Below are 57,671 nucleotides of genomic sequence, written 5' to 3'. Positions count from 1 at the left end.
GTGGTGCTCGACGTGCTGCCGTCCTGCGTCACGCCGGACAACCCGAAGCGCTACCCGGAGCCGATCACGGCACACGAGTACCTTCAGGAACGTCTGCGCGAGATCAAGCTGATCTGATCGCGTCTTAGCGGGTTTTTCACCGGGAGGGGGAGAGCATCCACCCTCCCGGTTCCGTTTCCGGAGTCACCAGTGACACCCTCACGCCCGCCTTCGCGAGCCAAGCGCTCGTCGCCCCGTAAAAAATCCGCCGTCCGTTCGGCGGCCCAACGCACGCGCCGCCAGCGCACCGTACGCGCCCGCGGCCGCGCCTGACGCCCCGAGAGACAGAGGTAGAGCCAACTCTGATGGAAGCCGACCCTGTCGACCTGGTGGGAGCCGACCTTGTCGGCGATCCCGCGGCAGCGGGCCAGACTGAGGCAAGCACCCATCGCCGACAAGGTCGGCCTCCACCTGGAGCTAGCTCACTGCCGTCTCGGAGGGACTCAAACCTCAAACCTTGATGCTCCTAACCGAGCATCACGGCGCCACGAGATCCGCCGCTTCCGCCTTTTCCCCACGATGCAGCCACGGATGCGCGAACACGGCGCCAAGGATGACCGCCACGCCAGCATAGAACGTCCAGCCCAATTCGCGCTGTTCACCCAGCAACGGAATCGCCAGGACGATCGCGTACACCGGCTCCAGGTTCGTCACCATCTGTGTCGCAAACGCGGAAAGGTGCCGCAGCGCAGCCAGCGCCAATGCGAAGGGCAACAGCGTGCAGCCATAGGCGAGCACGAGCATCAGCGCGCCATCGTGCATATCGGGCAGTACGAACGCCGGCGAGGCGAGGAAGGGAGCCAGCGCGGTGAGGAACAACGTGCCGGTGCCGAGTTCAACGCAGGTCACGGTCAAGGCGTCGGCCCTGTCGACCAGGCGCTTGTTCAACGCGCTGAAGAAGGCCACGAACAGTGCAGAGAGCACGCCGATGGCGAGACCCAGGCGCATGTCGCCGGGAAGCCCTCCAGCCACCAATGCCACGCCCGGCACCACCGCCGCGCCGATCAGCAATTCGCGTGGATCGAAACGGCGCCCCGCCACCCAGGGTTCGACGATCGCGAGGAAGATCGGGCACAGCGCGATGCACGTGGCGGCGACGGATGCGTTGGCGAGCTTGATGGCACCGTAGAAGGTGAGCCAGTGCAGCGCCACGATCACGCCGACACCGGCATAGGAGAACAGCAGGCGTCGCGGCATCGCGCGCAGTTCGCGCCAGACTTTCGGCACGCAGAGCAGGGTGCCTGACACAAGAAGCATGCGCCACCACACCAGCGGCAGCGCGGGCAGGGTGATCAACTTGCCGAGGATGGCGGTAAAGCCCCAGAGCAGGACGCAGAAGTGGATCTGCAGGTGGGCTTTGCGGGAGGGAGACATCGGTAGAGCTTGCCCGAAGGCGGGGGCGTTTTACAGGAGGGTGCACCAGCGGGAGGGTGCACCGGTGGGAGGGTGCACCGGCGATGTGGGAGCCGCTTCAGCGGCGATCCCGCGGCAGCGGGCCAGGTTGCGGCAAGCACCCATCGCCGCTGAAGCGGCTCCCACAGTAGTGCAGTCGGGATCAGCCGCGCGCCTTTCCAGCGACAGGGGCCTTCCCGGCGGGCGACGCCTTCCCGGCTGCCGGAGCCTTCGGTGGATTCCTGCGCAGGTCATCCAGCAGCGGCTTGCACTGCGTCGCGTCCGCCTTGCCGCTTTCCGGAACCACCAGGGCGGCCAGCGCCGCGACCGGCGCGGCGAACACCGCCAGCGCCACCGCGCCGCCGCCGCGCAGGATCAACGGACCGGCATGCACGCCCGGCGCGGGGTCCTTGAACGTGCCATGCACGTATAACGGCGAGCGCAGCGAGAACAGCCGGAAGCCCTTCGTATGCGGCACGATGTCGAGGTTGATCTTCTCGTCGCGGAAGTTGATGTCACCAGTGACGTTGATGAGCGCCTTCTCGGTATCGAAGGCGAACAGCCGCGACTCCATCACGCCGTTGGTCGAGACCAGGTCGGCAGCCATGCAGTTGATCTTCACCACCTCGTCGCCGAACAATTTGGTGACCGCGTAGCTGCCGACGTTCAACCCCGCCAGTTCCAGCAGCGAGCCGCTGATCGCGCCGTCGTTGATGAGCAGCTTCACCTCGCCGTTCGAACTGCCCAACAAGGCAGCTGGGGAATTCCCGGTAGCGGTCAGCGACGCATCGCCGTTCATCTCGCCGAAGCTCGTCTGCATCGGTGCGAAGGTCGGGAAAAGTTCTTTCAGCTTGAGGTGGCGCGCGCCAAGGTTGAAGCCGCCCCGCATGGGCGTCTTCGACCCGTCCAGGCGGATGTTGCTGCCCACGGTGCCGCCCGCGACGCCGAACTTCAGCGGATCGAGGACCAGCACGGAATCCTTCAGCACCAGGTGGGTCGAGAGGTTGTCGATCGGCAGGCGCTCGCCGTGGACGATCTTGACGCCGGTGAACTGCACATCGGCGTCCATCGTGTTCCAGCGGTCCGTCTTGAACGGCTCCACGGGCAATACCTTGTCCGCCGGTTGCTTCACCGAGTCGCCGCGTTGTGCCTTTTCCTCGTTGGAGCCGCCGCCGATCAGCGGCGCCAGATCGCTGAAGAGCAACTGGTTGGACTTCAGCTTGCCGGTGAGGCTCGGGCGCTGGCCGCCGGTGTTGAAGACGAGGCTTCCGCCGAGATCGCTGCCGCCGACGCGGCCGGTGAAGTTCTCGTAGGTGTAGACGCTCGCGCCCTTCTTCAGGTTGGCCTTGAGGTGACCTTCGGTGGCAAACGGCGGTGTATCCGGCAGGGTCACGCCGGTAAGGTCGTAGAGGTGGGACATGCTCGTGCCGGAGAACCAAAGGCGCACGTCGAGCGCGCCCATGTTCAGCGGATCGGTGAGCGTGCCCACGAAGGCGATGCGCGTGTCGCCGAAGCGCGCATCGGCCTGCACCGGGAAGGGCCGGTTGGCATCCCGCAGCGCCAGCACGCCGCCGGTGCGCGCCTTGGCCGCAACGGTCGACTTCTTGTACGTGCCCTTGGCGTCCCAGGCGAAGTAGTAGATCTGCTTCTTCTTGGTTTCGTCCTGGCGGTCCTTTTCGTCGGCGTCGCTCCTGGACATCGCCTTGGCGCTGGCCCCGGTGATCTTGTTGGCCTGCGCGCGCGAATCCTTCTCCTGCTGCGCCATGATCTCGTCGAAGGGAATGCCCTTGCCGAGCGGCGTCACGTCGATGCCCATGACGATCTGGTTCGTCGCGTCGGAGAAGTCGATATGGCCCTTGTCGAAGGCGATGGCATTGAGTTCGAGCTGCCATTCGGACGGACCGGTGCTTTCAGGAAGCTTGAAGGTCCAGGTGTTGTCGCCGTTCTTCACGCGTTCCAAGGCGATCTGCGGCTGGCCGAGGCGGATCTCCGGCACGACGATGTGGCGAGCGATGAGCGGGAAGGGCGAAAGGCGGAAGTCCAGCGTGGCCAGCGTGGCGAACTGCTTCGACTTCGCCCAGTCGGGATTGGCCACGGTGATGTCGCGCGCGGTGAAGTGCGGCCATGGCATGAGCCCGACGAGCCCACCTTCACCGGGCTCGCGCGACCAGTGTGCCGAAAGGTCGCCATTGATCGCGAAGGGGCGGCCGATCGCCTCGGAGACCTTCTCGTTGATGGTGGGCTTCAACCGGTTCCAGTCGAAGAAGGCGATGAACAGCACGAGCGCCACGATGAGCAGGATCAGGATCCCGAGTACCCACGCCAGAATTTTCCTGCCTCGCCGCATCGTGCCGCCTCCGCTCCTGCAACGGGTCCAGAGTTAACCTGAAGCCCGACAAGGTTATGTGTTCTTGGGAGGTGAAGATTAAGCGAGGTGGAGCTGGCGTGAGTACCCGGGAACGATCAATCGGCCTGCCAGTAGCCCGTGGCCTTGACCCAATCCTTGTCGATATTCCGTTCCTCGACCAGCAGCGAGCGTAGCGCGCGGGCGCGTTTGGACTCCGTCGCCACCCACCAGAACGTGTCGCCCGCGGGGATCGGCAGCGCGGCCAACGCCTCGTCGAGGCTTGGCGATTCGCCGGCGACGAACCAGCGGACATCGCGCTTCAACGCCTGCCGTTCCTCGTCGGAAACGATCTCGGCGAGCACGGTCACCGGCGTGGACTCCGGCATTTCCTCGAGCCATCGACCGATCGCGGGCAGGGCGGTCGCGTCGCCGACGAGCACGTAGTGGTCGAAATCATCCGGCACGATCATCGAGCCGCGCGGACCGCCGACGCCGAGGGTGTCGCCCAGCTTGACGTTTTCCGCCCAGGTGGATGCGGGGCCTTCACCGTGCAGGACGAAGTCGATGTCGAGCTCGTTGCGCGAGGCGTCGTAGCGGCGCGGCGTGTAGTCGCGAGCGGGTGATGCCTCGACACCTTCGGGATAGACGGGGCCATCGGGACCGAGCGTGGGCGGATTGATCGAGCCGTCGGACACGGGGAAGAACAGCTTGACGTGGTCGTCGGGCGAGGCGGAAACGAAGCCTTCAAGGTCCGTGCCGGCAAGCGTCACGCGCACCATGTGCGGCGTGAGGCGCCGCACATGGACCACGTCGAGCCGGCGCATCTTCAGCGCGTGGCGCACGCGCGTGATCGCATGGCGTTCGCTCATCCCTGGCGCTCCGCGACCGCCTTCGCGGCGGCTTCGATCACCTTGGCGACTCGCTTCATCTCGGCGTCGTCCCAGGCCTTGTGATGGTTCATCAGCTGGTGCTTGAGCACATGCATGGCCTCGCGCACGGGATTGGGCACGGTCATGCGGCGCATGTGCCGGGACATCACCTGCAGGCGTTCGGTGAGGGCGTCCAGGCTGTCGCGGTTCTCGGCGAGGAAGGCGCGGCCGGTGTCGGTGATGGCGTAGAGCTTCTTGCCACCGGTCTCGGCTTCGACGCGGGCGTAACCCAGTTCTTCGAGCATGGTGAGGGTCGGGTAGACCGCGCCAGGGCTGGGGCTGTACTGGCCTTCGAACATTTCCTCGATGGTGCGGATCAGTTCGTAGCCGTGACGGGGTTGTTCCTCGATGAGGGCGAGCAGGAGCAGGCGCAGGTCGCCGGTGCCGAACATGCGGCCGCCGAAACGCCCGCCGCCGCGTCCGCCGCGCATGCCGTCACGGTCGTCGAAACCGAAAGGGCCGCCGCCGAAACGGCCGCCACCGCCGCGTCCGATGGCGGCGAGATGCTCGTGGAAACGGTGCTGGGCGTGGTGGAAAAAGTGCATGGGTGTTCTCCGATATATCGTACGTAGTGGTCGTACGATATATCTTAAGAAACACTCTTGCAAGAGCGAATCGCGGACCCTGTCGGCGATGCTCTTACCCGAAGGTGAAGGTGAACGCGTGGAAATTGGCCTTCGGAATCCGAATCGTCAGCACGTGATCCTTGTAATCGTCCGCGCTGTACAACGTGTACAGCTGCGACGCCTGCACCGTCACCGGCGCCTGCGGCTTGCCGTCGACCAACACCTCGACCGTCACCGGATCGTTCGCGCTGGCGACCATGTGCACCTTCTTCGCCTTGAAATGCAGGCGGATCTCGCCATTGGCACCGACGAGGCTGGCGTTGTCGCGGCCGATCTCCCAGCGGCCCACCAGGGCGAACTGGTTGAGTTCCAGCCGCGACGGCGCCGTGAAGTCACGCGTGCCTTTATCCGAGCCTTCCGGACTCGCGTTGTTCTTGCTGCGGTCGCTGCCGAAGTACATCTCCGGCGAGCCCAGCTGGTTGAAATCCGGGGCGTCCTTGTCGCCGCCGGCGGTCTTCTCGTCCGTCAGGCGCGGCAGGCCGAGCAGGGTGCGGATGGCGTTCTCCATCTCCATGTAGTTGCCCTCGCCGAAGTGGTGGGCGACGACGTTGCCGCGCTGGTCGACCAGGTATTCCGCCGGCCAGTACTGGTTGTCCCAGGCGTCCCAGGTTTCCAGGTCGTTGTCCTGGGCCACGGGGTAGCGGATGCCGTAGCGCTTGATGGCGTCGCGCACGTTGCCTTCCTGTTTCTCGAAGGGGAACTCCGGCGAGTGCACGCCGACGATCACCAGGCCCTTGTCCTTGTACTGGTCGTACCAGCGGGTGACGTGGGGCAGGGTGCGCAGGCAGTTGATGCAGGAATAAGCCCAGAAATCGATCAAAACCACCTTGCCCCGCAACTGGCGCATGGTCAGCGGCTTGGAGTTCTGCCAGGCGGCGATGCCGGCGAATTCGGGAGCGGTCTGGGCGGCCGCCACGGGCCGCGCGATGCCCAGGGCGGTGGCGGCGAGGGCGCAGGCGAAGAGGGCGATGCGAAACGGGTGGCGCATGGGAACTCCGTGGTTCTCGGGGGTGCCTGGAACAGACCGGCCGGGGCTCCGGCACCTTACACCGGCCGGGTGCGCTAAAATCGCCGTTTTGCCAGCCTCGCGAGCCAGCCGCAGCGCCATGACCTCGATCAAGCAGGACGACCTCATCACCAGCGTCGCCGACGCCCTCCAGTACATCTCGTACTACCACCCGGTGGACTACATCCGGAACCTCTCCGCCGCCTACGAGCGCGAAGAGTCCCCGGCGGCGAAGGACGCCATCGCGCAGATCCTGATCAATTCGCGCATGTGCGCCGAAGGGCACCGGCCGATCTGCCAGGACACCGGCATCGTCACCGTCTTCCTCAAGGTGGGCATGAACGTGCGCTGGGACGACGCCACCATGGGCGTCGAGGACATGGTCAACGAGGGCGTGCGCCGCGCCTACAACCATCCGGACAACAAGCTGCGCGCCTCGGTGCTGGCCGACCCGGCGGGCAAGCGGATGAACACGCGCGACAACACGCCGGCCGTGGTCAACGTCTCCATCGTCCAGGGCGACAAAGTGGACGTGATCGTCGCCGCGAAGGGCGGCGGGTCGGAAGCGAAATCCAAGTTCGCCATGCTCAACCCGTCCGATTCGATCGTCGACTGGGTGCTGAAGACGGTGCCGACGATGGGTGCCGGCTGGTGCCCGCCGGGCATGCTCGGCATCGGCATCGGTGGCACCGCCGAGAAGGCGATGCTGCTGGCGAAGGAGGCGCTGATGGAGCCGATCGACATCGTCGACCTGATCGCACGCGGGCCGTCGAATCGCGCCGAGGAGTTGCGCCTGGAGCTGTACGAGAAGGTCAACGCGCTGGGTATCGGTGCGCAGGGGCTCGGTGGCCTGACCACCGTGCTCGACATCAAGGTGAAGGATTACCCGACCCACGCGGCGAACCTGCCGGTGGCGATGATTCCCAACTGCGCCGCCACGCGCCATGCGCATTTCGTGCTCGACGGCTCCGGTCCGGTCGCGCTCGATCCGCCGTCGCTGGAAGACTGGCCGAAGCTCACCTACGACGCCTCCAAGGGCCGCCGGGTGAACCTCGACACGATCACCCGCGAGGAAGTGCAGAGCTGGAAGCCGGGCGAGACCATCCTGCTCAACGGCAAGCTGCTCACGGGTCGCGATGCCGCGCACAAGCGCATGATCGACATGTTGAACCGCGGCGAGACGCTGCCGGTCGATTTCACCAACCGCTTCATCTACTACGTCGGCCCGGTCGATCCGGTACGCGATGAAGTGGTGGGTCCCGCCGGCCCGACCACGGCCACGCGCATGGACAAGTTCACCCGGCAGATGCTGGAGTCCACCGGGTTGCTGGGCATGGTCGGCAAGTCCGAGCGTGGTCCGGCGGCGATCGAGGCGATCCGCGATAACAAGGCGGTATACCTGATGGCCGTGGGCGGCTCGGCCTACCTCGTGTCGAAGGCGATCAAGGCCTCGCGTGTGCTGGCCTTCGAGGACCTGGGCATGGAGGCGATCTACGAGTTCGAGGTGAAGGACATGCCGGTGACGGTCGCCGTCGACAGTGCCGGTACGTCGGTGCATGAGACGGGGCCGAAGGAGTGGCGGTCGAAGATCGGGAAGATTCCGGTTGTGGTTGTTTGATGGTGTTGGGGTGGGGGTGAGGCGGCGGGCCGCGCTTTGCGCGGATCGCCGCTTCAGCGGCGATCGCTACGAAGCGAGCCGCCAGGTATGCCTCGCGATCTGCTCATCCTCTTCGGTCGCCATCACCCGCACCTCGAACCCACCCATCCAGCGCAACCCCGCCACGATCGCCTCGCGCGTCATGCCATCGTTCTCGCCGATCCCGCCGGTGAACACCAACAGATCGATGCCCCCCAGCGAAGCCACCATCGCCGCGACATGCTTGCGCGCCACGTGCACGAACACGTCCTGCGCCAGTTTCGACGCCGCATTGTCCATCGCATGCAGCTTGCGCATGTCGCTCGTGCCACCGGACAGCCCCTTCAACCCGGATTCCCTGTCGACAAGCAGCTCCAATCGCTTCGCGTCGTAACCACGCTCGCGCATGAGGTAGAGCAACACGCCCGGGTCCAGGTCGCCGGGACGCGTCCCCATCACGATGCCTCCCGTCGGCGTCAGGCCCATCGTCGTATCGACCGACCTGCCTTCGCGCACGGCGCACAGGCTCGCGCCGTTGCCGAGGTGCGCGATGACGACACGCGGCGGAATCGACCGGCCCAGCTGGCGCACGATCGACTCGTACGACAGGCCATGGAAACCGTAGCGCTCGATGCCACCTTCACGCAGGTCGGCGGGCAAGGGCAGCGCCTTCGCCACCGCCGGCATGGACGCGTGGAACGCCGTGTCGAAACAGGCCACCTGCGGCGCATCCGGAAACGCGCGGGACGCACGCTTCACCATCTCCACGGCCGCCGGCACGTGCAGCGGCGCGAACGCCTTCGCTTCTTCCAGGTGCGCCATCAACGCGTCGTCGATCCTCGCGTGATCGCGGATGTTCGGACCGCCATGGACGATGCGATGGCCGATCGCATCGGGATGCGGAAGGTCGCGCTGCGTCAGCGTATCGACGATCGCCGCCACGGGATCGGCATCGCCGCCCGGTGCGTCCGTCTGTTCGGCCAGCAAGGCCTCGCAGGTCTCCCCGGACACGCGGTACAGACCGTACTTCAACGACGACGAACCCGTGTTGAGGGCCAATACATGGCCCACGCGGCTCATGCGGTTTCCTCGGCCTTCCACTGCCAGTCGCGCACGTCGGGCAGGTCCTGGCCGTGCTCGCTGACGTAGAGCTTGTGCCGCTCGATGTCCGCCCAGTAGCGCTGCGCTGCCTTCTCGCGCTGGTTTTCGAGGCGCGGAATGCGGTTGATTGCATCGAGGGCTAGCTGGAAGCGATCCATGTTGTTCAACACCATCATGTCCAGCGCCGTGGTGGTCGTGCCTTCTTCCTTGTATCCACGCACGTGGATGTTGTCGTGGTTGTGCCGGCGATAAGTCAGCCGATGCACGATGCCCGGGTAGCCGTGGAAAGCGAAGATCACCGGCTTGTCGCGCGTGAACAAATCGTCGAACTGGTCGTCGTCCATGCCGTGCGGGTGCTCGTCCGGCGTCTCCAGCGACATCAGGTCGACGACGTTGACCACGCGGATGCGGATGTCCGGAACGTATTCGCGGAGCAGCATCACCGCGGCCAGCACTTCCACCGTCGGCGCGTCGCCCGCGCAGGCCATCACCACGTCGGGATCGTCGCCACCGCGGCCAGCCCATTCCCATATGCCGGCACCCGCCGTGCAATGGCGTACCGCGCTTTCCATGTCCAGCCACTGCCAATCGGGTTGCTTACCGGCAATGATCACGTTGACGTAATGGCGGCTGCGCAGGCAATGGTCGGTGACCGAGAGCAGGCAGTTGGCATCCGGTGGCAGGTAGATCCGTACGATCTCCGACTTCTTGTTCGCGACATGGTCGATGAAGCCCGGGTCCTGGTGCGAGAAACCATTGTGATCCTGGTGCCACACATGCGAGCTCAGCAGGTAGTTGAGCGAGGCGATCGGTGGCCGCCACGCCATCGTGCGGGTGACCTTCAACCACTTCGCGTGCTGGTTGAACATCGAATCGATGATGTGGATGAAGGCCTCGTAGCACGAGAAGAAGCCGTGCCGCCCCGTCAGCAGGTAACCCTCCAGCCAGCCCTGGCACTGGTGTTCGCTCAGTACTTCCATGACACGTCCGGCCGGCGAGAGGTCCTCGTCCACGGCCTCGGTTTCGGCCAGCCAGGTCTTGCCGCTGGCCTCGTAGACGGCTTCCAGCCGGTTCGACGCGGATTCGTCCGGGCCGAACAGGCGGAAGCTCTGCATGTTCTGGCGCATCACTTCGCGCAGGAACCTGCCGAGCACGCGCGTGGCTTCGGCCTTGTGGTCGCCGGGGGTCTCCACCTGCTCGGCGAAATCGCGGAAGTGCGGCATGTGCAGCGGTTTCAGCAGCAGGCCGCCGTTGGCGTGCGGGTTCATGCCCATGCGGCGTCGGCCGGTCGGTGCCAGCGAAGCGAATTCCTCGCGGAAGCGCCCGCGCTCGTCGAACAATTCCTCGGGGCGGTAACTTTTCATCCAGTCCTCGAGGATGCGGATGTGATCTTCGGTCTCGAACTTGGAAATCGGCACCTGATGCGAACGCCACGTGCCTTCCACCGGCTTGCCGTCGACTTCCTTGGGGCCCGTCCAGCCTTTCGGGCTGCGCAACACGATCATCGGCCAGCGCGGGCGCTTCGCCGTTTCCGCGCCGCCTGCGCGCGCTTCATCCTGGATACGCCTGATCTCGTCGAGGCAGTGGTCAAGGGCGGCCGCAAAGCCCTGATGCATGGGTTCGAACTCGTGCCCCTCGACGAAGTGCGGTTCGTACCCGTAGCCACGCATGAGGTCGCGCAATTCCTCCGGCTCGATGCGCGCCAGCACCGTGGGGTTGGCGATCTTGAAACCGTTGAGGTGGAGGATGGGCAGCACGGCGCCGTCGCGCGCCGGGTTGAGGAACTTGTTGGAATGCCAGCTCGTGGCCAGCGCGCCGGTTTCCGCTTCGCCGTCGCCGACGATGCAGGCCACGACCAGGTCCGGATTGTCGAAGGCCGCGCCGAACGCGTGCGAGAGGGAATAGCCCAGTTCGCCACCTTCGTGGATCGATCCCGGCGTTTCCGGAGCCACATGGCTGGGGATGCCGTAAGGCCAGGAAAACTGCCGGAACAATTCGCGCATGCCCGCCGCGCTGCGGTCGATATGCGGGTACACCTCGGTGTAGGAACCTTCGAGGTAGGTATGCGCGACGAGACCGGGGCCGCCGTGACCCGGTCCGATCACGTAGATCATGTCGAGGTCGCGCTCGACGATCGCTCGGTTCAGATGGGTGTAGATGAAGTTGAGGCCGGTAGTCGTGCCCCAATGGCCGAGCAGGCGATGCTTGATGTGCTCCTTGCCCAGCGGCTTCTCGAGCAGGGGATTGTCGCGAAGGTAGATCTGTCCGACGGACAGGTAGTTGGCGGCACGCCAGTAGGCGTGCATGCGGCGCAGGAGATCGGGCGAGAGCGTCTCGGTCATGGGGAGCTTCCAGGCGACGGGGTCTCCTGTCAGCTTAGGCCGGGCGGGATTTCCTCAGCGTGAAAGAACGCGGCGCGATTTGTGCGCTCATTCCGCGTTGCCGACTTCGCGGGTGTTGCGTTCCATGACCTTGATGGCGTCTTCGGACTGCCGGTGCGCATCGCGCGACGAGCCCGGCGATGCCGCTTCGCGCAAGCGCGCACGCTCGGCCAGTTCGCGCGACAACGGTGCTTCGGCCGGCGCGGTCGGGCTTGCGGGCGGCGCGGAGGGAGGTATCGCTTGCGCGGGCGGCGAAGGCTTCGCCGAGACCGCTTCGTCCGTTGGCGCAGGAGGCACGGCGGCGTCGCGTCGATGCGCCATCGTCCGCCACACGAAGATCGCGAGCAGCACGGCGATCACCACGAAGAGAAGGATGGGAAGCAGCTTCGAGCTGCGCTCGCCGGAGGTGCGACGTGCGGCCGCACCCTTGCGCGCGGCCACGCTGGGCAATGCGACGCCGGGAACGGAGGTATCGAGGTGACCAGGCAGTTTCAACATCACCCGCAATACGTCGCCGTCGACGAGCTGCAGGCGCGGCTGGCGCCGAGGCACGGCGCGTGCCTCGGGACTGAAGCGCCCGCGAGTGACGAGCACGCAGCGCGTGGCCGCCTCGTTGAGCATCGTGCTGAGCAGTTCGTTCACTTCCGCCAGCTGCACTTCCACGGTGTCCCAGTGCTTGCACTGGACGATCACCGTCTCGTTGCCGCGATGCAGGCGAAAGTCGAGGCTGCTGCCGAGGTGCTTCAGCGATGCCGGCGGCGCGTGGTATTCCACTCGCCAGCCCTGGTCGCGGTAGTGCTCTGCGAGCAAATGCTCGAAATCATGCCAGCCAAGGCGAGCGAGGGCGTCCGCGCTGGTGGCCGGAGTCTGTCGCGCCGAAAACATCGATCATCCTGTCCCTGCCAAGGGTGAAATCGCATGATAACCGCTGCGTGCGCCGATCGTGACGGCGTGTTCGCGCGCCTTCACATCCGTGACGATGTTGCCGCCCTCCGGCACTGCCGGTACATTGGGAGGTTGTCCGATGGGGGATTTGGGGAGTGAAGGTGATCAAGTGCGTACTGGCCGCGACCGTGGCCCTGGTGCTGTCCGGTTGTGGCGGCAAGACCATGATCCAGAGCGACATGAGCCGGATGGTTTCCGCCAGCCCGGCCTCGCCCTGGCTGACGGTGGATAACCGTGGCGAGACCGTGGTGACGGTCACCGGCCTGGATTCCTCGGCGAAGGTGCAGGTGACGCCGGATATCGCATCCGCCGTGCAGGCACGCCTGCGCACGGCGTTGCAGCCGAACTACATCACCGACCTGATCATCCATTGCCGCGGGCTGGAGATCGCCGTTTCGGCGGCGAAGGACGCCGAGCCGCCGGTGGCGAACCTCGAGATGTCGGCGAGCTGCCGTATCGTGGCGCGCGGGCTCGTGTCGTCGAAGGGTTACCGCATCCACCAGTCGCTGCCGGTCGATCCGGCGGCGCCGCGCCTGGACATGCTGGTGCCGAAGCTGATCGATGGCGCCTCCACCCAGCTTGCCGAACAAATCTGGGCGGATGTCGTGGCGACCGGGGTCCGGCGCTGAGGTCGGTCGGGGCGGCGGCCTAGGCTTCCGCCGGCGTCGTCGTGCGGCGAAGTTCGTCGCGGCATGCCAGCAGCAACTCCTGACCGAAGCCCTGGGCCGGCGTCGCCAGCAACACGGCGTCCGCTTCGGCGGCGCCATGCTCAGCCAGCACGTCCAGCATCGCGACGCGGCTGGCGGCGAGCAGGGCCCGTCCCAACGGCGTGCGCGCCCCCGCATCGGCGGGATCGGCACGCTCGGCCAGCGCCTGGACCACGCGCAACGGGAAATTCCAGTGCCGCGCGGCGTGAAGTGAAAGGCGCTCGACCTGCTGCGCGAGTGCCGCCACGAAGGGGCGGCTGAAGGCGATCGACGCCGCGTCCGGCAGGCGTTCGATTTCACGCAGGATCGCCTGCGCACCCGTCTGGCTCACCAGCCCGGCGAGGAAGGCTTCGAAGGGATCGCACGCGCCTCGGCCGAGGAAGATGCACGCGCGGGCGCAGCGCTCGGCGTGCTCCCACAGCCGCTCGCCGGCCAGCTGGCTGGCGACGCTGTCGTCGCTGCGCAGGATCGGCCGCATCACCATCTGCATCACCACGCGGCGCAAACCGTCCTGGCCGAGCAGGGTGATGGCCTGGGGCAGGCTGGTCACCGGCCGTGCCGTGCGGAAGTACGCGCTGTTGGCGACGCGGATGATCTCGCCGACCAGTACCGTGTCCCGGGCGATCTGTTCGGCCAGGGTGCGGCTGTCCGTCTCGTCGTTGCGCAGCGAGCGCATCAGTTGCGGCACGACCGCCGGCAGGCGGGGCAGGGTTCCCACGTCGAAGCGTTCACCGCCGAAGGTCTCTCGAACGCGCCGCAGCAGGACGGTCTGCTCGGTGGGCGACAAGCCGGGATCGCGCGAGGGGCCGATGGCGAAGACGAGCCGGTAGAAGCGGTCTTCGACGTCGTCCGCGGCGAGCGCGCCGGGTGGAGCCGCGCCATCGATCGTGGGCGGTGGCAGCGATTGCAACGGAGGGAGGCGATCCTGCGCGATGGCGGCACGCCCTCTGGCGCCGCCGAACCACTTCCTGAAGAACCGGCCGATCACGGGGAGCTCCGATGCTGGGGGTGGGACGATGGGCGGAGTATATGCTTCTACAATGCCGCCATGGACCCGCACCTGCCGACCAGCCGCATCGTCCTGCCTCCCGGGGGCTGGGCCTCGATCGTGGACTTCCTCTGCGAGCGATTCCCCGCCATCGACCGCGAGGCCTGGATCGAGCGCATGGAGCGCGGCGCCGTCACCGCGGACGGCGTCGAGGTGCATCGACTGGCGCCGTACCGTCCCGGCGCCGTCGTCACGTATCGCCGGGAAGTGCCCGACGAACCCCGCATTCCGTTCGAGGAAACCATCCTCCATATCGACGACGACCTGGTGGTCGTGGACAAGCCGCATTTCCTCCCGGTGATGCCGGCGGGACGCTTCGTGGAGGAGACGCTCTCGGTCCGCCTGGTGCGTCGCCTCGACAACCCCGACCTCGTCGCCTTGCACCGCCTCGACCGCGCCACGGCGGGACTGGTGGTGTTCTCGGCCCGGCCGTCCAGCCGCGACGCCTATACGCGCCTGTTCCGCGACCGCGCCATCGCAAAGATCTACGAAGCCGTGGCGCCGCCGCTGCCCGGGCGGGCGTTCCCCTTCGTGCATGAGAGCCGGCTCGAGCGCGGCGAGCCCTTCTTCCGCATGCGCGAGGTGCCGGGCAAGCCGAACGCCCGCACGAAGGTCGACGTGATCGAACGTGGGGACCGGCATTGGCTCTACCGCCTCGAACCTATCACCGGCCGTAAACACCAGCTGCGCGTGCACATGTCGGCGCTTGGCGCACCCATCCTGGGCGATCCGGTCTATCCCGCGCTACGCGACGAAGCGCCCGGCTTCGCCGAGCCGTTGCGCCTGCTGGCACGGGAACTGCGCTTCGTCGATCCATTGAGCGGGACGGAGCGCGTCTTTCGCAGCGGACGGCAGCTAGGCCTGGATTAGCACCGGACTAGCAACTGGGCCTGTGGATCAGGGGTGGGAAGCGCGCTGGCGCGCGAGGAGGTGGGAAGCGCGCTGGCGCGCGAAGGGTGCTTGCGGCAAGATCCATCGCGCGCCAGCGCGCTTCCCACCAAGCAGGTAGGTATCCCCCACCAGGCAGGTAGATCTTCCCATCCGGGCAGGTAGATACAGACACTGCGGGATGGGAAAAGCCCCATCGGGATATCGACCTTTCACATCGACGGGCGCAAACTATGCGCTTCTTCGTTGCCCGTTTCCGGATGACTCCCGCCCCAGGCTTCCGCACCGTTGCCCTGATCATCGCGAGCGCGATGTTCATGGAACAGTTGGACGGGACCATCCTCGCGACCGCCTTGCCGGCGATGGCGGAATCCTTCGAAGTCTCGCCATTGCACATGAGCGTGGCGCTCACCTCGTACATGCTCAGCCTTGCCGTGTTCATCCCCGCGAGCGGCGCGATCGCCGACCGCTACGGTTCGCGCAACGTCTTCCGCACGGCCATCGCCTTGTTCACTCTCGGCTCCATCCTCTGTGGGGTATCGGGTAACCTCACGCTGCTGGTGCTCTCGCGCCTGTTGCAAGGCATCGGCGGCGCCATGATGGTGCCCGTGGGGCGCCTGGTACTGCTTCGTTCCGTGCCGAAATCCGAACTTGTCTCCGCCATGTCATGGCTGCTGGTGCCCGCGCTGATCGGGCCGGTGGTGGGGCCCCCGCTGGGCGGCTTCATCGTCACCTGGGCGTCGTGGCGCTGGATCTTCTACATCAACGTGCCCATCGGTATCGCCGGCATGTGGCTGGCCACGAAATACATTCCCGACGTGCGCCTGCCGGACAAGGTCCGCTTCGACCGGCTCGGCTTCGTGTTGTCGGGGGTGTCGCTGTCGTGCCTGGTGTTCGGGCTCGAAATGGTCAGCCATGGCGTGACCTCGTTCTACAGTTCGACCGGCCTGATCGCCGGTGGCCTGCTGGTCGGAACCCTCTATGTATGGCATTCGCGCCGCGTGGAGCATCCGATCCTCGATCTCTCGCTGATGCGCTTCACCACGTTCCGGCTTTCGGTGGTGGCGGGTTCGCTCACGCGCATCACCGCCGGTTCGGTGCCGTTCCTGTTGCCCCTGATGATGCAGCTGGGCTTCGGCCTGTCGGCGGCGCACAGCGGCGTGGTCACTTTCGTCTCGGCGCTTGGGGCGATGTTGATGAAGGCCACGGCAGCGCCCGTACTGCGCATGTGGGGCTTTCGCAGCACGCTGGTCTGGAACGGCGTGCTGTCGATGCTGTGCGTCGCGTTGTGCGCGGCGTTCCGGCCGGATTGGCCGCTGTGGACGATCTACGCGGTGCTGCTGTTGAGCGGGTTCTTCCAGTCGTTGCAGTTCAGCGCGTACAACACGGTGGCCTATGCGGACGTGCCGAGCGAGCGTTTCTCCGCCGCGACGAGTTTCTATACGACGTTCCAGCAGTTGATGCTGTCGCTGGGCATCTGCGTGGCCTCGGCGGCGCTGCATGCTTCGGTCGCGTGGCATGGGCGGGAGAATGCGCAGTTGCCGGATTTCAGCGTGGCCTTCCTGGTGGTGACCTTCGTGTCGCTGGTCGCGGCGCCGGTGTGTGCGCTGCTGCCGAGGAATGCGGGGGCGGAGATGAGTGGGCACCGCGCGAGGTGATATCGCCGACAGGGTCGGCTCCCACCAAAGCGGAGCCGCTTCCTATGGGAGCCATTTCACTGTGGGAGCCGCTTCAGCGGCGATCCCGCGGCAGCGGGCAAGCTTGAGGCAAGCACCCATCGCCGCTGAAGCGGCTCCCACAGACAAGCAGGCTTCCACAGACAAGCAGGCTTCCACAGACAAGCAGGCTTCCACAGACAAGCAGGCTCCCACAGACAAGCAGGCTCCCACCAAGCAGGCTCTTAGGGCAGGGCGACGGGCTGCTTCAGCCACGGTCCGGGAACGCCCGGCAACGCCGACAGCATCCGTGCCTGCACGACGAACTCGCGGCGAGGGATCTCGATCGCGCCCATGCTCAGCAGGTGGTCGTTGGTGACCTGCGCATCCAGCAGCGGGAAGCCCCACCCATGCAGCAGGTTGCATAGCGCCGCGAGGGCTACCTTCGAACCACCCGTGCGTGCACTGAACATCGACTCGCCGCAGAACAACCGCCCCACGGCCACGCCATAGATACCGCCGACCAGCGAGCCGCGGTCCCACACCTCCACGCTGTGCGCATGCCCACGCCGGTGCAGTTCCTCGTAGGCGGCGATCATGTCGTCGCCGATCCAGGTGCCGGGCTGACCATCGCGCGGCGCCGCGCAGGCGCGCATCACGCGACTGAACGAGGTGTCTGCGGTGACGCGCCAGTTCGAGCCGCGCAATTGCTTGCGCAGGCTGCGGCTGACATGCACGCCGTCGGTGCGGAACACGCAGCGCGGATCGGGCGACCACCAGAGGATCGGCTCGTCGGCATTGAACCACGGGAAGATACCCTGGCTGTATGCGGCGAGCAGCCGGTCGGGCGAGAGGTCGCCTCCCCAGGCCAGCAGGCCGTTCGGATCGGTCAGCGCGCTTTCCGGGTCCGGAAACACGCCCAGGCGCGTGCGATGCAGTTGCGGTAGCTGGATCATCGGGCGGCGTAGGGCGAATGCGCCATCAGTTCCTCGCGATAGGCCTCGCGATGGCTGGCTTCGTGCGCCAGCGCATCGGCGACCGCACGGCGGAAGCCTTCATGGGCGATGTAGTGGCGCGAATGCGTGAGCGTGGGCAGGAATCCGCGCGCGAGCTTGTGCTCGCCCTGCGCCCCGGGCTCGAAACGTTCGATGCCGTGACGGATGGCGTAGTCGATGCCGCGGTAGTAACAGAGTTCGAAATGCAGGCCGGATACCTCGACGCTGGCGCCCCAATAGCGCCCGTAAAGCGCATCGCCGCCACGCAGGAACAGCGCCATGGCGACGATGTCGTGCGTGTCGCGCGCGAGCGCCACCTGCACATTGGAACCGAGGGTACGGCCCAGGTATTGAAAGAACCGCGCGGTAAGTGCGGCGTGGTTGCCCTTCATGTCGAAGGTGAGTTCATAGAGCGCGTGGATCTGCCGCCACTCGGCGTCACTGAACTCGTCGCCACCACGCATCTCCAGGGTGAGGCCCGACGCGTGCGCATGCGCGCGTTCCTGGCGGATGTTCTTGCGCTTCTTCGAGGTGAGCGCGCCGAGGAAATCGTCGAAATCGGCGTAGCCATGGTTGTGCCAGTGGAACTGGTAGTCGGCACGCGCGAGCCAGCGGTCGTCGAAGGCGTCGAGGTCGGCGTCGGCGAGGAAGTTGGCGTGGATCGAGGAGAGTCCGAGCCGGTCGGCTTCATCCACCAGCGCGGCGGTGAGCTGGTTGCGCAACACCTCGGCGTCCAGGCCGTCGCGCACGAGCAGGCGTGGGCCCGGCACGGGCGAGTAGGGGGAAGCGACGAGCAGCTTCGGGTAGTAGTTTCCGCCGGCACGTTCCCACGCCGAGGCCCAGCTCCAGTCGAAGACGAACTCGCCGTGCGAGTTGCCCTTGAGGTAGGTCGGTGCGGCGGCCACGAGCCGGTCGTGTTCGAAGATACCCAGGTGGTACGGCCGCCAGCCGTAGTCCTCGCGCAGACAGCCCTTGGCCTCCATGCCACTGAGGAAGGCGTGCGAGACGAAGGGATTGCCGTCGGGCACGAGCGCGTCCCAATCGGCGGCTGGAATGCCACCGAGGCCGTCGAGGAAGCGCGTTTCGCTCATGCAACCCTCTGCGAGCGCCAGGGCGGTGGGAAGGCCGCTGGCGGTGGAAAGTGCCAAGGGGGTGGGAAGCCGCTTGGGGGTGGGAGGCTCCAAGAGGGTGGGAAGCCCCGAGAGGGTGGGAGGCCCCAAGAGGGTGGGAAGCGCGCTGGCGCGCGATGGGTGCTTGCGGCAAGATCCTTCGCGCGCCAGCGCGCTTCCCACCCCTCCCTGGGCAACCCTCCCTCGGGCAACCCTTCCTCGCTGGGCCACCACACCCTGGGCGACCACATCTTGGCGGCCTTAGGCCAGCAGGTGCTGCTGGTCGAGCCAGCGTTCCGCGTCCAGGGCGGCCATGCAGCCGAAGCCGGCCGAGGTGATGGCCTGGCGGTAGACGTGGTCGGCCACGTCGCCGGCGGCGAACACGCCCGGCACCGAGGTGGCCGTGGCCATGCCGTGCAGGCCCGACTGGATCTGGATGTAGCCGTCCTTCATCTCGAGCTGGCCTTCGAAGATGCCGGTGGCCGGGGTATGGCCGATGGCGACGAAGAAGCCCTGGACATCGAGGTCGCGCTTGGCGCCGGTGTTCACGTCCTTCACGCGGACGCCGTTCACGCCGGAGTCGTCGCCGAGGATCTCGTCGATCTGGTGGTTCCAGAGCAGCTCGATCTTGCCGGCGGCGGCTTTCTCGAAGACCTTGTCCTGCATGATCTTTTCGGCGCGCAGCTTGTCGCGGCGGTGGACCAGGTAGACCTTGCGGGCGATGTTGGCGAGGTAAAGCGCCTCTTCCACGGCGGTGTTGCCGCCGCCGACCACGACCACGTCCTGGTCGCGGAAGAAGAAACCGTCGCAGGTGGCGCAGGCGGAGACGCCGCGGCCCTTGAACTTCTCTTCCGAGGCGATGCCCAGGTACTTGGCGGTCGCGCCGGTGGTGATGATCAGCGCGTCGGCCGTGTACTCGCCGCTGTCGCCCTTGAGGCGGAAGGGGCGGTTGCCCAGGTCGACGCTGTGGATGTGGTCGAAGACCATCTCGGTCTCGAAGCGCTCGGCATGCTCGGCCATGCGGCGCATCAGTTCCGGACCCTGGACACCCTTTTCGTCACCCGGCCAGTTGTCCACCTCGGTGGTGGTCATCAGCTGGCCGCCTTGCTGCAGGCCGGTGATCATCGTCGGCTTCAGGTTGGCCCGGGCGGCGTAAACCGCGGCCGTGTAGCCGGCGGGGCCGGAGCCGAGGATCAGCAGACGGCTGTGCTTGGGGGTGCTCATGTATAATCCTTGAGGTTTACTGCAGCGTGTTTCAGTCGTACCGCTCGCCTCTTGCGGCAGGATGCTCAAGCCGTATCGAGGTCCGCGAGTCACGTTGTCGACCCGGAAGAATGGGGAACACGGGGGTGCGATTCAAGACATTTGCTTATTCTGTCCGACTTTAGTCAGCTCATTCAGGATCCTCCATACGATGCGCATCGGTATCCCCTCCGAAACCAAGACCCTCGAAGGCCGCGTGGCCCTCATTCCCGCCGCCGCCGCCGACCTCGTCCGTCGGGGCCACGAGGTATTCATCCAGGCCGGCGCCGGCAGCAAGAGCGGCTACGCCGATGCCGACTACGCCGCGCTGGGCGTCACCGTGCTGCCCGACGCCGCCGCCGTCTATGAGAAGGGCGAGCTGATCGTCAAGGTCAAGGAACCGATCGAGGGCGACCTCAAGCTGCTGAAGAAGCACCACCTGCTGTTCTGCTACCTGCACCTGGCCGCCGAGCCGGCGCTCACCCGCAGCCTGCTGGACATCGGCCTGACCGGCGTCGCCTTCGAATCCGTGGACGAGAACGGCGCGCTGCCCCTGCTGCTGCCGATGTCGGTCATCGCCGGCCGCATCGCCACCCAGATCGGCACGACCCTCCTGCACCAGCCCAACGGCGGCAAGGGCAAGCTGCTGGGCGGCATGGCTTCCACGCCGCGCGGCAAGGTCGTGGTGCTGGGCGCGGGCGCGGCCGGCGGCAACGCCGCGGCGCTGGCCGCCTCGGCGGGCGCCAACGTGGTCGTGTTCGACAAGCGTCCGGACCGCATGGCCGAGATGATGGCCCTGGGCCCGAACGTCACCGCCCTGTACGCCTACGAGTCGTCGGTGGCCGAGGAAGTGCGCAACGCCGACATCGTCGTCGGTGCCGTGCTGATCCCCAGCGCCAAGGCGCCGCGCGTGGTCACCGAAGACATGGTCAAGACGATGGAGAAGGGCTCGGTGCTCGTCGACATCTCGATCGACCAGGGCGGCTGCTTCGAGACCTCGCGCCCGACCACCTGGAAGGAACCCACCTACGACGTCCACGGCGTGACGCACTTCTGCGTGACCAACATGCCGGGCGCCGTGCCGCAGACCTCGTCCACCGCCATCTCGGCCGCCATCCTGCCGTATGTGCAGCGCCTGGCCGCCGGCAATGGCTGGCGCGACTACGCCCCGCTGGCCGCGGGCATCAACATCGAGAACGGCAAGATCGTGCACCCGGCCCTCCAGGGCGTGGCATGATGCCGGACACCGGGAGCGAGGTCGTTCGTTAGTGGCGCGTAGCGCGAAAGTCGTAAAGAAGCAGGCCAAGGCGCAGGTCAAGGCCCAGCGGGAGGGCTTGAGCGACGAGCTCAAGCGCCGCCTGCGCGAAGCCGGGGCACTGCTCCTGGTCCCGCTCGCCCTTTACCTTCTCGTCTGCCTGCTCAGCTACAACGACCAGGACCCGAGCTGGGGCCATATGGGCGTCGCCGAGCGCGCCACCAATTTCGGTGGTGCGGTCGGTGCGAACATCGCCAACCTGCTCCGGTACATCTTCGGCCTGGTGTCGTACGGTTTTCCGTTGTTGCTCCTCGCGCTGGGGATCCAGGTGATCCGCCATCGCGGCGAGCGCAACGTGCAGCCCTGGGAGCCGTCGCTGCGGCTCATCGGCTTCGTCTTCTTCTTCATCACCGCGCCCGCGCTGGTCTACCTCAACGTGGACGCCACCGTGCTGCCGGAAGGCCCGGGCGGCATCGTCGGCAAGTGGGTGGGGCATGGCCTGCACAACGCCTTCGGCGACAAGGGCGCGCCCCTGCTGCTGCTGGCGGTCTGCCTCATCGCCGTGACCCTCGCCACCGGGCTGTCGTGGTTCCGGGTGATGGACATCACCGGCGAGATCGTCATGCGTATCGCCGGCTGGTTCGGCGGCAAGCTGCGCCGCGCGCCCGACGTGATGGCCGCGCGTTCGGCCCGTGCCGAGCGCGAGGTGGTAAAGAAGGCCGACGCGGTGAAGCAGGCCAGGCGCGAGCCCGTGCGCATCGAGACGCCGACGCCGATGGTGGTCAAGAGCGAACGCGCCACCCGCGAAAACCAGATTCCGCTGTTCACCGGTGCATCGATGGACGGCGAGATCCCGCCGCTGTCGCTGCTGGACGAAGCGCCGCCGCAGGGCCCGGGCTACTCCGAGGAAACCCTCGAGGTGCTTTCGCGCCAGGTGGAGCTGAAACTCAAGGACTTCCGTGTCGATGCCCGCGTGGTCGGGGTGTATCCCGGCCCGGTCATCACCCGTTTCGAACTGGAGCCCGCCGCCGGTGTGCGCGGCAGCCAGGTGTCCAGCCTCGACAAGGACATCGCGCGCGGCCTTTCCGTGGTCAGCGTGCGCGTGGTCGACGTCATTCCAGGCAAGAACGTCATCGGCCTGGAAATCCCGAACACCAAGAAACAGATCGTCTACCTGTCCGAGATCCTGCGTTCGGAGCGCTACGACCAGGTGAAGTCGCCGCTGGCGCTGGCCCTGGGCAAGGACATCGGTGGCAAGGCCGTGGTCACCGACCTGGCCAAGATGCCCCACCTGCTCGTGGCCGGTACCACCGGTTCGGGTAAGTCGGTGGCGGTGAACGCCATGGTGCTGAGCTTGCTGTACAAGTCCAGCCCCAAGGACGTCCGGATGATCATGATCGATCCGAAGATGCTGGAGCTCTCGGTCTACGAGGGCATTCCGCACCTGCTGGCGCCGGTCGTCACCGACATGAAGGAAGCCGCCAACGCGCTGCGCTGGTGCGTGGCCGAGATGGAGCGCCGCTACAAGCTCATGGCCGCGGTGGGCGTGCGCAACCTCGGCGGTTTCAACAAGAAGGTGAAGGACGCCGAGAACAGCGGCCAGCCGCTGCTCGATCCGCTGTTCCGCGCCAACCCGGACATGCCCGGCATGGTGGCCGAACCGCTCCAGCCGCTGCCGCACATCGTCATCATCATCGACGAATTCGCCGACATGATGATGATCGTCGGCAAGAAGGTCGAGGAACTGATCGCGCGACTGGCGCAGAAGGCGCGCGCCGCGGGCGTGCACCTGATCCTCGCCACGCAGCGCCCCTCGGTCGACGTCATCACCGGCCTGATCAAGGCGAACATCCCCACGCGCATCGCCTTCCAGGTGTCCTCGAAGATCGATTCGCGCACCATCCTCGACCAGTCCGGCGCGGAAGCCCTGCTGGGCCACGGCGACATGCTCTACCTGCCGCCGGGCACGGCCACGCCGGAACGCGTGCACGGCGCCTTCGTGGACGACCACGAGGTGCACAACGTGGTGGAGTGGCTGCGTGCGCAGGGCACGCCGAACTACATCGACGGCGTGCTCGAGGAAGTGCAGTCGACCTCCGACGGCAAGATCATCAACGACTCCGGCCTGCCGCAGGACGCGGAGGGCGACAGTGACAGTGACAACGCCCTCTACGACCGCGCGGTGCGCGTGGTGACCGAGACGCGACGCGCCTCGATCTCCGGCGTGCAGCGCCACCTGCGCATCGGCTACAACCGCGCCGCCCGCCTCGTCGAACAGATGGAGCAGGACGGCATCGTCAGCGCGCCGCAGCACAACGGCAACCGTGAAGTGCTCGCCCCGCCGCCTCCGAAGGACTGATCCCGCATGAACGCCATCAAGCCGGGCGCGCTACGCCAGCGCCCCTGGGGCCTGCTCGTCACCGGTGACCTCGTGCCCACGGCCGAGGTGCTCGACGAGGTCGAGGGCATCTTCGAACTCAACCCGTCGATTCCCGGGCTGGAACTGCGCAGCGACGACGGCCGCGCCTGTTTCGTCACCCGAGACTATCCCCAGGGCCATACCGCCGGGGTGGACGACGCCCTGGAAGTCATCTTCGCCGAGCAACCGGAGATCGCCGAGATCGCCGTGCTCGGCCAGGAAGCCCGCCCGGTGCACACGGCCACGCGCGACGCGCCGTTCTGGCATCGTGACGGCAAGGCCATCGCCGATATCAGCGAGAAGATGGAAGCCGGGGAGATCACCCCGGGCGAGGCCATCGACATGCTTAAGTCGCTGTTCGAAACCGATCGCTGACAATCGCGCCGCCACCCACGGAAACCACGCCATGAAACGCCTGCTACTCGTCGCGACGCTGTCCCTCCTCAGCCTGCCGGCCTTCGCCGCCGGCTCGGCGCGCGAACGCCTGGATGCCTTCGCCAAGGGCATGCACTCGCTGACCGGGCGTTTCAGCCAGACCATGGCCAACGCCAACGGCGACCCGGGCAAGACCAGCACGGGCACCATGGCCTTGCAGGCGCCGCGCCAGTTCCGCTGGGAAACCACCGCGCCGTACAAGCAGACGATCGTCGCCGACGGCAGCCGCGTCTGGCTGTACGACCCGGACCTCGAGCAGGTCACGGTGCGCAAGCAGAGCAGCGAGGAAGCGCAGAGCCCGCTCACCGTGCTGACCGACCTGTCGCAGATGGACAAGGATTTCAAGGTCACGGAGAAGGGCGAGCAGGATGGCCTGCAATGGCTGCGCCTGCAGTCCACGGGGAAAGATCCGCAGTTCGACTACGCCGACCTGGGCTTCGATGCGGGCGGCCTGGCCCGCATGGTGTTCAAGGATCAGTTGGGCAACACCACGACGATCCAGTTCGCCGGTTGGCAGCGTAACGCGGCCTTGCCGGCGGACACGTTCAACTTCGTGCCGCCGCAAGGCACCGACGTGATCGGCGACGCGCCGGTATTGCAGACCCAGCCGGTCAAATAAGCTTCCCACCCGTGTGAGCTTTCCGGCTTTCCGGGCTTCCGTGAAGAACGTTAAATATGCTTCTTTCGGCCGTTGCCGGCGTAAGCCACGCGCGCCGGGATGCTCACCGTCACGAGCGTCCCGCGCTGTGGTGCCGACTGCACCTTCAGCTTACCGCCCATGCGCCGCGCGCGTTCGCGCATGCCGACCAGGCCGAAATGGCCGTTGCCGCCTCCGCGCGCATCCGGCACCGCCGCGAAGCCGTCGCCGTCGTCGCTCACATGGATATTCAATGCGCGTCGCGCATGCTCCATCATGATGCGGATGGACTGCGCGTGGCTGTGCTGCATGGCGTTGATCACGGCCTCACGCACGATGCTGTAGACCTCGTCGATCACCACGGGATTGACCGGGCGCCGCCGGCTGCCGTACTGCACGCCGAAGAACACGGGGATGCCGACGTCGTCGTCGGCGAGGCTGGCGATGCGGTCTTCGAGCGAGCCTTTCTCGGAAGCGTGGTTGCGTAGCCCCTTCACCCGGTCGCGTCCTTCGACCAGCAGCGCCTCGGCATGATCGATGCTGCGTTCCAGCGCGGCGCGCGCGGTGTCGTCCTTCGACAGGCCGTCGACGAAGGCCTGGAACTTGAGGATGAGGCCCTGTACGCCTTGCAACAGCGTGTCGTGCAGTTCACGCGCGATACGCTCGCGCTCGCCATGGCGTTCGTCGAGGCGCAGGCGCAGGCGTTGCGTCAGCAGGCCCACGCGCCAGCGGTGGGCGAGCCACACCAGTCCCGCCGCGACCAGCAGGCAGAACACCTTGAATGGCGTGCGTTCGACGAGGCGCGGCGTCACCGTGACAGCGAAAGGTGTCGAGCGGCTCCAGTGCAGGCCGTCGTAGGACGCCTCGGCCCAGAAGCTGTACCGGCCCGGCGCCAGGTCGGTGTACAGCGCCTCGTGGCGGTTACCGGCATCCTGCACGGCGCTATCGGCACCTTCGAGTTTGTAACGGAACGACAGGCCGCGCGGACGCCCGGGGGCCAGCGCCGTGTACATCACGCTGAGGTCGCGGGTGTCGTGCAGTCGCACGATGTCGCCCGGCCGGAAGGTCGTGGCGCCGGAGTTCACCGACTTGATGACGACCGGCGGCGGGAGAAGCGGGGAAGGCAGTATCGAAGGGTCGAGCCACGCGAGACCTTGCGAGCCGGCGAACCACAGGCGTCCGTCGCTGGCCGCGAGCGCGGTCGGCAAAGGGCGCACTAGCTGTGCCGGCCCGGCGAGACCGTCCTCCATCGTCAGCAACTGGACTTCGACGGGAACCTTCGGCTGCTTCAACGCGGCATCCCATGCCTGCGGAGTGAAACGGATCACGCCGGCGATGCCGTAGGCCCAGACGCAGCCCTCCTTGCTGCGGACGATGCCGGTGATCGAATTGAAACGATCCGCCGGTTGCGCGGCGAGGCGCTGGAAGCGCTCGCCATCGAAGAATGACAGGCCGTGTTCCGAGCCCACGACGAGATGGTCGCCGATGGTGGCGATGGCGGTCACCGGTCCCTGTTCCATGCCGGTGCCGGCGTCGAAGCGTCGTAGCGTGTTGCCATCGAGCGTGGCCACCGTGCCGTCGAGGTAACCGAACCAGGGCTTTCCCGCAGGGTCCACGTGGATGACGGCGGGTGCGAGGGCAGGGAAGGGCGCGATAGTGGACGCGGGCAACCAGCCGTCGACGTCGCGCACGTACACGCCGCGAAGCCGCAACGAGATCCACAGGCGGCCCATGCCGTCGCGCGCGATGGCCTGCACGATCGTTCTTCGGTCGGCCGCATCGTCGGGAAGGTCGACGGTATCGATCTTCCCGTCGCGCTTGTGCCACAGCGTTCCGCTGCCGCCGAGCCAGAGCGACCCGTCGGTGTCGCGGTAAGCGCTGTTGATCGCGCCGTCGAAACCCGGTATCGCGACCGGGTCCGGCGTGAGCTTCCACAACAGGTCGGGGTAGCCGGTGCGTGCCGCCGTCCCCGTCCAGACCTGTCCGTGGCCGTCCTCGACCAGGGCGAAGTACACCTCGGGCTTCGGAAAACGGATGCGCGAGAGCCACGTGTCGCGGAAGGTGTCCAGGCCCATCTTCGTGCTGATCCACACATGCCCGTCGCGATCCTCCATCAGCGTCATCGTGGCCTGCGACGTCATGCCGAGGTCTTCGCTGAAGGTTTGCATCGCCGGATCGCTGGCGTCGGCGGTGGTCGCTTTTCCGATGTCCCTGGCGGACATGCGGCAGAGGTTCTCCGCGCACGCGACGGACCAGAGATTGCCGTCGCGATCGAAGATCGTCGTGTCGCTGTTCTCGCGCTTCGGACGAGGATGGGGAACGGGCTTGCCCCATTCACCCGGCAAGGGATGCAGGCCCTCGTTGTTCCGCTGCCAGAGGCTGCCATCGGGATGCATCATCAGGTGGCTGCGCGAGCCACTGTGTATGCCTGTGTCCTCGAAGCGCCGGGCTCCCTTGCGCAGCACGTAGAGGTTGCCGTCGGTGCCGGCCCAGAGGTTGCCTCGCACATCCTCGAGGAACATGTCGATCTCACGGGGGATGCCTGTTTGGGAGGAGACTTCCTTCCAGCGGGAACCATCGAGACGGTAAACGCCGACCTCGCTGGTGGCCCATAGGCCGCCGTCGCCGTCGGTCGCGAACTGGTTGATGGCGACGTGGCCGGGCAGGCCGTCGGCGGTGCCATAGAGCGTGGCCGTGCCGTCGCGCACGCGCGCCACGCCACCGTTCGCCCCGGCGACCCAGAGATCGCCGCCGGGCGCGGCGTAGATCGTCCAGGTGGCCTCGCTCTCGTTGCTCGACGGTGGCTGGAGGGGGATCTTCTCGAAGGTGAAACCGTCGTAGCGGAACAGGCCCATGCGCGTGCTGAGCCAGAGCCAGCCGTCCTCGGTCTGCGCCATCGACACGATGCTGGCCGGCGCTCCTTCCTCGGCGCGCAGTGCGATGTGGTGGAGCTGGCCCAGCGTGCGCGTGGGGTCGGTGGCGTGGGCCGGGGGAAGCCATGCGAGCAACGCCGCCAGCAGGAGCATGAGGTGGCGGGCGTTGGGGGTGCGGAGGGTCATGTAGGGCGAGGGTGGTGTGGCGGTGTTGTTGGCTGGGGTCAGGGTAACCCGTATCGCCGACAAGTCGGCTCCCACAAAAGGCAGGCATTGACACCAGGGCAGGCATTGCGTTGCTACCCGAGCAGGCATTGGCCGTTGGAGCAAGAGCATCGCCGACAGGGTCGGCTCCCACCAAAGCACGGCCGGTCTCCACCAAAGCACTGCCGGGTCCTACCCAGTCAGCCGCAACCCGGTGGGAGCCGACCCTGTCGGCGATGCTCCTGCTTTCTGTGGGAGCCGACTTGTCGGCGATGCAGCGAAGCTGCCTCCTACATTCTTGCGGTTTCATGCCAGACTCACACCAGAACATCGGAAGTGGTCAGGGGAGCAAGGGCATGTATCTGGTCTGGGCTATCGTCGGGGCGGTCATCGGTGCCTTCGTGGGTGAGGGTGTCGCCGGTGGCGTGGCCGGCTTCGCCATCGGTTTCCTCTGGGGCCGCACCTCGCAACTGCGCCACGACCTCGATCACGCCCGCGCGCTGCTGGACCAGCTCGCCCGCGGCACTGACGCCGCACCCGGCACGCGCACCGCAGCCCCACCCATGCCACAGGGGCCTGGCACGGCGCAGCACGATCCGCGCGCCGAGCCTTGGCCCGATGCGACGGCCGGCACGCCGGAACAACGCCCCGCACGCGAAGCCGCGTCCTCGTCGTCGTGGTCCCCCACCGCCGGGCCCCCGGCAGCCTCACCAGCTACAGCAGCCCCTGTGGGAGCCGACCTTGTCGGCGATACCCGCCCACCGCCACCTCGCCAACCGCCACGCCCCACCGGTCCCACCATCACCGACCGCCTCACCACCGCCATCAAAAGCTGGTTCACCGAAGGCAACGTCCCGGTGAAGGTCGGCATGCTGGTGCTCTTCGCCGGTATCGCCGCTTTCCTCAAGTACGCCTCCGACAACGGCCTGCTGCGCATCCCCGTATCGGTGCGCCTGATCGTCGTCGCGCTCGCGGCCATCGCCGGTGCCGCCTTCGGCTGGTGGCAGCGCGACAAGCGCCGCGCTTTCGCGCTCTCGCTGCAAGGCGGCGCCATCGGCGTGCTGGTGATGACCGTCTTCGCCGCCTACCGCCTCTACGGCTTGCTTCCCGCCGGCTGGACCTTCGCCTTGCTGATCGTGTTCGTCGGCGCCCTCGGCGTGCTGGCGGTACTGCAAGACGCTCTCGCGCTCGCCGTGCTCGGCCTCGTCGCCGGCTTCGCCGCGCCGATCATCGCGTCGACCGGCGAAGGCAACCACGTCGCCTTGTTCTCGTACTACGCGGTGCTCAACCTCGGCATCCTCGGCATCGCATGGAAGCGCGCGTGGCGGGTACTCAACGTGCTGGGCTTCATCGCCACCTTCGGCGTGGCCACCACGTGGGGCGTCCTGAGCTACCAGCCGGCGCTGTTCGCCAGCACCGAGCCGTTCCTCATCCTGCATTTCCTGCTCTATCTCGCCGTACCGTGGTTGCACGTGCTGCGTTCGCCGAAGCGCGAGCGGGCCATCCTCGACGGGTGCCTGATGTTCGGCAACCCGATCGTCAGCCTGTTGCTGCAAGGCGCGCTGCTCGACTGGAAGCCGATGCCGCTGGCGCTCTCGGCGCTCGTCGCGGCGGCGATCTACGTGGCCATCGCCTTCGCCATCCGCAAGCGCGACGACATGGGATTGCTGCGCGAGACCTGGGCCGTACTCGCGGTGGCCTTCGCCACCATCGCCGTACCGTTGGCCTTGAGCGCGAGCGTGACGGCCAGCGTGTTCGCGTTGGAAGGCGCGGGCCTGATCTGGCTCGGTTTCCGCCAGGCACGACGCCTGCCGCGCTGGGCGGGTGTCTTCCTGCAATTAGCGGCCGGCGTGGCGTGGGTGCTGGCCTCGCTTTTCCATCACCACTACAACGACACGCCGCTGTTCAACGCGACCTTCATCGGCAGCCTGCTGCTGGTGATCGGTGCGAGCGTGGGTGTCTGGCAGTTCGACCGGCACGGCATGTCGCGTGGCGTGTCGGGGCTCGCGCGCATCGGCCTGCTCGTGTGGGCGGTGCTCTGGTGGCTGGTGAGTTTCGCCAACGAGATCGACACCTTCGTCATCGATGCCGAGATCGAATCCGCGTGCTGGCTGGCCTTGTCGTCGGTGACCGCGTGCTTGCTGGGGCTGGCATGTCCCCGCGCGCGCAAGCTCGACCTCGGCGTGGTGCTGGCCTTTGGCGTGCCTCTGTTCCTGCTGGGCGGCCTCGTGGTGGTGCTGTCCGGAGCCAACGCGAACATCCAGCCGCTGGCTCGTTGGCCGCTGGGTGCCGTGGTCGTCATGGCCATCACGGGCTGGTTCGCCTTGCGCGGCGTCGCCTCGCATCGCGTCGCCGCCGTGGCCTCGGCCACGGTGTGGTGGGTGCGCTGGGCGTTGATCTTCACCGTGGCGATCGTGCTCGCGCTCGACGCGGCGCCGGCACTCGGCGAAGGTTGGCGCCTGCTCGCCGCCGCGCTGCCGACCTTGTCGCTTGCGGCGCCGGTGTTGTGGGCGGTGCGTTGGCTTGCTTCGCCGTTGCAAGGGCATGCGCGCGATATCCGATACGCCGTCGGCACCTGCGCGGCGCTGGCGATGATCGCGGTGGGTATCGCGGCACTCGGCACGGCCGGCAACCCGAAACCGTTGCCCTTCGTACCCGTGCTCAACCCGGTGGACCTGCTGCTGGTGGCCGTACTGCTTTTCGTGGCGCGGGCGATTTCCGACGAGGCGATCCCGCGCGAGGTACGCGCGACACGTCCGGCGGTGCTCGCCGTGGTGTTCTTCATCATGGCCACGAGCATGACGCTGCGCGCCGTGCACCACCTCGGCGGCGTGCCCTGGAACGGCGACATGCCGGGTTCGAGCCTGGCGGAGCTTTCGCTCACCGTGGTCTGGAGCGTGATCGGCGTGGTGGCTTGGGTGCTCGGTTCGAAGCGTGGGCAACGCCTGCTCTGGATGGCCGGCGCCGCGACCATGGCGTTGGTGCTGTTGAAGTTGCTGCTGGTCGACCGGGGCCATCTCGGCAACCTGTTCGGCATCGCCTCGTTCATCGCCTATGGCCTGTTGTGCACGGTCATCGGTTATCTCGCGCCCGCGCCGCCACGGCAGGGAGCGGTCCCGCCCGCGGAGTCCTCGCATGCGTCGTGATTGGCGTCATTGTCTGTTCGCGTTGTCTTTCGTCGTCACGGCGGCGCACGCCGATGCACCACTGCCGTTCGCGATGGCTTATCCGATCCACCACGAACCCGGCGCGAAGGCGTACGTCGTGGAGTTGCCGCAGGACGCGTATGCCTGGGCGAGCCGCGATGCCGGGTTGGCCGATGTCGTGATCGTCGACGCGCACGGCCGCCAGGTGGCCGCCGGTCCGTATGCGCCCGCCGCGCCGACGTCGCATCCCGTCACACTCGACGCGCCCTTGCTCGCCGTGCCGCAAAGCGCGGGCGGCATCGCCGGGCCGCGCATCCAGCGAAGCACCAATGGCGATATCGTCATCGAACCCGGCGCCGCTCCCGCCAGCGGCGCACCCCGCGAATGGCTGTTCGACGCGCGCCAGCCCGTCGCGCCCGAACGCCTGGAATTCGCCCCCTTCGACCGCGACGCCAGCCTCACGCTGGACATCGACGCCAGCGGTAACCTGCAGGACTGGACGCCGCTGGTACGCAGCGCCTCCGTGGTGACCCTGGGCAAGGGCGACGGCGCGGTGGATGCACGCGTCGTGAAGCTGGCCGGCGCACCCGCGCGTTACTACCGCGTACGCGTGACCGGGGGCGAAGCGCCCTGGACGGACGGTGCCGCCGCCACCGTGACGCTGTCCGGCACGATGGAAGATGCCTCCGCGAAGGATGAGGCCCCACGCCGCTGGCTGGACCTCGCCGCCACCGACACGAGCACGAGCGGGCAGGGTGTCGACTACGACTACCGACTGCCTGCGGCACTGCCCGTGGGCGCCTTGCGCGTGACACTCGGCAAGAGCGACAACGTGGCGCGTTTCGATGCGATCGCCGTGGAAGGCACGATGAGCGCCGACCAACTCGGCACCCTCGTCGTCACACCCGGCCAGGATGGCGGTGGCCGGCATCCGCTGGAGGTATCGCGGGGCCGCCGTGAACTGTTGCGCCTGCATTCGGCGACGCCGCTGCGCGAATCGCCGCGCCTCTCGGTGGGTTGGCGCCCGGACCGATTCGTCTTCCTGCTCGAAGGCGACGCGCCGTACCGCCTGCTGGTCGGCAGCCGTGCCGCGCGCCGTCCCGCCTGGCCGATCGACGATGCCATCGCGGCCCTGCGCAAGGACGGCGGTGCCAGTTGGCGGCCTGCCTCCGCCACGACGGGCCCCGGCCAGGAACTGGCGGGCCGCAAGGCGCTGGACGATAGCGGGGCGCCGTTCGACTGGACACGCCCCTTGCTCTGGGTGGTGCTCCTGCTCGGCGCCGCGCTGGTGGCGGGCATGGCCGCGAGCCTGCTGCGCAAGCCCCGGCCCAGCGACGAATGAGCCATTGAGGCGCCGTGCACGGTGAACGCGCGATAATGCCCGTTCACCGAACGCATCGATCCCCATGTCCTTCCAGTCCCCCGGCCTGTTCGCCGAACCCGAAGCCTTGAAACCACTGGCCGAGCGCATGCGTCCGCGTGCGCTCGACGAGATCGTCGGCCAGCAACGCGTGGTGGGCGAGGACAAGCCGCTGCGCCGCGCGCTGGAAGCGGGCAGGGTGCATTCGATGATCCTGTGGGGGCCGCCTGGCTGCGGCAAGACCACGCTGGCCCTGCTGGTGGCGCGCTACGCCGACGCCGACTTCCGCGCGATTTCCGCGGTGATGAGCGGACTTCCGGACGTACGCAAGGCGCTGGCCGAAGCCGAGGGCAACTTCGCGCAAGGCCGGCGCACCGTGCTGTTCGTGGACGAGGTGCACCGCTTCAACAAGGCGCAGCAGGATGCCTTCCTGCCGCATATCGAACGCGGCGTGATCATCTTCGTCGGCGCCACCACGGAAAACCCCTCGTTCGAGCTCAATTCCGCGTTGCTCTCGCGCTGCCGCGTGCACGTGCTGGATGCGGTGAGCGCCGACGACATCGTCGCCGCCTTGCATCGCGCGCTCGCCGACAAGGAGCGCGGCCTGGGCGACCTGGGCCTGAGCGTGGACGAAGCCTCGTTGAAGCTCATCGCCAGCGCCGCCGATGGCGACGTGCGTCGCGCACTCACGCTGCTGGAAATCGCGGCCGAACTGGCGGAAAACGGCCGCATCGACGACACCACGCTGGAACAGGTGCTGGCCGACCGCACGCGTCGTTTCGACAAGAGCGGCGAGCAGTTCTACGACCAGATCTCGGCGCTGCACAAATCCGTGCGCTCGTCCGATCCGGACGCCGCCGTGTACTGGCTCACGCGCATGCTCGACGGGGGCTGCGATCCGCTCTACCTCGCCCGCCGGATGACGCGCATGGCGGTGGAAGACGTGGGCCTCGCCGAACCGCGAGCCTGGCGCATGGCCCTCGACGCCTGGGACACCTTCGAGCGCCTGGGTAGCCCGGAAGGCGAACTCGGCCTCGCCCAACTCGCCATCTGGCTGGCCATCTCGCCCAAGAGCAACGCCGCGTACATGGCCTATAACAAGGCCCGCGCCACGGTGAAGCAGATGGGCAGCCTCGACGTGCCCATGCACCTGCGCAACGCGCCGACCAAGCTCATGAAAGGCCTGGGCTACGGCACCGGCTACCAGTACGACCACGACGTGGAAGGCGGCGTGGCCCTCGACCAGCAATGCCTGCCCGACGAACTGGTCGGCATGACCTTCTACGACCCGGTCGATCGTGGATTGGAAGTGAAGCTGCGCGAGAAGCTCACCGCGCTGCGTGCCGCCCGAGCCGAAGCCCGCAAGAAACCCTGATCCGGCAACGGCGATCCGGCCACGGCATGATCCGGCCACGGCGAGAGAAGCCGCGCCTTCCTCTTGTCGGAGCCGCCCCTGTCCTCTGGGAGCCCGACTCTGTCTGTGGGAGCCGACTCTGTCGGCGATCCCGCGGCAGCGGGCCAGGTCACGGCAACCACCCATCGCCGCTGAAGCGGCTCCCACACACAAAGCCGCACCCCCTGCCAAAAGGCCAATACCCCGGCTCCCTGACCAGAAGTACCCTCGGCCCACACCCACCGCGGAGAACGGCCATGCGCATCGCGATCGCAACCCTGATCGGCGGACTCGTGATGTTCCTCTGGGGCGCCTTCGCGCACATGGTGCTGCCACTGGGCGAGATGTCCATGCGCGCGCCGCTGGACGAGGACAAGGTGCTCTCCGCCCTGCATGACGGCCTGCCCGCCGAACACGGCATCTACATGCTCCCGCACTACGACATGGCCATGCACGGCGACGACAAGGCCGTCGCCGCCTTTTCGGCAAAGGCCAAGGCCTCGCCGTACGCCTTCATCGTGTACTCGCCCTATGGGAAGGACCCGATGGCGATGGGCGGCAACCTGTTCCACCAGTGGCTCTCCGACACCCTGGCCGCGCTGATCGTGGTGCTGGTGATGCTCCGGGCGGGTACCGGCGTGGTCCGCGGTCTTTACATCGGTCTGGCTTTCGGCGTCTTCAGCTGGCTGTCGCTGAGCGTGCCGTACTGGAACTGGTACCGCTTCCCGGGCGCCTTCACCGCCGGCACGCTGGTCGAGCAGGCCTTCGGCTGGTTGGTCGCCGGCGCGGCGGCGGGGTGGTGGCTGGGCCGCAGGGGGCGGGGTGCGGGGATCAAGCCGATGGCTTGATCCGGCGACGCGTTGCGCGTACTACGAATCGAATTTTGCGATAATCCAGCATTCGACACCCCACGGAACACCGACAATGCTGGATCCCGCACTCCTGCGCGGCCGCCTCGCCGAGACGGCGGAGCGCCTCCGCGCCGCCCGGAACTTCGACCTCGACGTGAGCACGATCGAGCGCCTGGAGTCCGAGCGCAAGGCGCTCTCCACGGAGACCCAGGAGCTGCAGAACCTGCGTAACACCCGTTCCAAGGCCATCGGCCAGGCAAAGTCCAAGGGCGAGGACGTGGCCCCGCTGATGGCCGAGGTCGCCGGCATCGGCGACAAGCTCAAGGCCAACGAGCACGCCCTGGCCGAGGTGCAGGCCAAGCTCGCCGACATCGCCCTCGAGATCCCGAACCTGCCCGATGAATCCGTGCCCATCGGCAAGGACGAGAACGAAAACGTGGAACTGCTCCGCTGGGGCCACCCGCGTCCGTTCGACTTCCCGGTGAAGGACCACGTCGACCTCGGCGCCCGTCACGGCTGGCTCGATGCGGAAGCCGGCTCGAAGCTCTCCGGCGCACGCTTCACCGTGCTGCGCGGTCAACTCGCGCACCTGCATCGCGCGCTCGCGCAGTTCATGCTCGACCTGCACACGACGAAGCATGGCTACCTCGAACACAACGTGCCGCTGATCGTGAACGCGGACGCGATGGAAGGCACCAGCCAGTTGCCCAAGTTCGAGGAAGACCTGTTCGGCACCCAGGTGGGCGACACCAAGCGCTACCTAATTCCCACCGCCGAAGTGGCCCTGACCAACCTCGTGCGCGACAGCATCGTCGAAGCCGACGAACTGCCCCTGCGCATGACGGCCCACTCGATGTGCTTCCGCGCGGAAGCCGGCAGCTACGGCCGCGACACGCGCGGCATGATCCGCCAGCACCAGTTCGAGAAGGTGGAAATGGTGCAGATCGCCACGGCCGAGACCAGCTTCCAGCAGTTGGAAGAGATGGTCGGCCATGCCGAGGCCGTGCTCCAGGCGCTGAAGCTGCCGTACCGCAAGGTGCAGCTGTGCACCGGCGACATGGGTTTCGCCGCCGCCAAGACCTACGATCTGGAAGTGTGGCTGCCCAGCCAGAACACCTACCGCGAAATCAGCAGCTGCTCCAACTGCACCGACTTCCAGGCCCGCCGCATGCAGGCCCGCTGGCGCAACCCGGCCACGGGCAAGCCGGAACTCGTGCACACGCTCAATGGCTCCGGCCTGGCGGTTGGTCGTACACTTGTCGCGGTGATGGAGAATTTCCAGCAGCCGGACGGGTCGATCGAGGTGCCCGAGGTGCTGCGGCCGTATATGGCGGGATTGGAAGTTATCGCCTGATAAAAGTTTATGGAGAGATGGCCGAGTGGTTTAAGGCAGCAGTCTTGAAAACTGCCGTAGGTGTAAGCCTACCGTGGGTTCGAATCCCACTCTCTCCGCCATGAATTCTCTTAAGTTATTGATTTTTTTAAATCTGATTTGACACCTCTGGTTTTCCACGTTTTATCCACGTTGGGTTGGTGTCATAGGGTGTCTGTTTGCCAAAAAAGTTGAACTGTTAGTTTTTTCGTCAACCAGTAGTTGAAACAGCTAACACTTTCTCGGATGCTGTACGTAACATACCCGCCACGCCTATGCGGCAGATCTACGCTGTACGCGCAAATAGGCGGTTTTTTTTTTTGAACATTGCATGGGCAGGTTGGCGGTGTGGTACATGAAGGGACCTCTTACCTGCGCACGTCAGCCAGGTTGGGCAGTTGCACCTCGACGATTTCGTGACGGAGGACGGAATTGCCTGCATTCGCGTGTCTGCCGATGGTGAAGGACAAAGCCTCAAAACCGACGCCAGCGCAAGAGCCGTCCCCGTGCACCGCAAGCTTCTGGAGCGAGGGCTGGTTGACTACGCTGAGATCATGCTCAGGCACCGCGAAGCCTGAGCCGGTGATATCGCGGTGGATGGCGCGTAGCAACGACCAGCCTTACACGCGGCTCAACTTGGCACCGTGTCAGTTTTGGTCCACACCGGTCGTTCGGGGTTGGAGCAGCGTTTGACGATGAGATCTCCATACATAATCTGATCAGGGTGGCGGGCCAAGGTCCTGACCAGATGTTCGTAACGTAGTTTTTCCGCTTCTAGGGCTGTGTCAATGGTCCAGCCTTCGTTGATCGCCATGTCGTGCATGACCCGACTGATGACCAAGGACGTGTAGTACTGAGCGTTTTGCAACAGCCGCCATATGAGGTGGCTTTGCTCACCTCGATGCACCAGCAGATTCCTGGCGCGGTAGATCCGATGGATCTGCCAGACAATGCGGTCGTTTGACCGTGCCAGGGATTTTCGCATGCCGTCCGCGGTTCCGAAGGAGTTATAAGTCTCCTGAATTCGAATGCGCAGCAGTTGAGCATCGTCACTTAACCCCATAATGGCAACGGCAGTCGGGTTGTTATCAGCCCCGGTCATGGCTTCCAGAACATCTTCCCGCGAAACCCTATGGGAATTGGAATGCGTTAGGTGGGGAGGGATACCTATCCCTCGCTCTTTGAGCAGTTTATGCACACAGATGGCCGTGTAGCCGACAATCTTGTCGATGCGACGCCATGCGACGATCGGAGCGATGGTCTTGGCAACGTGTGCGCCGATGGGCCCTGACGGGGCGGGCCCAGCGATGGTCTCGAGGGCGGTCCACAGGTTGATGATGGCTGTCTGTGGGTCTCCCGCCGAAAGTGCCAGTCGATGTGACTCCAAGGCATTGGAGAGCCTGAGGTTGTCATTGAGGCGCGGGCCTATCGCTCTCAGTCGCCGAAGGGTTACTTTCGTGGCATTAGCGCGCACCGACAAGCCGAAATGCTTGCCTGGCGTGACCTCGATCAATGCCGGCTCGGACAGGGCTGACTCCACGACGACGACGGGGGTGGTCCGAAAGGTCGCAGCGTTGGCAATCAGGTTGTGGATGTTGAGGATTTGATTGATCCGTTGCGACGACTGGTGTGCGGCTTGCGATGCCGATGAGGCTTGTATGGTAAGTGTGACCATTGCGCAATCCACATGCCGATCGAACCACACAGAAATATGGGGAGTATTTTTGAGTTGGGTGATGCGCTTGGTCGGTGTGCGGTAAATATCGACGCCGCTCAACACGCCCACAACAACGCCCTTATCGCCGCTGATCGACAAGGTGCATTGGTATTCGACGTCTCGTTTGTTCAGGAGATCGGCGATCAGATCGCAGATTTGTGCTGGTGATTTCGACGCGAGCAAGTCACCCGATAGCCCCTCGAGTTCGCTCCACCCATTGTTGTAATGGATGATCGTAGCGATCGAACCAAGCCGTTGATGGATTTTTTCCTTTGCCCTAGGCGTCCGGCCAACGCAGTCTTTGAGATCCGTAATCAACCGTTGGCCAAAGTTTCCCACCAAGGACTTGGCGATGATCAGCCGATGCCTCAGCGCAATCGTTCCTGGGTTGTCATCGACCAGCGAACTCATCAAGGTGATCAGTTCGTGCTCGTTCTTGAATAGCTCTTGTTCGCGCTCGAACGAATCGCAAAGCTCGTCCGCGATTAGCTTTACGTTCGCATGCCACTTGCTGTCTTGGTCGACCAGGTCTAGTGATATACATCATGAAAATCTTCGTAAAAATTGGTGTTTTTATCGGTTGGGTGTTGCTGTATATCTTTCTCATCCGGCCTTTTGTTCCCCGCGTGCTCAGTGAGTTTCTTCTCGTCGCTGGGACCATATTTGTGATGCGTCTCACCTCGCGATATTTCTATTACGGGAAAGAGGGGTTGAAGTTCTGGCGTTGGCACCTTCAACAGGATCCTCGCGACATCGAGCGGTAAAGAATGCGGAGCGCCGAAAAATTGCTCAGAAATTAATCAGGTAAGCTGAAAAAGGGCGTGGTACCCATGAGTGCTGCGCAGGCGTCCGTCTGTGTCCACGGCTAAGTTCATCTGCAACCCGCATCTGCGTCCGCACGCGTCTGCGCCAGTGCGCAGTCAACGTTTCAGCCTCACGAGGTAGTCTTCATGCAAAAACGGTTACTGCGAGCAGCATTGGTGGTTGCGGTCGTGGGGACAATCCCGATGGCTAGCGCTGCCGACACCATGTCTGTGCATTTCGGGCCAGTGACCCTGGTAGGCACGCTATACACCGACGCGACGCGGCATATTTATCTGCGTCTCGATCAGTCGATTACGGTGATTTCGGATCGACCTTCAGCCCGCGGTCCATCGTCGTTTGTCAATCAGCGGGAAATAGATGTGGCTGCCATTGTATCCAATGGTCCCATTAACGGAGTTCGCGTGTCGGTGACAGGCGACCTTGAGCCCGGAGTACCCGATTCGCGGCCGCTTATGTTGGCTGTGACATCCACCAAGAATCTGCCCTAATGCTACGACCTCGATCAGTGCCCCCAGTGCCGCCTGCCAACGCAGGCGGCCTTTTTCTTTGGCGCTACTTGAGCAGCACGGGCCCCGCGCCGATCTTGACCCTGAGCAACTCGTAGGGCTGCTTGCGCTCGTCCTTCCCTTCATGAAAACCCGCCTGCCGGTGCAGCTGGTTAGCGGTGAAGTACAGATAGCCATCCGTACCGACCGATAAGGTGTCCGGCCACAGAATGCGCGGGTCGGTCACCAAGGTTTCCCATTTGCCGGCTTCGTAGCGGCGGATGCTGTTGTGCTCGTAGTCCCCGCCGTAGACGCGGCCCTTATCATCTTCCGCCAGGCCATCGGACGCGCCCTTCATGCCGAGGTCGCGTACGGCCTTTTCGATGTCGGCTTCGGGCACCTTTTCATCGCGCAGTAGTGCGGTAGGTACGCTGAAAAGGTGGCGGCTCGACAGTGCGCAGTAATACAGCGTCTTCCCGTCGGCGGAGATGGCGATGCCATCGCTGGCGACGAGCCAAGGGCTCGGCGGGCCTCCCGCCGGGCGATTCATCAAGGGCTTGCCCTCGATGACCGGCACGAAGTCCTTGTCCGGCATGGTGCTCGCGTGCCCGCTCAGGCGGCGGATCGCGTGACCTGAATCGAGATCGACGACGATGATGCCTCCCGGACCTTTGACCGAGCTGTCGGTGATGTAGGCGACACCTGCCTTGCCCACACGCAGGTCGAAGCGGACGTCGTTCACATAGGTGGTAGGGAGGACCACGTCGTCTGCGAGCACGATGGTCTTGACGACCTTGTTGGTGGCCAGGTCGACCGCGACGAGTTTCGCGCCACCGGCGATCGGTGCCGCGAACTTCGGCGCGCCCGTATCGAGGATCCACAAGCGGTTGGCGGCGTCGGCGACCACGCTCTGGACGCTGATGAGGGTGGAAGCGGCATGGGACGGGTCGGCGTTATTGAGCGCCTGCGACGGGTAGGCGGTGACCTTGCCGTCCTTGAGTTCCCCAACCGTGAAGGCGGGATCGTCGCCCCATTGGGGATAGTTGACGAAGATCCGGCCGTTCGGCGCCACCGTCACGCCCGTCGGCATCGCGCCCTCGAATGTGGCCACTCGCTCGACGGCAGGCGACGGGGAAGGATCGGCCACCGCCGAGAAGGAGGCGGCCATAATTCCGGCGAGTAGAAGCTGTTTCATGGAAGTGACCTCGGACAGGGGATAAGACGCAGGTAAAGCTTGCGCGAGGCCTGTTCGAGAAAAAAGGCACTAGTTGGCACAACACTTTCAACGTTTTGGTGAAAGTGGCTTGTGATCGGCGCAGGGCTTATTTGCCGCCGGTGACGTCGAGGAAGGTCCCGGTCACGAAAGACGCCTCATCGCCAGCAAGCCACAGGATCGCCCGAGCCACTTCCTCGGGCTGACCACCACGGCCCATCGGAATCGAATCCTTCACCCGGTCGACCCGTCCCGGCTCGCCGCCACTGGCATGCATCTCGGTGTAGATATGCCCCGGACGAACACAGTTCACCCGGATACCTTCTCGCGCGACCTCCTTGGCGAACCCGGTGGTGAAGGTCTCGAGGGCACCCTTGGAGGCAGCGTAGTCGACGTACTCGTTCGGACTGCCGAGGCGGGCCGCCGCCGACGAAATGTTGACGATGGAACCGCCACGTCCACCATGGCGGTGCGACATGCGTTTGGAAGCCTGCTGGGCGCAAAGGATCGGGCCGATGGTGTTGACGGCGAAGACGCGCTGCATCCTTTCGAAACTGAGATCTTCGAGGCGCGACTGCAGTTCCAGGACAGCCGCGTTGTTCACCAGCACGTCGATTCGGCCGAAGGTATGGTCAATGGCGGTAAACAGCTGTTCCACCTGTCCCGGCTCTGCGCTGTCTGCGCGCACGGCAATGGCACGGTGTCCCATGGCTTCGATGTCCGCCACGACGGCCTGCGCGGCCGATGCATTGGAAACGTAGCTAATCGCCACGTCATAGCCTTGTTTGGCCGCTAGACGTGCGGTTGCCGCGCCGACGCCGCGGCTTCCGCCGGTGATAAGGATGACGGGTGCTTGGGGGATGTTGGTCATGGGGGACATGTCCTATTTGCTTGTACTTGCGCGGGCGAGAGTGAGACCAGATTCATACATACCAGCAATTGGAGGCAGAGCAAGACGAACCGCTGCCCACGAAAGGCCCTTGAAAGCGCAATACCGGCTAATGCCTCGCATTGACGCGAGCGCCCTTTACTCACGGATCCGGCCATGAGCCCCGCCACCTATCACGTCGTACATCTCCTGCTGATTCTCGTCATGGCCGGATCTGGCCTCGCCAGCTGGCGGATTTATTTCCGTTATAGCCGGGCACACGCACCGGAAACATCAGCGGTTGCCATGATGCGGAGGCTCCGGCGAGAGGGAAACCCGGATGGCACATGGATGCTCGTGGAGTCTCTTGTCGCCATCGCCGCCGGCATCGGCCTGCTAATCCTGCTGTACATCCGATAGGGTCGGCGCCCATTGCAAGGACTGCGCTCAGAACACAAGCGCCAAGCCACTGACCCCAGCACCCAACGCGCAGACTCCGTCCCACCCAAACCGCGCATAAGTCATCGTGGTAGCCATCGCACCCAAGCCACTTAAGGAGGTATAGGAAGCCATCGGAAAAGTAGTGGACAGGCGAATGTATTTCAAACGAGCGCGTTCGTCATCTCGGCGGGCGTGGCACTTTAGTCGCGCTAAAGCAGCAGTTGAGTTCACGACCTACCCGCAGCGGGTTGCGTGACGCATGACGACCTAGGGCATCCACACGACCTCCTCAACCGATAACGACGATTCGTTGTCACCAATCACGGTGACTGTCCCTACGCCGTCAGGTCGGCTCACGGCGACGTCCCATGGGATATCCAAAGCGTGTTCGAGCCATCTGCACGGCCGCCCCCTTCGTCTTCGGAACCCGATAGGCGAGCATGCTGCCGTCGGGGGACCACGTGGGGTCAAGGCCTTTTGCGACGATCTGAAAACCTGATCCATCAGGACGAATGCGCCCAATGCCCCTGCTGCTGGAAAACGCTATCCATTGTCCATCAGGGGACCATGCCGGATGGTCTGATCGGTGCCAACGATTCGTCGGGTCACCCTGTTTGACGATGGCGCGTTGCATCTCCTTGTTGAACTGCTCCCCGGGGACATCTGTTAATTGCTGTGACTCGCCGGTGCGCAAATCAAGGGCGGATACCTCGTGGAGATTGCAGGCGGTCAAGTTGCTTCGGATTGGTGAGACGAACGCAACCATGTTTCCATCTGGTGACCACGTAAGCTGATTGCCTGGGCACGTGACTAGGTTATCAGAGCAGAAGATGGCTTTGCCTCCCGGATGCTCGATAATGCAAAGATGCCATGTTGCGTCGACTCCGGCCACCCGTGTTCCGTCAGGCGATAGTACAACTCCAGTTTCAAGATGCCGATGGCCTGGGGTAGCCGGTGTGGGTGCGTCCCAGTCAACGGACTCGAACACTGCGGCCTGTTTTGGCGACAGAAGTGGCGTCACGTTGAATTTGCCACCCGGATGAGCATCGACCAGGAACGCACCTCGCTCGGAACCCGTGCGTACGTTGACCCCCACGGTGCCGCTTCTAGGGTAGGAGACCAAGTCACGCATGTAAGTGAACTTTGTAATCACCCTTGGGGGAGACTGCCCGTTGGCAGGCATCTCATATAGCAGTCGATCAAGGGGTTCACCGGCACGCGTTTTGTCTGCCGGATTCACCGCGAGAAAGAAAAACCGTCCAGGTAAAGTCGAACGTCCTGGAGCTGCATGCTCAGCAGAAGGATCGGTGCCCAACGTAGTCAACAAAGCCGCAAGGACCAATATATGAAAGGCGTTGAATTCGAACATGCCATTTCCCCGGCCAGTCCATCACGGACATGTGATAGTTAGCGCTCTTCGACAAATCTGATGGCAGCGGCGACAGACCATACAACGACTTGTCGTTAATGGGTGGCATGTTTGCCATCCTGGCCGCGTAATCGCAGAAATCAGCACAGGTGAACTTGTCATCGCTGCGATTAGTGAAGAAAATCGTGAAATTGTAGAAGTCTCCAACGTGATCCTGAGCGATCGAAGAAAGAGCTCCTGTCTGCGCCGAAGTAATCGCCGTGTTGGATGAATAACGATCTACGTTGGCGAGCATCATTCATTTGCTCTTTTCCCGAGCCTCGACCCGAAATGATGCCTCGCCGTCCGAATGAAATTTCAGCGAGTGCGCTACGCCGTTCCCATCCTGCACGGGCTCGATGAAGTCAGTGCCATCACCAGCATAGAAAAGAACATTTCCAGCTGCCGGCACGAGGCGCTTTTCCGGACCATCATCACGTCGTATCCATGGGGCGCCATCGTGGATTGCGATGGAATGCCGGCTGTCACCCTCGATAACGTAGCTTCCAGCGAGGGCGTTGATCTTCTGCGCGGGCCACGCCGCAGGCTCAAAGGTTCTGTAGGGAACACCCAGGGCTACGCCGGCGATACGACGGGCAAGGGAGCGAGAAGTGACTTTTGGTGAGTCCGAATTCTCGAGGACGACGACCGCCAGGTCCTGACCCATCGCATAGACGTAATACGCCGAATATCCTTCGATGCCGCCTGCATGTTCCACGATGGGGATGCCGTGCAACCTTCCGGGCACGGTTCCCATTCCATAGGGGATATCTTGCTTTCCCACTCGCGTAGGGGTCGTCATGGACTTGAAGATGACCGGCCACGGTCCTTGGCTAGTGCCAAGACGGCGAAGCAGGGTCGCAACGCTAGTCGCATCTCCGTCGAGTGCGCCCGCCGCCCCTGGTCCGGAGATGCTATACAGCGCTGGCTTCGCTGGTCGGCCGTCTTGTCCGCTTGTGTACCCGGGCACCAGGCCCCGAACCACAGCCGAATCATCGTGGTAGCCAAGGCCGTCAATGCCAAGAGGTTCGAGGACCAGTTTTCGCGCTGCATCCGACCAACTGAGCCCCGTCACTTTCTCGAGAACTGCACCCAACACCATGTAGCCGGAATTGCTATACCGCCAATCCGTGCCAGGTGGAAAATCAGCATGCGCCTTGCCGATCAATGCAAGCCTCTGTTCCGTACTCAACACTTCGGCGAGCGGCGCATCCCATGCATCGCTGACTCCCGACGTATGGTTGAGAAGTTCTCTTATGGTAATTCCCGAACTCCCCAAAAAATTTGGCAGCCACTTTGCTAGAGGGTCATCGAGGTTCAGCTGTCCGTCGGCCTGTAGTTTCAAGATGGCGGCGGCCGTAACCGTCTTGGTCAACGAGCCGATCCTGAACCGGCTTGCCGCAATGAGGGGCACATTCAGTTCAACGCTTGCGAGTCCGCGTGACGTTGAATAGACCAGTTGCCCCTTTTCGACGATGGCGACCGAGGCGCCGGGGGCGTAGTCGGATACTTCGTGGAGAATTGCATCCGCCTTATCTTTCCATGCCGGAGCATTGGAGGCATACGACGTGGCCATCCACATCAGTGATGCGATTGCCGCCAATGCCTTTCGCATGTTCCATCCCCTCAATGACGCCGGATGCGCGTCCGATACGATACAACATTCCCCGATGCCTTCCCCGCGCCTCACCGAGCAGGGCCAGCAACAGCACACGCATCGACACAAGACACCCGTCGCACGGACATTGCCCAGAACACAAGCGCCAAGCCACTGACCCCAGCGCCCAACGCACAGACCCCATCCCACCCAAACCGCGCATAAGTCATCGTCGTAGCCATCGCACCCAAGCCACTACCCGCCGAATAAAACAGCATATAAGCCCCAACAAGCCGGCTATGCGCATCCGGCCGTGTGCGGAAGATCAGGCTCTGGTTGGTCACGTGGATAGCTTGGCCGCCCATGTCGAGCAGGACGATCCCGAGGGCAAGCCACCACATGGACGCACCCATATAGGCCAGGGGCAGCCATGCCGCGATGAGAAGGACGAGCGCCACGGCCGTGGTTCGTTCGCCGTGCCCCTGGTCCGCCCAGCGCCCCGCACGCCCGGCCGCCAACGCGCCGATCACGCCCACCAGGCCGAAGGCACCGATGACCGTGTGCGAGAAATGGTAGGGCGCCGCACTGAGCGGCAGGACCAGGGCGCTCCAGAAGATGTTGAAGGCAGCGAACATCAAGAGGGCGATCAGGCCCCGAACGCGCAGCACTCGCTCGTCGCGGATGAGCGTCGCCATCGACGCGACGAGTTGGCGGTACGTCATGCGGTTCGCGTGGACGGGGAGGTCGGGCAGGGCCCGCCAGAGCATCGCCGCCAATCCGAGCATGACGGTGGCGGCGAAGGCGTAGACGCTTCGCCATCCGGCGATGTCGCTGATGCCGCCGGCAACCACGCGGGCCAGCAGCAAGCCGATGAAGACCCCGGCCTGTGTCGCACCCACCACGCGTCCCCGTTCGCCGTTACCCGCGGTGTTTGCCGCATACGCGATCAGGCCTTGGGTCATCGCCGTGCCGAACAGGCCGGCGCCGAGCATGCCGGCGAGGAGCAGCGTCGCGTTGCCAGCGAGCGTGATGGTGACCAATGCGCCGACAAGGGCCACTGCCTGGATGAGCATGAGACGGCGGCGGCTGACGATGTCGCCTAGCGGCACGACGAAGAGCAGGGCCAAGGCGCAACCCACCTGCGTCGCGGTGACTACCCCGCCAACCACCGCCGGCGTGATCGCAAAGTCGGCGGCCACAGCATCGAGCAAGGGATGCGCGTAGTAGACGTTGGCGACGCTCACGCCACTGGCGCAGGCGAGAAGGACGAGAAGTGAGCGGGACAGGCGTGGGGGTGGCTTCATGGAATCGCTCGAGGGCAAGGCGAATCCGTGAAGAGCCTAAACGCATAGGTTTCAAAATGCAACCAAGTTGCGATCGCCGAAGGTGGCGGCTATGAACCGGCCTTCACGAGTCAGCCCGGCGATACCGTGACCGCCACGGCAGGCGGCGGCAAAAGCTTCTTCTGCGCCATGCGAACCAGCGTTCCGACGATCAGGAATGCCATCACGACATTGGTCAACACGAAGAGAACAGGAGCCATCTGCGCGATGGCGCCGGTCACACCGCGCCCCGTCATCTGCAATGCGTCGCCCGAAAGCGCGGTAACGCCGAAGCTGAAAGCCCAATAGCTCGGCGTGAACGGCTGTTTCATGATCCAGGGCAGCAGGCGAATGAGCAGAAGCGCTTGCAGCAATCCGTATCCCCACGTCGCTTGAACGAGCAACTCGGGCGCGCCTTCCGTATTGGCCAGCCACGCGGCCACCGCCACCACGGGTGGAGCGAGCTGGATGCCCAGGGTGGGGCGAAGAGGCGCGGGAAGCGAGCTCGCATTGAAGAGGCGAAACACGATGATCGATTCCAGCGCCAGCCAGCCGAATGCACCCGCACCGAAGAAGAGGATGCCCCACGACGTATAACCCATCGTGCCGCAACCCACGGCGATGATGAAGTTACCCGCGACGGAGGGCAGGTAGATCACGGGCGTGGTGGTGATGACCTCACGATCGCCCTGCAACATTTCTCCGAAGCGCCACAGCCAGAAGCTCACCTGGCCGACCGTTCCCACGATCAGCGCCACCAGGGCCAGTGCGTGTGTATAGGGCACGAGCACCAGGGCCATCAGCACGGCGGAGGAGGGCGCCAACCCGATGAAGCAGCACTGGATGGGATGGTGTGCCTCTTCGATCGCCGCGGCCCGATTGAATACCCATTTGCAGATGTATGCCGCGATCAGCACCAGCCATACGACGAGCGCCACCGCCATCACGATTTCGCCGATCGCGCTGGGCAGGTTCCAGAGGTGGGACGCGAATCGCCAGTTGGCACCCAGGCCGACGAGGCCCAGGATCATGCCAAAAAAAGATGCAGGGACGGCGCTGCGCGCAGATGACATGGAAACCCTTCGAGAATCGAGCGACTGGTAGTGCATGCAAGCATCCTTGTGCATGCCTGGCCCGTCTTGAAGGAAGCTATGACGCTAGATATGCATGCCCCCAGCCACCTCGATCCGCTGCGCGTTGACCCATCCGAATTCATCGGAAAGAAGCGACGCGATCACCGGGCCGACATCTTCGGGAACGCCCACCCGCCCAAGCGCCGTATGCTCGGCGACGGCCTTGTTGACCTGGGGATTGTCGCGGACGATGCCGCCGCTGAAGTCCGTGGCGATCGCACCCGGCGCCACGACATTGACGGCGATCCGGCGCGGTCCCAGCTCCAGTGCCATGTAACGGCTCAGCGTTTCGACGGCGGCCTTGATGGAACCGTATCCGATACGGTTGGCCATGGCGACGCGGGCCAGTCCCGAAGAAATGTTCACGATACGGCCGCCATCGTTCATGAGTGGCAACAGCTTCTGTACCAGGAACAGGACCCCCTTGAAGTGGACGTTATACAGCGCATCCATTTCCTCTTCGGTAATGGTTTCCAGGCCGGCGCCCGACGACGTGCCGGCGTTGTTGACGAGGTAATCGAAACGCTCGGTGCCGAGACTTGCCAGCGCTTCACGGACCTGCGTCGCGAAGCGTTCGAACGTTTCGACCCTGCCCACGTCCAGCTGCAGGGCGATAGCCTGCACGCCCGCGTCCACGGCAAGCGCGACCACGCTTTCGGCTTCTGCACGATTGGCGTTATAGGTGAATATCGAGCGGACCCCGCGCTTGGCGAGGGAGAGGACTGTCTGGCGACCGATGCCACGGCTGCCGCCGGTCACGATGGCGATCTTACTGTTTGACATGGCTTGGTTTCTCTTGGGGGGTGTTTGAGACATTCTGGCGTCGGGGGCCACCTTACTGAATGCCGAAACCCTCCTGTTTCTTGCCTATTCCTGCCTCGAGGATTAGCCTTGCCAGGCATGCAGCACGGGGAGTAACCGGACATGCCCGACCCGTTGGTGGAAGCCCTCCTGCGTTACACGGAACGCCATCCCGGCGAGAGCCCGTTCATGACGGCGATCGAGGGCATGGCGATCATGCGGTCGGACCATCCGAAGCCTCCGGCCCACATGCTTTCCCGGCCGGCCATGTGCATCGTGGCGCAAGGTGCAAAGTGGGGAATGTTCGGCGGCAATCGGCTCGAATACCGGGCAGGGCAGGCGCTGGTCATTGGCGTGGAGACGCCGTCGATCGGCCGTGTCGTCGAAGCCAGTCCGGGCGAGCCCTGCCTTGTTCTCGCCTTCGAACTCGATCTCGCGATCGTACGCAGCGTCGCGGAAGGACTCGACGCGCCGCCAAAGGCAAGCGGAGAGCCGGGGCGTGGCGTCTTCGTCACGGATTTCCAGGGTCCGTTGGCCGACTGCGCGTTGCGCCTGGTCCGGCTGCTCGATACGCCCCAGGCGATTCCGACGCTCTATCCCATCATCATGCGAGAGATCTGCTATTGGCTCCTGACCGGCCCTCATGGTGGGGAAGTTGCGCGGATGACGCTCGCGAACGGCCCGTCGCAGCGGGTGATAAACGCCATGCACACTTTGCGGACGCGCTTCACCGAGGCGATCCGGGTCGAGGAACTGGCCGCGATCGCGCAGCTGAGCCCCTCGGCGTTCCACCGCCAGTTCAAGGCGCTGACATCGATGACGCCGCTCCAGTACCAGAAGCAACTCCGTCTGCTCGAAGCGCGTCGCTTGATGATCTCCACCGCGTTCAACGTCGAGACGGCCTGCTTCCAGGTGGGCTACGAAAGCCCGTCGCAGTTCAGCCGTGAATACGCGCGGATGTTCGGGGTTCCACCGAAACGCGATGCCAAGCAGATGCGGGCCGTGTTCCAACGAGATAGGCAGGGTTCGAGTTCGGACAGCCATTCCCACCTGATCTGAGGTGTTGGCGCGATAAAGAATTTCGCTAGACTCCGCAGAGCCAAATCCGGTTGCCGACGACGTGGAACCTCAAAATGACGAAGACGCACCGTCTATTGACGATCGCTTGCTTGCTTCTTGCCGGAAATGCGTACGCTGCTCTTCCAGCACCGGATACACAAGGTGACGCTCAGGATGTGATCAATGGTGTCGCGGTGGTTCCCGGAGTCGAGCGTCTCTCCTACGTGTCGCCCAAGTATTACGGGATACGCCCGAGCTATTCCGCGTGCATCGCTAAATCGCAGGGTCGTGTCGTAGATCAAGGGGACTGTGCGGATTCCGAATTCAAGTTCCAGGACGAGCGCTTGAACAAGGCATACAAGGCAGTCATGGCGACGCTTTCCGCGTCGGGCTCCAAGGAAGCGGTTGCCCAAGCCCAGGCAGCGCAGCGTGCCTGGCTTGCGTATTTCGACAAGGACTGCGCAGTACGTGCCGGCCGCTTCGGCTCGAGCGCGGCGCCGTCCACTGAATCCATCTGCCGCATGGAAAGCACGGCCATCCGCGCCCAGCAACTGGAGGATTGGCAAGGCAGTCTCGCTGCCCGCCATAAGGATTGACGCTGAACGGTACCAGGAGGTTGTATGAGCGACGACAAATTTACCGGTGGCGACACCCTGCAACCGGGGACGATGGAGTACTACACCCATCGGGCGATGATGCGTAACGAACTGTCCAATGGGGCAGGGGCGTATCAGATAAGCAACGCGGAACTCGCATCTAGCGGTCCCAGTTTCGGCCCGTTTCAGTACGATGTCGGGGCCAACCCGCATGGCCGCGATCTGTTCGAATCCATCGCGGCCAATGCCCGCGATGCCGAAGGCAATCGCATTGTCAGTGACGAAGATCTCGCCGCTATAAAAGCGCACCTCTACAAGCCTTTCAATGAATTCACGGCCGAGGACCGCGCGGTCTACGCGCGAATGAAGCCCGCAATGAACCAGGCACTTTCGTCATCGGAAGGCGTGGCGGCCATCAATGCCGATTACCTGCCAAAGGTGCAGGCGAAAGTGGATGCGATGAACGAGGTCGTAAACGGTATCGGGAATGAGGCGAACCGCGCCTTCCTTCAAGGGAGCCCACTCGCAAAGCTGATCGTGATCGATACAGCGAATCAGTATGGCCAGGCTGTGAACGATGGCCTCAAGGAATTCGCGGGCCATACCAAGGATGACCCCGCGATGGACATGCCGGGGCGGGGCGGGACGGCGACCATCAAGGTCGAGGGCGAGTTCGGCCTGGAAGAACTCATCCGCTACAAACTGGACACGAAATATGGCCAAACCGACGACGGTGCCAGGGACGTGCTGCGCCGGATATCGAACCTGGTCGATGCCGTTGGGGTCGATACCGTCAAGGCCAGCCTCTCCGAAGAGGACCGTAAATTCTTGGAAACAGGGTTAAAGCAATACCTTGAAGATAACGGGCGGAAGTCGAGCATCCTGGATGATCCGGCTCTTGGCGCACTGGCGCAGTTGGGAGGTCGTTCTGTCAGCCATACCGCTGGAGCACAAAGTCACGGCCAGGGTGGCTCGATTCTCTCCGTGGGAAGCGAAGGGAAAGACGTCGAGAAGCTGCAGCGCAGCCTTCGGGCGCTCGACTATCGCGCCAACGGACGCCCCTTGACCGTGGATGGTGATTTCGGTCCGGCGACCAAGGCCGAGGTAGAGGCGTTTCAGGAACGCCATCAGCTGCCGGTTACCGGCGTGGTGGACAAGGCATTTCTGGAGAAGCTTCGTTCGGAGGTCAAGGATCGGTCGCAAGAGGCGGCGATGCCGTCGGGTGTTACACCACTGAATCAGCCAGGTCACAGGGACCACGGTATGTTCGAACAAGCCTTGGCTGGCGTGAAGCAGATCGACGCGGCCCATGGTCGGCCTTCCGACCATCGCAGCGAGAACCTGGCAGGTGCCCTCGTCGCCTCGTCGTTGACCGCAGGCATGTGCCGTATCGATAACGTTTCGCTCAGCGACGACGCACAGCGTGCCTATGCCGTCCAAGGTAAGGCGAACGACCCCTTCAAGCTGTATGCCGAGGTCAACGTGACGCAGGCTGTCGCGACATCTATCGCCCAGAGCACCCAAACGATCGAGAACCTCCAGCCGCAGCGTCAAGCTCAGCAGGACGTCGCGCAGCAAAGCCAGGAGCGGCAGCAACAGCAGGTCCAGAGCCCTTCGATGTCCCACTGATCGGGTGCTGAAAGGCGCATACTCTCAGCACCATGCCCCAGGCCCGCCATCGTCCCCAACGATGCGCCGATGACGCATTCACCGGCGGCGGGCAGAACGTGACCCCTCCAAGCCCATCACGCACCGACCCTGGCGGAGACATGCCGCCGGCAGGACGACGTCGCCGGTTCCGCGCTGGCGGCCGGCCGGAACCGTTGACGACTCGCCGCACCGGATTCCCCTGGCTTCGGAGCGCGCACACATGTCCCTCAACGAAGAAAAACTCAATGCCTTCCTCGGCAAGGCGGTCGGCGACCTTGGCGCCGCGTTCAGCGCCGTGCTCGTCCTGCTCGGCGACGAACTCGGTTTGTACAAGGCACTCGCCAGCGAATCCCTGACCCCCGCCGAACTCGCTACACGCACCGGCACCCACGAACGCTACGTGCGCGAATGGCTGGGTAATCAGGCGGCCGGTGGTTATGTCGATTACGACGCCGCGTCCGGCAAGTACCAGCTCAACGAAGAGCAGGCGGCTTGCCTGGCTGACCCGGCCGGCCCGGTCGATCTGTCCGGCGCGTATGAAATCGCCCTCGCGCTGTTCCACACCTATCCGCGCGTGCGCGACAACTTCCGCAGCGGCGCCGGCATGGAGTGGGGCGAACATCACCCCTGCCTGTTCCATGGCACCGAACGATTCTTCCGTGCCGGGTACCATTCCCACTTGCTGGGCGCCTGGCTTCCGGCGTTGGAGGGTGTCGTCGACAAACTCGGGCGTGGCGGCAAGGTGGCCGACATCGGTTGCGGGCACGGCGCAAGCACGGTGCTGATGGCGAAAGCCTTCCCGGCATCGCACTTCGTGGGTTACGACTATCACGCACCGTCGATCGATGTCGCCCGCGAGCGTGCGAAGGAAGCCGGCGTGGACAACGCGTCGTTCGAGCAAGCGGATGCGTCGGGGTACAAGGGACGCGACTTCGACCTCATCACCTTCTTCGATTGCCTGCACGACATGGCCGATCCCGATGGCGCGGCCCGGCACGCGAAGGGTGCATTGAAGGACGACGGCACATGCATGGTCGTGGAGCCTTTCGCGGGCGACAGCACGGCGGACAACCTCAACCCCGTCGGCCGCGTGTACTACGCGGCTTCATCGATGATCTGCGTGCCGGTGTCGCTAGCCAGGCATGGGCCAGCCTTGGGTGCGCAAGCAGGCGAGGCACGTCTGCGCAAGGTGATCGTCGATGCGGGCGGCTTCCGTCGCTTCCGTCGCGCTGCCGAGACGCCGTTCAATATCGTGCTGGAAGCACGGCCATGAGATCCGTATGTGCGCCCATTTTCCGATGGCGCCTACAGACAACATGACGTTGTTTTGTTACGGTCGGCACGTTGTCTGCGCAGTCGATTTGCATGCGTCGCAGACAACCATCGCTTCATGCGGTGAGAAGCGCGAGCCGGGAGTGCACCAACACTCCCGGCTCGCTGACCATGACCAACTAAACAGGAGTTGATCCGTGGCTACCCACGATCATACGGTACCCGCTCGCCCGCCGAATCCCCCCGGCGACATCCCCACCGGTTACCGGGCCCTCTGCCCACCGCGCAGAGACGGTTGACGAACCGCGGATTCAGCCCCTCGTCTGAGATTTTTCTTGTCCGCACCTACAGGGCAAGCGCCTGTGTGGGCGACTGAAACCGGCTGAGGCCGCATCCACTTCATCAATCACGCCACCCGGCGCCCGGTCCCGGGCCGCCGGTGAACCCGCGAGTCCGTTTGATCCGCGGCACGTCGCGCTGTGCGTGGCGTGCCGCACCTGGACGGCGGTCACGCTCACTTCCAAGGAATGTTCATGCCTGTTTATGACACCGCGCGCGCGGAGGACCGTGCGCGCCATTACATCGATCCAGAAGCCTCGGCGCACGATCTTTTGAACGATGCCACCGAATGGTTGCAGTACGCCCGAGGTCTTACTGGACTGCTCGCCGATCTCGTGCATGAATCGGACACCGTCGATTGCGCGCAGTTGGCGCTCTCGCTCGAAGCCATCGGCGCGTTGACGCACATGGGTGTGCAGTGCACGACGCAGGCACATGCGCGAATGTGTTGGGAACAGACGCGTGCGGTGAGTGAGTAGAGCCGCGTTTGGAAAGGGGTTGGGGCCGCGATTAAAACGATCGAGTGAGAACTTTCCTCACCCTTGTGTTGCGCCACCGAAAAGTGGCTAGACTGCGCACCTCAAAATGGGCACGGAGAGCCTGGCGTGAATGGATCGACGAAGACCGTCCTTGCGGCGGCGATGTTCCTGGTGGCCTTCGGTGGCGGCCTGTACCTCTCAGGTCAATTGACCCTCATGCTGCTCGGCGTCGATATACCGTTGACGTGGCGCACATGGTGGGACTACCACAGCGCCTTGGTGTACCCGCAGTACGCGCCGTATGCGTGGAAGATCAAGGCGGCGGGCGTTGCGGGGTTTGGGTTGCCCGCGCTGGCCTGGATTGGAAGCCTCGTGCCGTTGTTGCGTTCGTCGAGCTCGTCGCGTTCGACGGCACTCCATGGCGACGCACGCTTTGCTACACGCCGCGACCTGGAGAAGCAGGGCCTGCTCAAGGATTCGCCCGACGGCATCGTCGTCGGCAAGTTCGGCAAGAAGCTGATCCGGCTTAGCGGTCAGCAATTCGTGATCCTCGCGGCGCCCACCCGGTCGGGGAAGGGTGTTGGTGTGGTCATTCCCAACCTCCTCGAGTATCAGGGCTCCATCGTGGTCCTGGACATCAAGCAGGAGAACTTCGACCTGACCAGTGGGTGGCGTAAGTCGCAAGGCCAAGAAATTTTCCTATTCAATCCTTTCGCCGAAGACCGGCGAACGCATCGCTGGAACCCGCTGAGCTACATCTCGCCCGACCCGGCGTTTCGCATCTCGGACATTCAGTCGATCGCAGCCATGCTGTATCCCGACGGCAGCGGTGATCAGCGGTTCTGGAGCAGCCAGGCACGAAACGCCTTCATCGCCTTCACGCTCTATCTCTTCGAAAACTTCGACCAGGAGATGAGCCTCGATGTGTCTTCGAGCGTCAAGCCGTTCCCGACGTTGGGAGAGGTCTACCGTTTGTCGACCAGCGATGGCGGCAACCTGCGTGAATATCTGCAACGTCTGACGGCATGGCCGGACCTAAGCAAGGATGCGAAGACCGCCTTCGCCAACCTGCTGTCGCAGGCCGACGATACCTTCGCCTCGATCATGGGTAGTTTCAAGGAGCCCCTGAACGCCTGGATCAACCCGGTGCTCGATGCCGCCACCAGTTGCAACGACTTCCTGCTCACGGACGTGCGCAAGAAGAAGATGACCATCTACATCGGTATCCAGCCGAACAAGCTGGCCGAAAGCCGCCTGATCGTCAATCTGTTCTTCAGTCAGTTGATCAACGTCAACACGCGTGAGTTGCCGCAGACCAATCCCGAACTCAAATACCAGTGCCTGTTGCTGATGGACGAGTTCACTGCCATCGGCAAGGTCGACATCCTGGCGATTTCCGTGTCGTACATGGCGGGGTACAACCTGCGCCTGCTGCCCATCATCCAGAGCATGGCGCAGCTGGATGCGACGTACGGCAAGGACATCTCGCGGACGATCATTACCAATCACGCCTTGCAGATCATCTTCGCGCCTCGCGAGCAGCAGGACGCGAATGATTACTCGGACATGCTTGGCTATACGACGGTGTCTAAGGAAAGTGTGTCGCGGGGCAGGGACGTGTCACGCAGTCGCTCCGACGAGCGACGGGCGTTGATGCTGCCGCAGGAGCTCAAGGCGATGGGTTCGGACAAGGAGGTGATCCTCTACGAAGGCATCGCGCACCCGGTGAAGTGCGAAAAGATCAAGTACTACGAGGACAAGAGGTTCATGGCTAGGTTGCTGCCAAGGGTCGACATACGTGAACTCAACCTCAAGCAAATCGCTCCGCTAGAGAAGCAAACCAAAGCCGTCGCGACAGCCAGTCGCAAGGCGCGCGTTGCGCTCGGCCAGATGGCCGCGGCCGCATAAATGCCCTTCTCCTGAGCGGGCTGTCGATCAATCTCAAGGAAAACGATCTATGAAAGCTAAGTATCTAGCAATGGCTGCGATCCTCGCGGCGGCGCTGGCAATAGACGTGTCGGCACAGGACGGCGTGACTACGACGAAGCTGCTGGTAGATCCGCCGCGTTGGCCGAGCAATGGAATCGCCGAGCGCGAACTCGGGGACGGGCAGGAGACATGGCCCGAGAACATGTTCGTGGAGTACTCGAAAGGGCGGTTGATCGCTTGGGTTATCGTTTCGCCAAACCGTGGTCAGGCCAAGGCCCTGGACTTCTTTTCCGGCGAAGTTCAAGACGTCGAGGTCAAGAATCCAGGGGGGTACAACGATTCGTTTGTCGATGCGAAAGGTGCGACGCATGCGAGTAACAGTGTCTTCGATTTCCGTTACAAAGATCCACGCCCAGGAGGAGCCATCGGCGACGTGCAAATTAATGAAGATTCGCTGCAATTCGATGAGCGGATTATGTACGCGCCCATACTGGACGTCAGCCAAAGGATCTCGCCTGATGACGATATGGTTATCTGGAGAAAGGTCCCCTTGTATTGCGACTCATTTTCTTCGGGTGGTTCATGTAAAGGGTGGGCATCGCTCATCGGGACGGCGATGGACCTGCGCGACGGAACGATGCTGATCGCCGGAGGAAAGTATATTTTCCGCGTCCGTCAAGATGATCTAGCGCCCGTGGGTGGTGCACCTCATTTTCACGTTGTTGATGAGGCTGATATCCAGCGAGTCATAGACAAGGCCGAAGGGAGTGGCATCAAAGACGCACATGAATTCTTGATTGAACAGCTTCATCTTCGCTGAAGAAGGATGATCGATACCTGGCTGGGAGGTAACTTATGACGGAACAGAAAAATCTTGGCGAGAGGCACTTGAAGGCTCTTACGTATTTCGTGGTCGGTGTCGGCTCGGAGGGTAATCTCGGAGGCAGAGATGTTTCCAACCGATTGTCATTCGCTGGAAGATATCAGGATGGCAAAATGTTCCCCGTGGAGAACAGCGGATTAACCATTGGTACGCTTCAAAAGGATCTCGGCCAGGACCGGCGCGTAACTGCTAAAGCCATGGTCGATGCATATCAAAGGTGGGCGGCGGAGCATTCAAACGTACTATTTACCGATGCTCAGCTAGGACTGATTGTTGCCGACTTATCGCGTAACGGATACGAGATCAATAAACAGGGGAATCGGTCTCTCGATCCACACGTGAAGGCGGCTTTAGATACATTCCTAAAGTCTGATGGAGGGAAGGAGTTCGTCCACCAAAGAGACGGGGCCCAGAGGGATCACATCTACCGCGGTTCTCTTTCGCGTCTTCTGCGGACGCAGGCATATAAGAATGCCTCCGCTAGCGAACAGATAGAACTTGCCACGATCGTCGCCAAGGGGTTCAACCAAAATGAGCGAATTACCCGCGCTTTACTGGACGATATGACAACTCGATCAGGCGTGCAGTTGGCGAAGATCACGACCGTTGACGATGTACGTATCCAGTCGAATAAGGCATTCTCGGCGGCCATGCAACACGGACGCGAGGCCGCTCTCGACGCCGCTGCTGTCTACGCACGCCTACAGCAGATCAGCCCAGACAACCCGCTGTACGCCGCATGGCAGGAGGTCCTGAAAGACCCCCTGATCAAACCAACGGCCACGGGCGAAGACCCGACACGTCCAGACCTCGCGGCTCACTACACGACCATCAAAAACCTGTTCCTGGAGCCGCGCAAAGCCATCGACTTCATTGATGCATTGGAGCGAGGCGGCGAACATAGCAAAGGTTCGCCTACCGCCATCGGCAATCACCGAGCGACCTCCGGGTTCTTCGCCTCGGGCCCTGACTTCGTGCAGTGGAACGCCGACGGGCGGGCCGTCGCGTACATTGGCGGAGAATGGTCGCAGCTTTCCCGTGACGACATCAGCCGGACCGTGCACGACGACAGGTCGGTGGATCTTATCGTGCAGCGCGATGGTGCCCCGGAGCCCCTTTTGCATGTAGGACCCACGACCGTCGGCCGGGCCCACGCGATTGAGGGCAGGGCGCTTCGACAAGGCATGCACGGCGACGATGTGCTTGCGTTACAGACAGAGTTGGCACGGTTGGGATTTACGGATGCGCGCGGGCGGGCGATACACCCCGACGGCGACTTTGGGCCGACGACTCAAACCGCGATTCAGGCATTCCAACGCGATCATGAACTGATCGCGGACGGCATAGCAGGCGCCGCGACGCTAGCCGCCGTGCATCGGGCCGTGGAGACCGAGTTACGCTCGATCGGGCAGCCGGATGCGCCGTACTTGCGAAACGAACAGCCCGATGATGTGATCGCGGTTTATCGGTCCGTGGGGCCCGAGACCAGAATGGCGACGCCGCTTTTCCCGACCATCGATCAGCTGCCGCCAGAGAGACGTACGGATGCCTTGCAGGCGGCCGCCGTCGTATACCCGAATGCGGACGGCATCCGAGCCCTGCAAGAGAACCTGAACACGCTGAGTGTGTCGGATATGGCGGGAGATCCACTAGTCGCCCATGG

The 57,671-nt window shown here is 64.3% G+C and carries 46 protein-coding genes, 1 tRNA gene and 1 pseudogene (1 of these 48 running past the window's edge); 26 read left to right on the top strand and 22 right to left on the bottom strand.

Annotation, left to right across the window (positions count from 1 at the left end; all coding sequences use genetic code 11):
• Nucleotides 1-117: the end of an isopenicillin N synthase family dioxygenase gene (locus tag AB6730_RS06585; protein ID WP_371022860.1), read on the top strand. 819 nt of this gene lie to the left of the window's left edge; only the last 117 of its 936 coding nucleotides appear in the window; its start codon lies off the left edge, out of view; its stop codon occupies nt 115-117.
• A gap of 399 nt (nt 118-516) precedes the next feature.
• Here AB6730_RS06585 and AB6730_RS06580 read toward each other — a convergent pair whose 3' ends face one another.
• From AB6730_RS06580 to AB6730_RS06560, 5 genes are all read right to left on the bottom strand, one after another.
• Nucleotides 517-1,413, bottom strand: coding sequence for a DMT family transporter (locus tag AB6730_RS06580; protein ID WP_371022859.1), 897 nt, complete (start codon nt 1,411-1,413; stop codon nt 517-519).
• Between the two features lie 181 nt (nt 1,414-1,594).
• A complete protein-coding gene (locus tag AB6730_RS06575; protein WP_371022858.1) occupies nt 1,595-3,778 on the bottom strand; it encodes an AsmA family protein in 2,184 nt (727 codons plus the stop codon).
• A 116-nt stretch (nt 3,779-3,894) separates the two neighbouring features.
• Nucleotides 3,895-4,647: a siderophore-interacting protein gene (locus AB6730_RS06570; protein ID WP_371022857.1), complete on the bottom strand. Its 753-nt coding sequence runs from the start codon at nt 4,645-4,647 to the stop codon at nt 3,895-3,897.
• Nucleotides 4,644-5,252, bottom strand: a complete 609-nt coding sequence (locus tag AB6730_RS06565) for a PadR family transcriptional regulator (RefSeq protein WP_371022856.1) — start codon at nt 5,250-5,252, stop codon at nt 4,644-4,646. The genes AB6730_RS06570 and AB6730_RS06565 overlap by 4 nt, the downstream gene beginning before the upstream one ends.
• A gap of 94 nt (nt 5,253-5,346) precedes the next feature.
• Nucleotides 5,347-6,321: a thioredoxin family protein gene (locus AB6730_RS06560; RefSeq protein ID WP_371022855.1), complete on the bottom strand. Its 975-nt coding sequence runs from the start codon at nt 6,319-6,321 to the stop codon at nt 5,347-5,349.
• A 118-nt stretch (nt 6,322-6,439) separates the two neighbouring features.
• Between AB6730_RS06560 and AB6730_RS06555 the strand changes: the two genes are divergently transcribed.
• Nucleotides 6,440-7,957: a fumarate hydratase gene (locus AB6730_RS06555; protein WP_371022854.1), complete on the top strand. Its 1,518-nt coding sequence runs from the start codon at nt 6,440-6,442 to the stop codon at nt 7,955-7,957.
• 66 nt (nt 7,958-8,023) lie between these two features.
• Here AB6730_RS06555 and AB6730_RS06550 read toward each other — a convergent pair whose 3' ends face one another.
• From AB6730_RS06550 to AB6730_RS06540, 3 genes are all read right to left on the bottom strand, one after another.
• Nucleotides 8,024-9,055, bottom strand: coding sequence for an acetate/propionate family kinase (locus AB6730_RS06550; RefSeq protein ID WP_371022853.1), 1,032 nt, complete (start codon nt 9,053-9,055; stop codon nt 8,024-8,026).
• A complete protein-coding gene (locus tag AB6730_RS06545) occupies nt 9,052-11,418 on the bottom strand; it encodes a phosphoketolase (RefSeq protein WP_371022852.1) in 2,367 nt (788 codons plus the stop codon). The genes AB6730_RS06550 and AB6730_RS06545 overlap by 4 nt, the downstream gene beginning before the upstream one ends.
• An 87-nt stretch (nt 11,419-11,505) precedes the next feature.
• A complete protein-coding gene (locus AB6730_RS06540; RefSeq protein ID WP_371022851.1) occupies nt 11,506-12,342 on the bottom strand; it encodes a restriction endonuclease in 837 nt (278 codons plus the stop codon).
• A 155-nt stretch (nt 12,343-12,497) separates the two neighbouring features.
• On the opposite strand from AB6730_RS06540, the gene AB6730_RS06535 reads away from it, so the two are divergent.
• Nucleotides 12,498-13,031 carry a hypothetical protein gene (locus tag AB6730_RS06535; protein ID WP_371022850.1) on the top strand — a complete coding sequence of 178 codons (534 nt, stop codon included), beginning with the start codon at nt 12,498-12,500 and terminating at the stop codon, nt 13,029-13,031.
• 19 nt (nt 13,032-13,050) lie between these two features.
• Here AB6730_RS06535 and AB6730_RS06530 read toward each other — a convergent pair whose 3' ends face one another.
• Complete coding sequence (locus AB6730_RS06530) at nt 13,051-14,097, bottom strand: HDOD domain-containing protein (protein ID WP_371022849.1); 1,047 nt, start codon at nt 14,095-14,097, stop codon at nt 13,051-13,053.
• Between the two features lie 60 nt (nt 14,098-14,157).
• Between AB6730_RS06530 and AB6730_RS06525 the strand changes: the two genes are divergently transcribed.
• A complete protein-coding gene (locus AB6730_RS06525; protein WP_371022848.1) occupies nt 14,158-15,027 on the top strand; it encodes a pseudouridine synthase in 870 nt (289 codons plus the stop codon).
• A 278-nt stretch (nt 15,028-15,305) separates the two neighbouring features.
• Complete coding sequence (locus AB6730_RS06520) at nt 15,306-16,703, top strand: MFS transporter (RefSeq protein WP_371022847.1); 1,398 nt, start codon at nt 15,306-15,308, stop codon at nt 16,701-16,703.
• Between the two features lie 242 nt (nt 16,704-16,945).
• Here AB6730_RS06520 and aat read toward each other — a convergent pair whose 3' ends face one another.
• The 3 genes from aat to trxB form a co-directional block, all read right to left on the bottom strand.
• Nucleotides 16,946-17,656 (bottom strand): leucyl/phenylalanyl-tRNA--protein transferase, encoded by a 711-nt coding sequence (aat, locus tag AB6730_RS06515; RefSeq protein WP_371022846.1) that lies wholly within the window; start codon nt 17,654-17,656, stop codon nt 16,946-16,948.
• Nucleotides 17,653-18,786, bottom strand: coding sequence for a GNAT family N-acetyltransferase (locus AB6730_RS06510; RefSeq protein ID WP_371022845.1), 1,134 nt, complete (start codon nt 18,784-18,786; stop codon nt 17,653-17,655). Before AB6730_RS06510 ends, aat begins: the two co-directional genes overlap by 4 nt.
• Nucleotides 18,787-19,065: 279 nt before the next feature.
• Entirely contained in the window at nt 19,066-20,028 is a 963-nt protein-coding gene (trxB, locus tag AB6730_RS06505; RefSeq protein ID WP_371022844.1) for a thioredoxin-disulfide reductase, read from the bottom strand.
• Between the two features lie 190 nt (nt 20,029-20,218).
• On the opposite strand from trxB, the gene AB6730_RS06500 reads away from it, so the two are divergent.
• The 4 genes from AB6730_RS06500 to lolA are packed head-to-tail and all read left to right on the top strand — an operon-like array spanning nt 20,219 to nt 24,774.
• Nucleotides 20,219-21,283 (top strand): alanine dehydrogenase, encoded by a 1,065-nt coding sequence (locus AB6730_RS06500; RefSeq protein ID WP_371022843.1) that lies wholly within the window; start codon nt 20,219-20,221, stop codon nt 21,281-21,283.
• Nucleotides 21,284-21,314: 31 nt separating this feature from the next.
• The gene (locus AB6730_RS06495) at nt 21,315-23,660 is read left to right on the top strand and encodes a DNA translocase FtsK (protein WP_371022842.1); all 2,346 of its coding nucleotides are present in this window, start codon (nt 21,315-21,317) and stop codon (nt 23,658-23,660) included.
• Between the two features lie 6 nt (nt 23,661-23,666).
• Nucleotides 23,667-24,095, top strand: a complete 429-nt coding sequence (locus AB6730_RS06490) for a hypothetical protein (RefSeq protein ID WP_371022841.1) — start codon at nt 23,667-23,669, stop codon at nt 24,093-24,095.
• A 31-nt stretch (nt 24,096-24,126) separates the two neighbouring features.
• A complete protein-coding gene (gene lolA, locus AB6730_RS06485; RefSeq protein WP_371022840.1) occupies nt 24,127-24,774 on the top strand; it encodes an outer membrane lipoprotein chaperone LolA in 648 nt (215 codons plus the stop codon).
• Nucleotides 24,775-24,824: 50 nt separating this feature from the next.
• Here the strand turns inward: lolA and AB6730_RS06480 are convergent, their stop codons facing one another.
• Nucleotides 24,825-27,851 (bottom strand): ATP-binding protein, encoded by a 3,027-nt coding sequence (locus AB6730_RS06480; protein ID WP_371022839.1) that lies wholly within the window; start codon nt 27,849-27,851, stop codon nt 24,825-24,827.
• 374 nt (nt 27,852-28,225) lie between these two features.
• Here AB6730_RS06480 and AB6730_RS06475 point away from each other — a divergent pair, with 374 nt between their 5' ends.
• From AB6730_RS06475 to AB6730_RS06445, 7 genes are all read left to right on the top strand, one after another.
• Nucleotides 28,226-31,015: a DUF2339 domain-containing protein gene (locus tag AB6730_RS06475; protein WP_371022838.1), complete on the top strand. Its 2,790-nt coding sequence runs from the start codon at nt 28,226-28,228 to the stop codon at nt 31,013-31,015.
• Nucleotides 31,005-32,357 (top strand): DUF3999 family protein, encoded by a 1,353-nt coding sequence (locus AB6730_RS06470; RefSeq protein ID WP_371022837.1) that lies wholly within the window; start codon nt 31,005-31,007, stop codon nt 32,355-32,357. Before AB6730_RS06475 ends, AB6730_RS06470 begins: the two co-directional genes overlap by 11 nt.
• Before the next feature lie 64 nt (nt 32,358-32,421).
• A complete protein-coding gene (locus tag AB6730_RS06465) occupies nt 32,422-33,750 on the top strand; it encodes a replication-associated recombination protein A (protein ID WP_371022836.1) in 1,329 nt (442 codons plus the stop codon).
• A gap of 275 nt (nt 33,751-34,025) precedes the next feature.
• Nucleotides 34,026-34,616, top strand: coding sequence for a hypothetical protein (locus AB6730_RS06460; protein ID WP_371022835.1), 591 nt, complete (start codon nt 34,026-34,028; stop codon nt 34,614-34,616).
• A gap of 76 nt (nt 34,617-34,692) precedes the next feature.
• Nucleotides 34,693-35,973 carry a serine--tRNA ligase gene (gene serS / locus AB6730_RS06455; RefSeq protein ID WP_371022834.1) on the top strand — a complete coding sequence of 427 codons (1,281 nt, stop codon included), beginning with the start codon at nt 34,693-34,695 and terminating at the stop codon, nt 35,971-35,973.
• 11 nt (nt 35,974-35,984) lie between these two features.
• Nucleotides 35,985-36,074, top strand: a tRNA-Ser gene (locus AB6730_RS06450).
• A gap of 315 nt (nt 36,075-36,389) precedes the next feature.
• Nucleotides 36,390-36,569, top strand: a complete 180-nt coding sequence (locus AB6730_RS06445; protein WP_371022833.1) for a hypothetical protein — start codon at nt 36,390-36,392, stop codon at nt 36,567-36,569.
• 53 nt (nt 36,570-36,622) lie between these two features.
• Here the strand turns inward: AB6730_RS06445 and AB6730_RS06440 are convergent, their stop codons facing one another.
• Nucleotides 36,623-38,119, bottom strand: coding sequence for a hypothetical protein (locus AB6730_RS06440; RefSeq protein WP_371022832.1), 1,497 nt, complete (start codon nt 38,117-38,119; stop codon nt 36,623-36,625).
• Nucleotides 38,120-38,253: 134 nt separating this feature from the next.
• Here AB6730_RS06440 and AB6730_RS06435 point away from each other — a divergent pair, with 134 nt between their 5' ends.
• Nucleotides 38,254-38,472, top strand: a complete 219-nt coding sequence (locus AB6730_RS06435) for a hypothetical protein (protein ID WP_371022831.1) — start codon at nt 38,254-38,256, stop codon at nt 38,470-38,472.
• Between the two features lie 613 nt (nt 38,473-39,085).
• Here AB6730_RS06435 and AB6730_RS06430 read toward each other — a convergent pair.
• On the bottom strand, nt 39,086-40,213 hold the full coding sequence (locus tag AB6730_RS06430; protein WP_371022830.1) for an L-dopachrome tautomerase-related protein: 1,128 nt from the start codon (nt 40,211-40,213) through the stop codon (nt 39,086-39,088).
• Nucleotides 40,214-40,340: 127 nt separating this feature from the next.
• A complete protein-coding gene (locus AB6730_RS06425; RefSeq protein ID WP_371022829.1) occupies nt 40,341-41,102 on the bottom strand; it encodes an SDR family oxidoreductase in 762 nt (253 codons plus the stop codon).
• Between the two features lie 174 nt (nt 41,103-41,276).
• Between AB6730_RS06425 and AB6730_RS06420 the strand changes: the two genes are divergently transcribed.
• A complete protein-coding gene (locus AB6730_RS06420) occupies nt 41,277-41,519 on the top strand; it encodes a hypothetical protein (protein ID WP_371022828.1) in 243 nt (80 codons plus the stop codon).
• Between the two features lie 364 nt (nt 41,520-41,883).
• Here the strand turns inward: AB6730_RS06420 and AB6730_RS06415 are convergent, their stop codons facing one another.
• The 6 genes from AB6730_RS06415 to AB6730_RS06390 all read right to left on the bottom strand — a co-directional run bounded on the left by AB6730_RS06415 (nt 41,884) and on the right by AB6730_RS06390 (nt 47,816).
• Complete coding sequence (locus AB6730_RS06415) at nt 41,884-42,909, bottom strand: TolB family protein (RefSeq protein WP_371022827.1); 1,026 nt, start codon at nt 42,907-42,909, stop codon at nt 41,884-41,886.
• Nucleotides 42,833-43,207: a hypothetical protein gene (locus AB6730_RS06410; protein ID WP_371022826.1), complete on the bottom strand. Its 375-nt coding sequence runs from the start codon at nt 43,205-43,207 to the stop codon at nt 42,833-42,835. Before AB6730_RS06410 ends, AB6730_RS06415 begins: the two co-directional genes overlap by 77 nt.
• The gene (locus AB6730_RS06405) at nt 43,208-44,563 is read right to left on the bottom strand and encodes a serine hydrolase domain-containing protein (RefSeq protein WP_371022825.1); all 1,356 of its coding nucleotides are present in this window, start codon (nt 44,561-44,563) and stop codon (nt 43,208-43,210) included.
• A gap of 71 nt (nt 44,564-44,634) precedes the next feature.
• Nucleotides 44,635-45,849 carry an MFS transporter gene (locus AB6730_RS06400; protein WP_371022824.1) on the bottom strand — a complete coding sequence of 405 codons (1,215 nt, stop codon included), beginning with the start codon at nt 45,847-45,849 and terminating at the stop codon, nt 44,635-44,637.
• Nucleotides 45,850-45,959: 110 nt separating this feature from the next.
• A complete protein-coding gene (tehA, locus tag AB6730_RS06395; protein WP_371022823.1) occupies nt 45,960-46,940 on the bottom strand; it encodes a dicarboxylate transporter/tellurite-resistance protein TehA in 981 nt (326 codons plus the stop codon).
• 84 nt (nt 46,941-47,024) lie between these two features.
• On the bottom strand, nt 47,025-47,816 hold the full coding sequence (locus tag AB6730_RS06390; RefSeq protein ID WP_371022822.1) for an SDR family NAD(P)-dependent oxidoreductase: 792 nt from the start codon (nt 47,814-47,816) through the stop codon (nt 47,025-47,027).
• A 108-nt stretch (nt 47,817-47,924) separates the two neighbouring features.
• Between AB6730_RS06390 and AB6730_RS06385 the strand changes: the two genes are divergently transcribed.
• The 8 genes and pseudogenes from AB6730_RS06385 to AB6730_RS06350 all read left to right on the top strand — a co-directional run.
• Nucleotides 47,925-48,860, top strand: coding sequence for an AraC family transcriptional regulator N-terminal domain-containing protein (locus tag AB6730_RS06385; RefSeq protein ID WP_371022821.1), 936 nt, complete (start codon nt 47,925-47,927; stop codon nt 48,858-48,860).
• A gap of 74 nt (nt 48,861-48,934) precedes the next feature.
• Nucleotides 48,935-49,456 carry a lysozyme inhibitor LprI family protein gene (locus tag AB6730_RS06380; RefSeq protein WP_371022820.1) on the top strand — a complete coding sequence of 174 codons (522 nt, stop codon included), beginning with the start codon at nt 48,935-48,937 and terminating at the stop codon, nt 49,454-49,456.
• 24 nt (nt 49,457-49,480) lie between these two features.
• A complete protein-coding gene (locus AB6730_RS06375; RefSeq protein ID WP_371022819.1) occupies nt 49,481-51,085 on the top strand; it encodes an XVIPCD domain-containing protein in 1,605 nt (534 codons plus the stop codon).
• A 241-nt stretch (nt 51,086-51,326) separates the two neighbouring features.
• Nucleotides 51,327-52,379, top strand: a complete 1,053-nt coding sequence (locus AB6730_RS06370) for a class I SAM-dependent methyltransferase (RefSeq protein ID WP_371022818.1) — start codon at nt 51,327-51,329, stop codon at nt 52,377-52,379.
• Nucleotides 52,380-52,911: 532 nt separating this feature from the next.
• Nucleotides 52,912-53,196: a hypothetical protein gene (locus tag AB6730_RS06365; RefSeq protein ID WP_371022817.1), complete on the top strand. Its 285-nt coding sequence runs from the start codon at nt 52,912-52,914 to the stop codon at nt 53,194-53,196.
• Nucleotides 53,197-53,358: 162 nt separating this feature from the next.
• A pseudogene (locus AB6730_RS06360) lies at nt 53,359-55,011 on the top strand (type IV secretory system conjugative DNA transfer family protein); the annotation flags it as partial.
• A gap of 142 nt (nt 55,012-55,153) precedes the next feature.
• A complete protein-coding gene (locus AB6730_RS06355; protein WP_371022816.1) occupies nt 55,154-55,945 on the top strand; it encodes a hypothetical protein in 792 nt (263 codons plus the stop codon).
• A gap of 35 nt (nt 55,946-55,980) precedes the next feature.
• Nucleotides 55,981-57,671: peptidoglycan-binding protein (locus AB6730_RS06350; RefSeq protein WP_371022815.1), on the top strand; the 1,691-nt coding region annotated here is incomplete at its 3' end.

It is taken from the genome of Luteibacter sp. RCC_6_2, assembly GCF_041360655.1.
In the GTDB taxonomy this organism is placed as follows: domain Bacteria; phylum Pseudomonadota; class Gammaproteobacteria; order Xanthomonadales; family Rhodanobacteraceae; genus Luteibacter.
The sequence above is the reverse complement of the archived record's forward strand: the minus strand, read 5'-3'. Positions and strand labels throughout refer to the sequence as shown.

Bases quoted from the DNA above. Each gene is read 5' to 3' on its own strand.
- tehA (WP_371022823.1), bottom strand. From the start codon at position 46,940: ATGTCATCTGCGCGCAGCGCCGTCCCTGCATCTTTTTTTGGCATGATC.
- AB6730_RS06440 (WP_371022832.1), bottom strand. From the start codon at position 38,119: ATGAGTTCGCTGGTCGATGACAACCCAGGAACGATTGCGCTGAGGCAT.
- AB6730_RS06435 (WP_371022831.1), top strand. From the start codon at position 38,254: ATGAAAATCTTCGTAAAAATTGGTGTTTTTATCGGTTGGGTGTTGCTG.
- AB6730_RS06430 (WP_371022830.1), bottom strand. From the start codon at position 40,213: ATGAAACAGCTTCTACTCGCCGGAATTATGGCCGCCTCCTTCTCGGCG.
- AB6730_RS06400 (WP_371022824.1), bottom strand. From the start codon at position 45,849: ATGAAGCCACCCCCACGCCTGTCCCGCTCACTTCTCGTCCTTCTCGCC.
- AB6730_RS06355 (WP_371022816.1), top strand. From the start codon at position 55,154: ATGAAAGCTAAGTATCTAGCAATGGCTGCGATCCTCGCGGCGGCGCTG.
- AB6730_RS06540 (WP_371022851.1), bottom strand. From the start codon at position 12,342: ATGTTTTCGGCGCGACAGACTCCGGCCACCAGCGCGGACGCCCTCGCT.
- AB6730_RS06480 (WP_371022839.1), bottom strand. From the start codon at position 27,851: ATGACCCTCCGCACCCCCAACGCCCGCCACCTCATGCTCCTGCTGGCG.
- AB6730_RS06560 (WP_371022855.1), bottom strand. From the start codon at position 6,321: ATGCGCCACCCGTTTCGCATCGCCCTCTTCGCCTGCGCCCTCGCCGCC.
- AB6730_RS06385 (WP_371022821.1), top strand. From the start codon at position 47,925: ATGCCCGACCCGTTGGTGGAAGCCCTCCTGCGTTACACGGAACGCCAT.
- AB6730_RS06510 (WP_371022845.1), bottom strand. From the start codon at position 18,786: ATGAGCGAAACGCGCTTCCTCGACGGCCTCGGTGGCATTCCAGCCGCC.
- AB6730_RS06365 (WP_371022817.1), top strand. From the start codon at position 52,912: ATGCCTGTTTATGACACCGCGCGCGCGGAGGACCGTGCGCGCCATTAC.
- AB6730_RS06580 (WP_371022859.1), bottom strand. From the start codon at position 1,413: ATGTCTCCCTCCCGCAAAGCCCACCTGCAGATCCACTTCTGCGTCCTG.
- AB6730_RS06465 (WP_371022836.1), top strand. From the start codon at position 32,422: ATGTCCTTCCAGTCCCCCGGCCTGTTCGCCGAACCCGAAGCCTTGAAA.
- serS (WP_371022834.1), top strand. From the start codon at position 34,693: ATGCTGGATCCCGCACTCCTGCGCGGCCGCCTCGCCGAGACGGCGGAG.
- AB6730_RS06375 (WP_371022819.1), top strand. From the start codon at position 49,481: ATGAGCGACGACAAATTTACCGGTGGCGACACCCTGCAACCGGGGACG.
- AB6730_RS06565 (WP_371022856.1), bottom strand. From the start codon at position 5,252: ATGCACTTTTTCCACCACGCCCAGCACCGTTTCCACGAGCATCTCGCC.
- AB6730_RS06420 (WP_371022828.1), top strand. From the start codon at position 41,277: ATGAGCCCCGCCACCTATCACGTCGTACATCTCCTGCTGATTCTCGTC.
- AB6730_RS06370 (WP_371022818.1), top strand. From the start codon at position 51,327: ATGTCCCTCAACGAAGAAAAACTCAATGCCTTCCTCGGCAAGGCGGTC.
- trxB (WP_371022844.1), bottom strand. From the start codon at position 20,028: ATGAGCACCCCCAAGCACAGCCGTCTGCTGATCCTCGGCTCCGGCCCC.
- AB6730_RS06570 (WP_371022857.1), bottom strand. From the start codon at position 4,647: ATGAGCGAACGCCATGCGATCACGCGCGTGCGCCACGCGCTGAAGATG.
- AB6730_RS06425 (WP_371022829.1), bottom strand. From the start codon at position 41,102: ATGACCAACATCCCCCAAGCACCCGTCATCCTTATCACCGGCGGAAGC.
- AB6730_RS06500 (WP_371022843.1), top strand. From the start codon at position 20,219: ATGCGCATCGGTATCCCCTCCGAAACCAAGACCCTCGAAGGCCGCGTG.
- AB6730_RS06380 (WP_371022820.1), top strand. From the start codon at position 48,935: ATGACGAAGACGCACCGTCTATTGACGATCGCTTGCTTGCTTCTTGCC.
- AB6730_RS06405 (WP_371022825.1), bottom strand. From the start codon at position 44,563: ATGCGAAAGGCATTGGCGGCAATCGCATCACTGATGTGGATGGCCACG.
- AB6730_RS06525 (WP_371022848.1), top strand. From the start codon at position 14,158: ATGGACCCGCACCTGCCGACCAGCCGCATCGTCCTGCCTCCCGGGGGC.
- AB6730_RS06555 (WP_371022854.1), top strand. From the start codon at position 6,440: ATGACCTCGATCAAGCAGGACGACCTCATCACCAGCGTCGCCGACGCC.
- AB6730_RS06410 (WP_371022826.1), bottom strand. From the start codon at position 43,207: ATGATGCTCGCCAACGTAGATCGTTATTCATCCAACACGGCGATTACT.
- lolA (WP_371022840.1), top strand. From the start codon at position 24,127: ATGAAACGCCTGCTACTCGTCGCGACGCTGTCCCTCCTCAGCCTGCCG.
- AB6730_RS06460 (WP_371022835.1), top strand. From the start codon at position 34,026: ATGCGCATCGCGATCGCAACCCTGATCGGCGGACTCGTGATGTTCCTC.
- AB6730_RS06390 (WP_371022822.1), bottom strand. From the start codon at position 47,816: ATGTCTCAAACACCCCCCAAGAGAAACCAAGCCATGTCAAACAGTAAG.
- AB6730_RS06415 (WP_371022827.1), bottom strand. From the start codon at position 42,909: ATGTTCGAATTCAACGCCTTTCATATATTGGTCCTTGCGGCTTTGTTG.
- AB6730_RS06490 (WP_371022841.1), top strand. From the start codon at position 23,667: ATGAACGCCATCAAGCCGGGCGCGCTACGCCAGCGCCCCTGGGGCCTG.
- AB6730_RS06575 (WP_371022858.1), bottom strand. From the start codon at position 3,778: ATGCGGCGAGGCAGGAAAATTCTGGCGTGGGTACTCGGGATCCTGATC.
- AB6730_RS06550 (WP_371022853.1), bottom strand. From the start codon at position 9,055: ATGAGCCGCGTGGGCCATGTATTGGCCCTCAACACGGGTTCGTCGTCG.
- AB6730_RS06475 (WP_371022838.1), top strand. From the start codon at position 28,226: ATGTATCTGGTCTGGGCTATCGTCGGGGCGGTCATCGGTGCCTTCGTG.
- AB6730_RS06520 (WP_371022847.1), top strand. From the start codon at position 15,306: ATGACTCCCGCCCCAGGCTTCCGCACCGTTGCCCTGATCATCGCGAGC.
- aat (WP_371022846.1), bottom strand. From the start codon at position 17,656: ATGATCCAGCTACCGCAACTGCATCGCACGCGCCTGGGCGTGTTTCCG.
- AB6730_RS06545 (WP_371022852.1), bottom strand. From the start codon at position 11,418: ATGACCGAGACGCTCTCGCCCGATCTCCTGCGCCGCATGCACGCCTAC.
- AB6730_RS06470 (WP_371022837.1), top strand. From the start codon at position 31,005: ATGCGTCGTGATTGGCGTCATTGTCTGTTCGCGTTGTCTTTCGTCGTC.